Origin of the sequence: Streptomyces sp. NPDC059255, from assembly GCF_042752355.1 — a bacterium.
In the GTDB taxonomy this organism is placed as follows: domain Bacteria; phylum Actinomycetota; class Actinomycetes; order Streptomycetales; family Streptomycetaceae; genus Streptomyces.
This window is the reverse complement of sequence record NZ_JBHYZP010000003.1, coordinates 118,671-175,747: the sequence shown is the minus strand read 5'-3', so window position 1 is coordinate 175,747 and position 57,077 is coordinate 118,671. Positions and strand designations below refer to the sequence as shown.

Below are 57,077 nucleotides of genomic sequence, written 5' to 3'. Positions count from 1 at the left end.
TCGCACTGCGCGATCGACTGCACCCTCGACGCGGGGGAGCTGCCGCGCGCGCCCGCCGCGGTCGAGGCGGCCGCCTACTTCGTGGTGGCCGAGGCGCTCACCAACGCCGTCAAGCACAGCGGGGCGCGGCGGATCACCGTATCCCTGCGCGCCGAGGGCGACCTGCTCACCGTCGAGGTCGCGGACGACGGCCGGGGCGGCGCCGACGAGGCGCTCGGCACCGGGCTCGTCGGGATCGAGCGCCGGGTGGCCGCGTTCGACGGGACGACCCGGCTCACCAGTCCGAGCGGCGGCCCCACCGTGCTGCGCGCCACCATCCCCCTAGGAGTGTGACCCCGTGCGGATCGTGATCGCGGAGGACGACGCCCTGCTGCGGGCGGGCCTCACCCATCTGCTGCGCGCCGAGGGCATCGAGGTCAGCTCCGCCGTCGACAACGGCACCGACCTGCTGGCCGCCGTCGCCGCCGACCGTCCCGACCTCGCGCTCGTGGACGTACGGATGCCGCCGACCTACCGCGACGAGGGGCTGCGCGCCGCCGTGGAGGCGCGGCGCCGGCAGCCGGGGCTCGCGGTGCTGGTCCTGTCGGCGCACGTGGAGGACAGTTACGCCACCGAGCTGCTGGCCGACGGCAGCGGCGGGGTGGGCTATCTGCTCAAGGAGCGGGTGGGGAAGGTCGGCGACTTCCTGGCGGCGCTGGAGCGGGTGGCCGCCGGCGGCACGGCGATGGACCCGGAGGTCGTCGCCCAGCTGCTGGTACGGCGCCGGGCCGACGACCCGCTGCACAGCCTGACCCCGCGCGAGCGCGAGGTGCTGGGGCTGATGGCGGAGGGCCACTCGAACGCGACGATCGCCGGGCTGCTGACCGTCTCCGCGGGCGCGGTGCACAAGCACATCGGCAATATCTTCAACAAGCTGGGGCTGCCCACGACGGACGCCGGCCACCGGCGCGTGCTGGCCGTGCTCGCCTATCTGAAGGCATAGCCGCTCTCCTGCGGCGGCGTCTACCTGGGTCACGGCGGGGACATCCCGGGGGTACGAGACCCGCGGCGGCGTCACGGAGAAGGGCACGGAGCGAGCGGCGGCAGGGGGAGCGGCCTCGGGGGGATGAGCCGCTCCCCCCGGGGAACCGGCCCCTTGGGTCCGCGCCGCGTCAGGGGGGAGTGCGCGGCCCGGACCCCGCAGAGGGGGGCCGGTTCGTCGCCCGCGGACTCTTGCCGGATCCGCAGGGCTCCTCTCCATCGTGCGGCCCGCTCCGACCCGCGCCACCCGGCAAAGGGCCCGGACTTCCGGGTCCTTGGTCCATAAAGGCGGCGTCAAGGGAAAACCGGCCTCAGGGCATCGGCGTTCATACGGTTAGACTCTCGCGACCGCACGTGAGGAGACCGGGGAGGAAGCGGCCGATGGGGCAAGCTAAGAAGATCGTGCTGTACGGGCTCGCCGTCTTCGTCCTGTACACGATCATCACCTCCCCCGACCGGGCCGCGGACCTCGTCCAGGTAGGGTTCGAAGGCATTTCGAGCGCCGCGCAGGGCGTCGGTGACTTCATGTCGGCGCTGGTCAACTGAGACGCGCCGACCGACCGGGCCGGACTCCGGTCCGGACACCGGCCCGGCCCGGCCATACGACAGGAGTGCCTCTTGATCCGCCACCTGGTTCTCTTCAAGCTCGACGAGGGCGTCTCGCGGGACGAGCCGCGGGTGGCCGCCGGTGCCGCGGCCTTCATGAAGCTGGGCGGACAGGTCCCGGAGGTGGAGTTCTGGGAGTGCGCCTGGAACATCACCGACCGCCCGATCGCCTACGACTTCGCGATCAACTCGGCGGTCCCGGACCGTGATGCGCTCCAGCGCTACCTCGACCACCCGGATCACCAGGCCGCCGTCGCACAGTGGCGTGAATTCGCCACCTGGGTGATCGCCGACTACGAGTTCTGAGCCGTTCGCTCCCCACGCCCCACACCTTCCCGGTGTGGGGCATTTGGGTTTATTGCCCCACTTCGCCGTCAACACGGATTTTTCGGGTACTTGCACACAGTGGACATGTCTTGTGATGCTATGACCGCTTTTGACGGATGAGTTGACGTAGTCGACCGCGAAGGGGTGGCGCAATCGTGCCGGCCAGTACTACGCCCCAAGTGCCACCCCAGACCGAAACCGAACGCCGGACCGAGCCCGCCGCCCCGCGAACCGAACCCGAACAGCAGCCCGCCCCACAGAGCCGGGGCGCGGACACCCGGGCCCTCACCCAGGTCCTCTTCGGCGAGCTGAAGGGGCTGGAGCCGGGCACCCGCGAGCACACCCGCGTGCGCGCGGCCCTCATCGAGGCGAACCTGCCGCTCGTGCGCTACGCCGCCGCCCGCTTCCGCAGCCGTAACGAGCCGATGGAGGACGTCGTCCAGGTCGGCACGATCGGGCTGATCAACGCCATCGACCGGTTCGACCCGGAACGCGGCGTCCAGTTCCCCACCTTCGCGATGCCGACCGTCGTCGGCGAGATCAAACGCTACTTTCGGGACAATGTCCGGACGGTGCACGTGCCGCGCCGGCTGCACGAGCTGTGGGTCCAGGTCACCGGCGCCACCGAGGACCTGACGACGGCTCACGGCCGCTCCCCCACCACCGCCGAGATCGCCGAGCGGCTGAAGATCTCCGAGGAGGAGGTCCTCGCCTGCATCGAAGCCGGACGCTCGTACCACGCGACCTCCCTGGAGGCCGCCCAGGAGGGCGACGGGCTCCCCGGGCTGCTCGACCGGCTCGGCTACGAGGACCCCGCACTGGCCGGGGTGGAGCACCGCGACCTGGTCCGGCATCTGCTGGTGCAACTGCCGGAACGGGAGCAGCGGATCCTGATGCTCCGGTACTACAACAACCTGACACAGTCACAGATCAGCCAGGAGCTGGGCGTCTCCCAGATGCATGTGTCAAGACTGCTCGCGCGCAGCTTCGCCCGCTTGCGATCCGCAAATCGGATCGAGGCTTAACCCCCAGGGGTAGAACCCCGCACCTTCCTGCCCCCGGTCGAAACACCACATATCACACCCTTGTTGCACATACCCCACAGCGAGATGTCGACATGTCACTACAGCGTGTTGCCGACATGTGACATTCTGCTGGAACCGCGTTTGCCGCGGCCTCGGCACCGGTATTCAGGTGGAGGCTGCGTTCCTCCGACGGGAGCGGCCGACGCGACCGTCCGCGACCTCAAGGGGGTGGCATGTCCGTAGAACAGGGCAGCTCGAAGGTGCTCACGCTCACGAAGAGCGCTCCCGTGCCCGATGCTCTCGACCACGTGGACCAGGACCAGGCGGTCCAGCCACGGGCGTCCCAGCCGGAAGCCATCGACACCCGTACTCTGTCCCGCTCCCTGTTCCTGCGGCTCGCCGTGCTCGACCAGGAGAGCCCGGAGCGTGCCTACGTACGCGACACCCTCATCGAGCTGAACCTGCCGCTGGTGCGGTACGCGGCGGCCCGGTTCCGCAGCCGCAACGAGCCGATGGAGGACATCGTCCAGGTCGGCACGATCGGGCTGATCAAGGCGATCGACCGGTTCGACTGCGAACGGGGCGTGGAGTTCCCGACGTTCGCGATGCCGACCGTCGTCGGTGAGATCAAACGCTTCTTCCGGGACACGTCCTGGTCGGTACGGGTGCCGCGCCGGCTCCAGGAGCTGCGGCTCGCGCTGACCAAGGCCAGCGACGAGCTGGCGCAGAAGCTGGACCGCTCGCCGACGGTACCCGAACTCGCCGCCGTACTGGGCGTGTCCGAGGAGGACGTGGTCGACGGCCTCGCGGTCGGCAACGCGTACACGGCGTCCTCGCTGGACTCGCCCTCGCCGGAGGACGACGGCGGGGAGGGCTCGCTCGCGGACCGGCTCGGTTACGAGGACATGGCGCTGGAGGGCGTCGAGTACCGCGAGTCGCTCAAGCCGCTGCTCGCCAAACTCCCGCCCCGCGAGCGGCAGATCATCATGCTGCGGTTCTTCGCGAACATGACCCAGTCGCAGATCGGCGAGGAGGTCGGCATCTCCCAGATGCACGTCTCGCGGCTGCTGACCCGCACGCTCGCGCAGCTGCGGGAAGGCCTGATCTCGGACTGAGGCACGCGGACCCCGCCCACCGCCCGGCCGGCCCTCGGAGAATCGAAGATTTCCGGGGATGCCGACGGACGACGACGCGGGCGGGGTACCTGTTCGACGAGCCCACCGGATCAACGAGCCCACCGGATCCGCCGCATTCGCCGGCCCCCGGCGCCACGGCCCCCGGCGCCACGGCCCCCGGCGCCACGGCCCCCGGCGCCACGAGCCCACCGGCCCGCCCTGCGGGGCCACCGGCCTCCGAGGCCGACGACCGGCGGCCACCGGGCCGGTGTCAGGCGAAGGCCAGCCAGGCCACGACGGCCAGGACCGCGACGGCCGCGATCACGCCGATGACCACTCCGGCCTTCGGCCCGCTCTGCTGCGGAGGCGCCTGCCGGCGCTGCGGTTCTCCGTCGTCGACGAACGCGCGGAACATCTGGGTGCTGCCCGCCGGGTCAGGAGTACCCTCGGGTCCCTGCGGGGCTTGGGAGTTGTGTGCCATACGGCAGGACCCTAGCGAACACCGGGACCTCACCCAACCCCGGGCCCACGGCCGATGGCCGGTCGGGACCGCTCCGTACCCCGTGATCTTCCCGGCACATCTCTTGAGCCTCCGCGCGGCCTCCCCACAGCCCTCCCCCATGACCTTCCGCGTGCGAAGTCTTTTGGGTTCCTTTACTGCGATGAGCCCGATTTAGTTTGCCTTCAGCAACCAACCGATCCTATGGTCTTATGGTTGCCCTAAGCAACAAGATGTCGGGAGGGGCCATGGCGGCCGCACGGAGTCAGTACGCGGAACTTTCCCGGCAGCTCAGCGCTGTCGGGGCCGTCAAACGCAGCCTCGCGCGGATCCTGCCCGCCGACTGCCCGGGCGGCTCCGCGGCCGTACTGACCCTGCTGGAACGGCACGGCGAGATGCGCATGAGCAGGCTCGCCGAGCTGCTCGCCGTCGACATGTCGGTGACCAGCAGACATGTCGCGCACGCCGCGGAACGTGGCTGGATCGAGCGGTTGCCCGATCCGGCCGACAAGCGCTCGCGCATCCTGCGGCTCACACCCGCGGGGCGGGAGGTGCTGGGCGAGCTGGACCGGCGGGTGACCGAGATGTTCGCCAGGACGCTCGACGACTGGACCGACGACGAGGTCGGACAGCTCAACGCGCTGCTCGCACGGCTGCGCAGCAGCTTCGGCGACTGCCGCGACCGGCACGAAAGCCGGTACGAAGGCCGGCCCGAGAACCGGTCCGAGAACCGGTCCGAGAACCGGCCCGAGAACCGGCCCGAGAACCGGCCCGAAAGCCGGTCCGAGAACGGCCGGCCGTACGACACAGAAGATCCATACGCCCGTACACCCACGCGGCAAGAGACGTAAGACAAGGAAGCACATGGCTACGACCACACCAACGGGTGTGCGGGGCGGCCACGCCAAGCGCGGCGGCGACCCCGCCGCCGCGAACGGCGCGCCGATGACCCACCGCCAGATCATGGAGGCGCTCTCCGGGCTGCTGCTGGGGATGTTCGTCGCGATCCTCTCCTCGACGATCGTCTCCAACGCCCTCCCGGAGATCATCTCCGACCTCGGGGGCGGCCAGAGCGCCTACACCTGGGTGGTGACCGCGGCGCTGCTGTCGATGACCGCGTCCACCCCCATCTGGGGCAAGCTCGCCGACATCTTCAGCAAGAAGCTGCTGGTCCAGATAGCCCTGGTCATCTTCGTCCTGGGCTCGGCCGTGGCGGGCCTCTCGCAGAACGCCGGAATGCTGATCGCCTGCCGGGTGGTCCAGGGCATCGGCGTCGGCGGGCTCTCCGCGCTCGCCCAGATCGTCATGGCCGCCATGATCGCCCCGCGCGAGCGCGGCCGGTACAGCGGCTACCTCGGCGCGACCTTCGCCGTCGCGACCGTCGGCGGCCCGCTCCTCGGCGGTGTCATCACCGACACCTCGTGGCTGGGCTGGCGCTGGTGCTTCTACGTCGGCGTCCCGTTCGCGGTCCTCGCGCTGATCGTCCTCCAGAAGACCCTGAAGCTCCCCGTCGTCAAGCGTGAGGTCAAGGTCGACTGGGGCGGCGCCTTCTTCATCAGCGCGGCCGTCTCGCTGCTGCTCCTCTGGGTGACCTTCGCGGGCGACAAGTACGACTGGGTCTCGTGGCAGACGTACGCCATGGTCGGCGGCTCGGTCCTGCTCGGCGCGATCTTCATCCTCATCGAGACCAAGGCCACGGAACCGATCATCCCGCTGCGGCTGTTCCGTAACCGCACCATCACCCTCGCCTCGCTGGCCTCGCTCTTCGTCGGGGTCGCGATGTTCGCGGGCACCATCTTCTTCAGCCAGTACTTCCAGCTCGCCCGGGGCAAGTCGCCGACGATGTCCGGCGTCATGACCATCCCGATGATCGGCGGGCTGTTCCTCTCCTCCACCATCTCGGGCCAGGTCATCACCAAGACGGGCCGCTGGAAGATCTGGCTGGTCAGCGGTGGCGCCCTCACCACGGCGGGGCTGGCGCTGCTCGGCACCATCCGGTACGACACCCCGTACTGGCACGTGGCCGTGTACATGGCGGTCATGGGGCTCGGCGTCGGCATGATGATGCAGAACCTGGTCCTCGCCACGCAGAACCAGGTCGCCCCGCGGGACCTCGGCTCCGCCAGCTCCGCCGTCACCTTCTTCCGCTCGCTGGGCGGCGCGGTCGGCGTCTCGGCGCTGGGCGCGGTGCTCGGCAACCGGATCACGCACTACGTGAAGGAGGGCCTGGCCGACCTCGGCCCGCAGGGCGCGTCGCTGGGCCACGCCGGTACGGGCGGCGGCTCCATCCCGGACATCGCCGCGCTGCCCGCGCCGCTGCGGCCGGTCATCGAGGCGGCGTACGGCCACGGCGTCGCGAACGTCTTCCTGTACGCGGCTCCCGCGGCGCTGGTCGCGTTCATCCTGACGCTGTTCATCAAGGAGGTCGCCCTGAAGTCCCGGACCACGGCCGACGGCGACGACAACCCGTCAACCGGCGCGAGCACCACGAGCACCGCGAGCACCGCGGTGGCGGCGGAGACAGCTCCCCTGGCCGCGGCGGCGCCCGCCGCCGCCCTGGCCTCCGTGGCCCCGGCGGCCTCCCTGGGCACCACCCCCGTGGCGGCCCCGGCGGCGGCCACGACGGCGCTGGTCACGGCCTCCGCCGGAGGCCCCGGCGGAGCCGACAACGCCGTGCGGGGTCTGGTGCTCGGCTCCGAGGGCGCCCCGGTGCCTCGGGCCGCCGTCACCCTGATCTCCCTGGCCGGGCGCCAGTTGGCCCGCTCCGTCGCTCAGGCCGACGGCGGCTACTCCCTGGACGCCCCGGGTCCCGGCTCGTACGTCCTGATCGCCTCCGCCGACGGCTTCCAGCCGCAGGCGTCCACGGTGGTCGTCGGGGACGAGCCGCTCGCGTACGACATCCTCCTGTCCGGTACGAGCGGCCTCACCGGGGCCGTGCGCGCGGCGGACGGCGGCGCGGCCGTCGAGGGCGCGATGGTCATCGTCACCGATGTGCGCGGCGACGTACTGGCGACGGGGAGGTCCACCGAGCACGGCGAGTTCGCGTTCGGCGAGCTGATCCCCGGCGCGGTGACGGTCGCGGTGAACGCGGCGGGCTTCCGTCCGCAGGCGCTGCCGGTGGAGATCGGCGGCCAGGGCGTCACCCGCGTCGAGGTCGCGCTCCGGGCCGGCGCCCTGCTCCAGGGCACGATCCGGGCGGGCGCCGACCGCCGCCCCGCGCAGGACGCGCGGGTGACGCTGGTCGACGCGGCCGGGAACGTGGTCGCCACGGCGACGACCGGGGACGACGGGGCGTACGCCTTCGCCGACCTGGACTCGGGCGAGTACACGGTGATCGCGACCGGATACCCGCCGGTGGCCGGCGCGCTGACGGTCACGGGACGCGGCATCGACGGCCACGACATCGAACTCGCCCACCCCGGCGCGTAGTTGCTCCTCCCGCATGGGGGACCTCGGGGGGTGTGGGGCCGTACTCTGCCCCACACCCCCCGCATCGGGGCCCTGTCGGCGGGCGGCATCGGGATCGGCACGGGATCCCGTACGGGATCGGCATGATCGAGGAGAGAACAGGGATGGGACTTCGCGGACAGGTACGGACGCGCGACGGCTGGGCGGTCCAGCACGCGATCGTGACCATGACCGACATGACCGGCACGCAGGTGCTGCGCACCGGGGCGGACGAGGAGGGGACCGTACAGGACAGCACACCGCTCACGCCGGGCCCGTACACCGTGGTCGTCACGGCCGTCGGCTACGCGCCGGTCGCCTCGACCGCGCTGGTCACCAGGACCGGCCGGGCCGACCTCGGCACGGTGACGCTGGTCAGGCAGGGCGGCGTGGAGCTGCCGCCGCCGGGGGTGTGGAGCATCGACCCGTCGCACTCGTCGGTGGGCGCGGTGGCGCAGCACCTCGGGATCTCCAGCGTGCGCGGGCGGTTCACCGAGTTCGGCGGCCGGATCGAGATCCTCGACACCGGCGGCGGGCCCGAGGAGGCGCGCGTCGAGGCGGTCATCAGCGCGGCCACGATCGACACGGGCAACGGGCTGCGCGACAAGCACCTCAGGTCGCCGGACTTCCTGGACGTGGCGCGCTTCCCGGAGATCACGTACAGCAGTACGGGGCTGTCCCCCGCGGGCCCCGACCGCTGGAAGGTGCACGGCCGGCTGTCGCTGCACGGCGTCGTACGCGACCTGGACCTGGACCTGAGCTACCTGGGCACGGGCCCGGACCCGTGGGGCGGCGTACGGGCCGCGTTCCACGCGACGACGGAGCTGCGGCGCTCGGACTTCGCCATGAACTACAACCAGGTGGTGCAGGCGGGGATCGCGGCGATCGGGACCACGCTCCGGGTGGAGCTGGAGATCCAGGCGGTGCAGGGGGAGAACCTGCCGGAGGCGTAGCGGCGTACCGGCGCGGGGCGTACTCGTGCAGGGGCGTACCGGCGCGGGGGCACAGGACGTCATAGGCTGCGGGCCATGGCACCGAACATCGCAACGAACACGACCGTGGATCTCGCCGGACTGCTGGAGTTCGTACGGCCCCGGCACCGCGCGATCCTGCTGACCACCCGCGCCGACGGCCGCCCCCAGGGCTCCCCGCTCTCCTGCGGGGTGGACGACTCGGGCCGGATCGTGGTCTCCACGTACCCCGAGCGCGCGAAGACCCGCAACGCCAAGCGTGACGAGCGGGTGAGCGTGATCGTGCTGTCGGACGACTGGAACGGCCCGTGGGTGCAGGTCGACGGGACGGCCGAGGTCATCGACTCCCCCGAGTCGGTCGAGCCGCTGGTGGAGTACTACCGGAACATCGCGGGCGAGCACCCGGACTGGGACGAGTACCGGGCGGCGATGGTGAAGCAGGGCAAGTCGATCATCCGCGTCACGCCGGAGCGCTGGGGCCCGCTCGCGACGGGCGGCTTCCCGGCGCACCTGGCGCCGTAGGCGGGTGCCAGAGGCAGGGCCGTCGGGCCCGAAGGGCGGGGCCAGGGCGTCCCGCGGCTCCGCCCGGAACACCGGGAGGGTTCGTCAGCGTGTGAACGGCACTACCAGCAGCCATCCGGCCACCACGTAGGCGGCAAGCGTGGCGACGACGACGAGCGCGGTCCGTACCGCGCGCATGGCCCGTGCGGCATCAGCGGGGCGCATGTCGTCGCCGGAACGGGAACAGGCTCGTGAGCCGGAGCCGACCGTACCAGCGGGGCTTGCGGTGTCTCCGGTGGCCGGGGCGCTGCGCGTGGCGCGGTAGTACGTACGCGGGTACGGGCGCGGGCAGTGCCCTGAGGGTGTACCGGCCGCTGAAGTCGTCGGCGTCGAGAGCGAACTCCGTTCCCGCGAGAAGCCGTTCCTGTGCCGCTTTCTGTGCCCGGGGGTCGTGGTACCAGGACCGGAGTGCGGCGGGTACGTCCGGAACAAGGGCCTGTACGGGGACGAGTGTGCCCGGCGGAGCCCACCTGGAGCGCGGGCCGGGGTCGAGGCCGTCGGCGATGCGCCGGGCCTGGTGGCGGAGGAAGGAGAGGGCGAACTCGGGCGATGCCGCCTGCCGGGCGGCGAGGACGACCCGTACCCACGTGCCGTTGACGGGCCCCTCGCAGACCACGGTCACGTGGTAGAGCCGTGCCGCGCTCATGCTCGCCGCCCGGCCGGGGGCCGCTGCTGACGGTGGAGTTTCGCAAGGGCGGCGAGCTGGGCCCGTTCCCGCTCGGTCGCCGGGCGGAGCGCGATCAGCGCGGCCTGCCAGGTGTGCCCCGAGGGGCGGACGAGACAGACCACCGGCCCGGCGAAGGACCGGATGACACCCGGCATGTCCGCCCGCCGGTCGAACACCGCCATGCCGACCCGCAGATCGGGACCGGGCGTCATCCGGCATCACCGGCCCGGCGGTGCGGGTGCGCCGCGATCTGGCGCGCACAGTGGGCCACGCTGACCTCCCCGATCCCGCGACGGGCGTTCTCCCGACGCCTGTCCCACCAGTCGCACAGATCGCAACCAGGCACCGGGGCCGGGTCAATCGGGGGGTGGATCAAGGCCGGCGGAATTCCGGAAGTGCGTCGCTCACGCATCACGGACCGCTCCTCTCTGTAGCGATTTCACTACCGGGAGTGCCCAGGGTGATCTATCCTCGAAGAGCCTTCAACCTCCGCCCAGTTGATTGAAAGTTGGTTCAATAGTGGCTAACCGTAAGGAGCTTGATCCCCAGTCGGGGCCCCTCGCGGCCTTCGGGGAGCGTCTGCGCAGGCTGCGAGAGGAACGCGGATGGACTCAGGATGAGTTGGCGGATCGTACCGAATATTCCGCCTCGCATATTTCGGGGGTCGAAACTGGGTCCCGAAACCCAACCGTCAAATTCGCCGCAAGCGCGGACAGGGCGTTCGGCACCGGGGAAGCACTGACACGGCAAGGGGCTGCGGCGCGGAACTCGGCGATACTCGACGGCTTTCCCGATTTTGTCGAGCACGAGGGCAGGGCTTCGGAGATCCGCCTGTTCGAGCTGGGGATCGTTCCGGGGCTGTTCCAGACGCGGGAGTACGCCGAAGCCATCACCGCGGGTGCCGTGCGGCGCGGCGCGATCACGGAACAGCAGGCGGAGGAACGCCTGACGCTCCTGTCCCGACGCCAGGCGCTGATCGCACGGACACCACCCCCGCAGTTGTACGTCCTGCTCGACGAGAGCTGTATCAGGCAACGTGTGGGCGGGCCCCGAGTCCTGGCGGAGCAACTGGGGCATCTCCTGGAAGTCGCGGACATGCCCAACACTGTTGTGCAGGTGGCTCCGTTCGAACTGGGCGAACGCCGCTCCTTTGACTCGCCCGTCACGCTGGCCACCCTGCCCGACGGGTCGTGCATGGCCTATGCGGAGTCTGTGCACTCCGGCCGTCTGGAGCGCGATACACGGTTGGTCCGGCCTATTTTCACGGCCTACCATCAGCTACAGGCTGAAGCACTCTCGCAGCGAGAGTCCGTAGCCATGGTCAGTCAGGTGAGAAAGGGCTTCCTGTGACAACCGATTCGCTCCACTGGTTCAAGTCCTCCTACAGCTCCAACGGCGGCCAGTGTCTTGAGGCCGCCGCCGATCTGATCGCCTCGCACGGCACCGTCCCCGTCCGGGACTCCAAAGACCCGAGCGGCCCCGTCCTGGGCTTCCCCGTCCACTCGTTCGCCTCCTTCGTGGCGGGCGTCAAGTCCGGAGAGTTCGGCACCGTCTGACCCTGCGGTACAGCGCCTACTGGTTCACCGGGCCCCCATCACCCTCCCCCGGAGTGATGGGGGCCGGCCCGTCTTCGGCCAGTGTGCCGGAGATGAGGAGGATGGTGAAAGAGGCTTCCGCCTGTCTCCGGGGAAACGAGCCAGCAGGGGAGCGGCCGAGAGTCAGCGCCGCTCGGGTCCGGACGCTTGAGGCTTCCGGTGCCGGCCGGTGCCCGGGCCGAGAGGCTTGGGGGCCGGGCCCGGCCCCTGCGCCGGAGTCTCGATCTTCGAGTCCGGGTACTGGATGCGCTTCGCCTCCGCGAGGTTGGCCGCGAAGCCGTACGCCTCCCACGCGTGCCCGTTCCACCGCTGGATCAGGCGAGGCGCCTCGGGGTTGACGTGCCCGGCCTGCGGGCCTTCGCCGGGGACCAGCGGGACGGCGCGGAGATGTCCGATCTTGGCGTCACGGCGGTCCGCCCACTCGGACAGCGGTTCGTCATCCATTCCGCTTCCCTATGACTCGACGGCTGCTCGTCCGCGAGGATAGCGCCTCGACGAAGGCCCCCTCGGCTCTACAGTGGGCCGGCGAAAGCCCGATGCCGCTTCCCGCGAACTCACTGCCGTCCTCACACGGCGGGCCCGAGAGCGGTTGCTCGGCCGCCTGAGGATCGTCGAACGGGACCGGGGAGCCCGCTGACGGTCCCGTGAGGGTTCGTGGGTCCTCTTCGCGGTACCCGTGGACAGCGATACAGACGCTGGCCCTGCCTCCGGAGTCAGCCAGGAATGAGGATCGCGTCCAGATGCTCCTGCACTGGTTCGAACAGTCCGTACGGCACGTACTCCGGGATCTCTCCATGGGCGACCCAGGCCAGTTCGGCCAGTTCCTCGGTGTCCGCGACATAGGCCGTGCCATCCAGTACCTGGCAAGCGGTGTACGACATCAGCCGGCCCGTCTTCGGGTGGACGCGTTCGCCGAGCAGCTTCACGGCCGCCACAGTGAGCCCGGTCTCCTCCTGGGTCTCCCGCACAGCGGCGTTCTCTCGAGTCTCGCCGGGCTCGACCTCCCCGGCCGGGAACTGCCAGGAGAGCTGTCCTTCGCTCACGCGGCGGCGGACCATGAGCACACGGCCTTCGTGAACGACGATGGCGGCGGCGATACCCGGCCGCTCATCCGTGTTCTGCTGCGTCACGTCTGCTCCTCCAGGACTGCCAGGATGGGTGGGAAGAACGCCGGTCGCGGGGTGCAGGCGGTTCCCGAGGTGCTTCCGTGCCGCGCAGTGGTCGTAGCCGGTTGCGAATCGCACCTGCGACAAACCTGGGCGCTTGAGCTTCGGGCTTCGGGCGAGGGCTCCTGGGGGGCTGAGCTGGGGGATCGAGGGTGGCGGGTGGCCCGGGGCTTGAGCTTCGGGGGTCGAGCCCTGCTTGTGAGGAGTGGTTGGTTCTTGTTTCCCACCCACCCTCCCCACCTCGGAGGTTGACGTTTTGTGATCGGGTTGCCACGCAGGGTGAGTAGCGTCTAGCGTGCCCCTGAACGCAAAAACGGCCTCCGCCGGGTGTTGACGCACCTGACGGAGACCTCACCAACTAGATCAAGGCGTTGATCTTTATGGCTGCTTCGCAGTTTAGTGTTGCGCCGCCGCGCGTGCACGCTCCTTCGTATTCGATGGCCAGTGCCGGGTACGGCAAGCGTTCGGTTGCCGGTCAACCGGGCCGTTCCGCCGATGATTTCGCGCTGCTGCCGGGGCGTGAGGCGGCCATTGCCGGGTTCATCGACCGGCTGCCCGACGGGGCCGATATCTCGGTGAAAGCGCTGGCCAAGGTGATGGAGTACGGGCAGTGCGCCTTACGGACCGCCCTGAACTTCCTTGAGGGGGCCGGGCATCTGCTGCGGCGACGGGAGAGGGTGGTCGGGCCCGGCGGTGGACGGTGGGTCACCCGTACGTGGTTCTCCCGCACCGCCCGCGATGATGACGCCTGGGGTGCACCCGTCGATGCGGGCGAGCCGACCACGGGGACGGCGACCGTCGCGGCCCAGACCCCGGCCCCGGCCCAGGCACCGGCTCCGGCTGCGGCTCCGGTCGCGGCACCCGGCACACGGGCGGGGCGGTCGCGAGGCTATCTCGTGCTCGCCTCGGTCGGGCGGCGGTGTTCCGCGCTGTCGTTGTCCGCCGCCGACTGTGAGGCTCTGGAGGCGCTGGTCGCCGAGTGGTTCGTACGCGGGGCCGGTGAGGAGGATGTGCTGCGGGCCCTCACCGACGGGCTGCCGTTACCGGTCCATTACCCGGCCGGGTTCGTACAGTCCCGGCTCATCGCCAAGCTGCCGCCCGAACCGGTGGATGTGCCGGTGGTGTCGCATCGGGCCGCCCCGGGCCGGGTGGAGTGCGGCACCTGCCGGGCGCCGGGGCAGCCGGAGGCGTTTGTCGACGGGGAGTGCGGCACCTGCCGGGGCGCGCCCGCCCCCGTACGCCACCCCGCCGTACTGCCACCGGACCGGGTCCGGGCCCGCGCCGCCGAGGCACGGAGCGCCGCCACCCGCGCGTAGGGGCTGCGCCGGGCGAGAGCCCCGCACGGCGGTGGCAATGGCGGCGCGCCAACTGATGGACGGACTTATGGGCCGGGAGTCATTCCCCGTCCTCGGCCGGGTTCCGGTCCCGCATCGCCTCGATGCCCGCGATGAGGAGTTCCAGCGCGAAGACGAAGTCGCGCTCGCGCATCTCCTCGACCGTGTCGCCGCCGCGCGCCGCCATCATCTCGCCCGCGTTGGCGAACGTCCCCTCGTACCCGGGCTGCCTCTCGACGGCTCCCATCGCCTGCCGGAAGTACGCGTCCTGGGTCAGCCCGGCGTCCGCGCAGCGCTGTACGAAGTGGCCCTCGATCGTGCCGAATCCGTACACGAACTGGAAGACCGCCGCCAGCCCGCCCATCTGGTCCTGGCGCGCCAGTCCCGTACGGCCCAGGACCGCCTGGACGGCCGCGGAGAACTCCATCGAACGCGGGCCGATGTTCAGGAACCTGCCGACGAGCGGCGAGACCCAGTGGTGCCCGACCAGCACCGACCGGTAGCTGGCGGCGAGTTCGCGGAGCTGGTCGCGCCAGTCGGCGTCCTCGTCGGCCAGGTCGGGGACGCGGACCTCGCCGAAGACCGCGTCGAGGGCGAGTTCGAGGAGGTCGTCCTTGGTGTCCACGTACCAGTAGAGGGACATCGCGGTCACCCCCAGCTCGGCGGCGAGCCGGCGCATGGAGAACTTCGCCGGGCCCTCCGCGTCGAGCAGCGCCACGCTGACGGCGGTGATGCGGTCGCGGTCGAGCCCGCCCGGATGGTCGGTGCCGGTTCCGGTGCCGGTGTCCGCGCGGTCGTTCCTGCGGCCGCGGCCCGCCGGTTTCCCTTCGAGCCATACGCTGGTACGGACGGGGCGCTGGGCGCTGCCGGCTTCGGACACCATGGGAAACCTCCTGGACATCTCATGCTATGCCGCACCCGCACCGGCGTCTGACGGCGCGTCCGCCCTCCCGCCCGCACGCCCCGTACGCTCCGCCCTGCGCAGCAGCAGCGCCGCCAGCACCCCGCCCGCGAGCACGGCCACGGCGCCGACGAGCTGGCTCGTCTCCAGCCCCGCGGCGAACGCCTCCGAGATCCGCAGCCGCTCCGCAGCCCCGTCCGCCGCCGCGAGCGCCGCGGGCAGCGAGGCGGCGCCCACGGCCGCCGGAACGAGGGCGGCGAAGCGGGCGTTGAGGACCGCGCCCAGGACCGCGACGCCGAGGCCGTTGCCGAACTCGGCCAGCGTGCCGTTGATCCCCGCGCCGACCCCGGCCTTCTCGGGCGGGATCGCGCTCATGATGGCGTTGGCCATGGCCGGCATGGAGAGCGCCACGCCCGCGCCCATCACGACCAGGCCGAGCAGCATCCCGCCGTAGCCGTGGGCGCCGAGCAGCGCGATCGAGGCAAGTCCGGCGGCCACCAGGGACATGCCGATGGCGATGAGCCCCGGGGTGCCGATCCTCGGCAGCAGCCGGGCCGCGACGCCGAGCAGGTTGAGGACGATGACGGTGAGCGCGAGCGGTGCCGTGCGCAGCCCGGCGTCGAGCGGCCCGTACCCCAGGACGAACTGGAGGTGCTGGGTCAGCAGGAAGAGCGAGCCGGTCATCCCGAAGGCGACCAGGACGGCGCCGCCGACCGCCCCGGTGAAGCGCTGGTCACGGAAGAAGCGCATGTCCAGCATCGGGTACGGGATCCGCAGCTCCCACCGGACGAAGCCGCCGAGGACGACGACCCCGACGGCTGCGGCGAGCAGCACCCGGCCCGACGTCCAGCCGTGGTCGGGGCCCGAGATGATCGCGTACACGACGGCGGTCATCCCGACGGTGGAGAGCAGCGCGCCGAGCAGGTCGGGACGGTCGCCCTCCTTGGTCCTCGACTCGGGTACGAGGGCGGCGACGGCGATCAGTGCGAGCACCGCGACGGGGATGTTGATCAGGAAGATCGCGCCCCACCAGAAGTGTTCGAGCATGACCCCGCCGAGCAGCGGACCGGCCGCGAAACCGAGGGAGCTGACGGTCGACCAGAGGGCGATCGCCTTGACGCGCTCGGTGTCGTCGAAGATCTGGACGACGACGGCGAGCGTGGTGGTGATCAGCAGTGCGCCGCCGACGCCCATGCCGGCGCGGGCGGCGATCAACTGCGCGCTGGTTCCCGAGAGTCCGGCCGCCAGGGAGCCGATCCCGAACAGCGCGAGCCCGGTGATCAGGAGCTTCTTGCGGCCGTAGCGGTCGGCGGCGTTGCCGGCGGTGAGCAGCAGCCCCGACTGGACGAGGGAGTAGGCGTTGACCATCCACTGGATGTCGGCGGTGGAGGCGCCCAGCTCGCGGGTGAGGGAGGGGATCGCGACGCTGAGGATGGTGTTGTCCAGCAGCACGGTGATCTGGGCGAGACAGATGACACCGAGGATGAGCCAGCGCTGGGGGTGGGGGGCGGGGGTGACCGGGTTCTGGGCGGGCGCTGTCGGCATGGGGGACTCCTTGAACGCCTTGTACGGTGTATGGGACTCACGTCGCCATACACCGTACAAGGTTTTTCCCTTACGCCGTATAGGCAATTTGGGTGAACATGGTCAGGAGGCCTTCCGCGTCAGGTCGTAGAGCGTCGTGCCGTCCACGGTGACCTTCTTGAAGGTGGCCTCCACCCAGGTGGTGATGGACGAGCTGCCGTTGCCGCCGGGGCCGCCGCCGCTGCCCGAGAGGAAGTAGTGGATCTTCCCGTCGGCCACGTACTTCTTGAACTGGGCGAGGGTCGGGGACGGGTCGCTGCCGTTGAAGCCGCCGATGGCCATGACGGGCTTCTCGGTGGCGAGCTGGTAGCTGGCGGCGTTCTGGGAGCCGATGGCCGCGGCGACCCAGGTGTAGTCCGAGGCGTTCTTTTTGAGGGCCGCCTCGACTTCGGTGCTGACGTTCTGGCCGTTGAGAAGGCCGCCCATGCCGCCGCCTCCCATGCCGCCGCGCTCGCCCATGGCGCCGCCGCCGGGCAGGCCGCCGGGCATCCCGCCGGCCTGCTGCTGACCGTTCTGGCCGTTCGCGCCTGTCTGGCCTGTCTGGCCGTTCTGCGTGGGCGGCTGCCCCATACCCTGGCCGCCGCCACCGGTCGGGGGCTGCCCCATGCCCTGGCCCTGAGCCTGGCCCTGAGCCTGTCCTTGGCCCTGAGCCTGGCCCTGCTGGCCGGGCATCCCCATTCCGCCGCCATCGCCCCCGCCGGGGAAGCCGCGCCGGCCTCCCCCGCCGAAGCCGCCCATCGAGGCCGGGCCCGCCGTGACGATCGAGCCGGTGTGCGCGCTGTTGACCGTGGTCAGGGTGTACGCGAACGGACCCGCCAGCGCGGCCACCGCGGCGAGACCCGCCGCGCCGAGCGCAAGCCGCCGCCCCAGCCGTCCCACGCACAGCAGTCCGGCCGCGGCCACCAGACCGCCGATCAGCACCGCCCAGCGCAGCCACGGCAGGTAGTCCGTGGTCCGGCCGAGCAGGACGAACGCCCAGACCGCGGTCGCCGCGGCCGTCACCGCGAGCGTCGCCGACGCCAGGAGGTGCGCCCGCTCCTCCCACAGCACCGCGACGCCCATGCCGATGACGGCGGCGATGTACGGGGCCAGGGCGACCGTGTAGTACTGGTGGAAGATGCCGGCCATGAAGCTGAAGACGCCCATCGTCATCAGCAGCGCGCCACCCCACACGAGGAACGCCGAGCGCGCCGTGTCCGTACGCGGGCTCCTGCGGGTGATGACGAGTCCGGCGACGAGCAGGATCAGCGCGGCGGGCAGCAGCCAGGAGATCTGGCCGCCGACCTCGGAGTTGAACATCCGGCCGATGCCGGTCTCACCCCACATGCCACCGCCGCCACCGCCGCCAGGGCCACCGGCGCCTCCGCCGCCGCCCCCGACGCTGCCGGTCTCGTTGCCGTTGATGCGGCCGAGACCGTTGTAGCCGAAGGTCAGTTCAAGGAAGGAGTTGTTCTGCGAGCCGCCGATGTACGGGCGGGAGGACGCGGGCCACAGCTCCACGATCGCGACCCACCAGCCGCCCGCGGCCACCATCGCGCCCGCCGCCAGGGCGAGCTGACCGAACCTGCGCCGTACGGACGTGGGCGCGCAGACCGCGTACACCAGGGCCAGCGGCGGCAGGATCAGGAACGCCTGGAGCGTCTTCGTCAGGAAGGCGAGGCCGATCGCGACCCCCGCCCACACCAGCCACTTCGTCCGGCCCGCCTCCAGCGCGCGCAGCACGCAGTAGATGGTGACGGTCATCAGCAGCGCGAGCAGCGCGTCCGGGTTGTTGAAGCGGAACATCAGCGCGGCGACCGGCGTCAGCGCCAGGACGACGCCCGCGGTGAGCCCCGCGACCGGGCTGAAGCGGCGGCGTACGGCGGCGTACAGCACCGCGATCGTCCCGACGCCCATCAGCACCTCGGGCACCAGGATCTGCCACGAGCCGAGCCCGAAGAGCCGTACGGACAGGGCCATCGGCCAGAGCGCGGCCGGCGGCTTGTCGACAGTGATCGAGTTCGCGGCGTCGGAGGAGCCGAAGAAGAACGCCTTCCAGCTCTCGCTGCCCGCCTGGACCGCCGCGGAGTAGAAGGAGTTGGCGTACCCCGAGGCGCTCAGGTTCCAGAGCTGGAGGAGCGCGGTGGCCAGCAGGAGGGCGAGCAGGGCCGGGCGCACCCAGGCAGGGTCCTCCGGCCTGCCCCGCCGGAGGCGGGCGGCGCGTCCGGCGCCGGCGGCGCGGCGGGCGTGGCGGTCCGCCGCCAGGGCGGGCCCGTCGGGCTGAAGGGTCGTGGTCATCGGGCATTCCTTGAGGAGAGAGCGGCGGAGGAGCGAGCGGCGGAGCGAGCGTCCGTGGGGTCGTCGGTGCGCCGGTCCGGGAAGACCCAGGCGCGCAGGAGCAGGAAGCGCAGCACCGTCGCGGCGAGGTTGGCGGCGATCAGTACGGCCAGTTCTGTGGAGTGCGCGGGGTTGCCGGTGGCCGCGTCCAGGGCCGCGAGCGAACCGCTGGTCAGGGCGAGGCCGATCGCGAAGACAACCAGGCCCTGGGCCTGGTGGCGGACGGCGCCGTCCCGGCCGCGTACCCCGAAGGTGAGCCTCCGGTTGGCGGCGGTGTTGACGATCGCCGAAACCAAGAGGGCGGCGGCATTGGCGAGTTGTGGACTCGCTGTGGCGCGGAAGAGCGAGTACAGGAGAAGATAGAAGAGCGTGGACAGGGCGCCCACGACACAGAAGCCGACCAGTTGCCTGGCGAGACCGCCGGGAACCCCACTGATCCGGCGGTCCCTCGGATCGTCCCCGAAGGGCCTCGCCAGCCGGTCCAAAGGCAGCGCGCCCACCGCGAGCGCACGCCCCACGCGCCAGACGCCCTTCAGATCCTCGGTCGCGGTGCTGATGATGTTCACCGTGGATTCGGGGTCGTCGATCCAGTCGACCGGCACCTCATGGATCCGCAGTCCGGCGCGCTCGGCGAGCACCAGCATTTCCGTGTCGAAGAACCAGCCGGTGTCCTCGACCATCGGCAGCAGCCGCTGGGCGACATCACGCCGTATCGCCTTGAACCCGCACTGGGCGTCACTGAACCGAGCCGACAGGGAGGACTTGAGAATGAGGTTGTAGGCCCGCGAGATGAACTCGCGCTTCGGCCCCCGCACGACCCGCGACGACCGGGAGAGCCGGGAGCCGATCGCCAGATCGGAGTGCCCGGAGATCAGGGGGGCGACCAGCGGCAGCAGCGCGTTCAGATCGGTGGAGAGGTCCACGTCCATGTAGGCGAGGACGGGCGAGTCGGAGTGCGACCAGACGGTCCGGAGCGCCCTCCCACGCCCCTTCTCCTCCAGGCGGTACGCCCGTACCTCCGGCAGCTCCGCGTCCAGCCGGGCGGAGACCTCGGGGGTGCGGTCGGTGCTCGCGTTGTCCGCGATCGTGATCCGGAAGCTGTACGGGAAGGTACGGGCGAGATGGTCGTGCAGACGCCGCACACATGGTTCGAGGTCCTGCTCCTCGTTGTAGACGGGAACGGTCACGTCGAGTACGGGGGCCTCGGTCACCTCGACCGGGAGATGCTCCCGGGCCGGGAGGGTGCCCCATGAAGTGTCGGTTCGCATGGTCAGACACTCGCGGGGCGCGCTGTCACGGCCGTGTGGTGAGCCTGTGCCCTGTCTGTGAGTCGTACGGGACCGGCCCCCGCGGCGCCCCAGCGTCCCGTGGGGTTGCCGTCGCCGTACCCGTGGCCGTATCGGTGCCCAGCGGGGCCGGCGCGTACGGCAGCCGTACGGAGAAGACGGTCCGGCCCGGCACGCTCTCCACCACCACGGTCCCGCCGTGCGCGGTGACGACGGCCTGGACGATCGCCAGACCGAGCCCGGTGGACCCGGCCGCGCGGGAGCGCGAGGCGTCGCCGCGCGCGAAGCGTTCGAAGACATGGGGGAGCAGCCCGGGAGGGATACCCGGCCCGTCGTCCCGCACATCGAGCACGACCGAGGCACCGTCCCGGCGCACGCGGGCGACGACGGTGGTGCCGGGCGGCGTGTGCGTACGGGCGTTGGCGAGGAGGTTGACGAGGACCTGGTGGAGCCGGGAGGCGTCACCGTGCACGAGGGCGGGCGGCTCCTCCGGCCCCGGCAGCTCCAGCCGCCAGTGGTGGCCCTGCCCGGCGGCGTGCGCGTCACTGAGCGCGTCCACGACCAGCGGGGAGAGATCGGTGGCCTCGTACGAGAGCGGGCGTCCCGCGTCGAGCCGTGCCAGCAGCAGCAGATCCTCGACCAGCCCGGTCATCCGTTCCGCCTCTGCCTCGATCCGGCCGAGCGCGTACCGGGTGTCGGGGCCGGTCTCCTCCCGGCCGCGCCGGGTCAGTTCGGCGTACCCGCGGATGGAGGCCAGCGGTGTCCGCAGCTCATGGCCCGCGTCGGCGACGAACTGCCGGACGCGCGTCTCGCTCTCCTGCCGGGCGGCGAGCGCGGAGCCGACGTGCCCGAGCATCCGGTTGAGCGCGGCGCCGACCTGCCCGACCTCGGTACGGGGATCGGCCTCGGCGGCGGGCACCCGTACGAGCGGCGCCACCTCCCCGCTGTGCAGCGGCAGTTCGGAGACCTGGGTGGCGGTGGTCGCGACCCGCCGCAGCGGGCGCAGCGCCACCCCGACGAGGGCCCCGCCGGCGATCCCGGCCGCGACCAGACCGGCGAGCGTGACACAGACCTCCACGAGGACAAGGGTGTTGAGGTTGTCCTGGACGTCCTTGAGCGGGATGCCGACGAGGAAGTCGCCCTTGAAGCCCTCGATGTACGTGACCCGGTAGTCGCCGAGTCCCGGCAGCGTGACCGTGTGCGGGCCGCTGTCCCGCGCGACGGTGGCGAGGGCGGCGCTCTGTGCCGGGGTGAGGTCCTTGTTCGAGACCGGCGGCCAGGAGGAAGAGCTCTTCTGCTCGTCGCTGACGAGGCCGCGGCCGACCGTACCGTCGGCCGAGACCACCGCGCCGACCGTGCCGAGCGGCGCGCCACCGCCGGTGACCACCTCCAGCGGATCCTTGCTGCCGCCGGGGATCCCGCCGGGCGGCGGGGTGTCGGCGACGGCCCCGTCCCGGGGCCCCGCGGCGCGTTCCGCGACGGACCGCACCTGCTGGTCCAGCTGGCCGTACAGATAGGAGCGGAAGGCGATCGTGGTGACCGCCCCGATCACCGCGGCCACCACGGCGATCAGCGCGACCGCCGACACCACCAGCCGGGTCCGCAGCGACCAGCGCCGCCCCTTCACCCCTCTGGTGCCTTTCGGACGCGTCATCGCGGGGCGTCACCGGGCTCGCCGGGCTTGATCAGATAGCCGGCGCCGCGCCGGGTGTGGATCATCGGCGGGCGGCCTGCGTCGATCTTCCGGCGCAGGTAGGAGATGTACAGCTCGACGACGTTGGCCTGGCCGCCGAAGTCGTACGACCAGACCCGGTCCAGGATCTGGGCCTTGCTCAGCACCCGGCGCGGGTTGCGCATCAGATAGCGCAGCAGCTCGAACTCGGTCGCCGTCAGGTGGATGGAGTGCCCGTCGCGGGTGACGTCGTGGCTGTCCTCGTCGAGGGTCAGGTCCCCCACCACCAGCAGCGACTCGCTCCGTACGGCCGCCGCGCCGGAGCGCCGGATCAGCCCGCGCAGCCGGGCCACGACCTCCTCCAGGCTGAACGGCTTGGTGACGTAGTCGTCCCCGCCCGCCGTCAGCCCGGCGATCCGGTCCTCGACGGAGTCCTTCGCGGTGAGGAAGAGCACCGGCACCTGCGGCAGCTCGCGGCGCAGCCGACCGAGGACGGCGAGACCGTCCATGTCCGGCAGCATCACGTCCAGCACCACGGCGTCGGGCCGGAACTCCCGCGCGCCCCGCACGGCACCGGCGCCGTCCCCGGCGCTGCGCACCTCCCAGCCCTCGTACCGCAGGGCCATGGAGAGCAGCTCGGTGAGCGAGGTCTCGTCGTCGACGACGAGCACACGGACGGGGCTCCCGTCCGGCCTGAGCATTTCGGTACGCCCGCGGGGCGAGGTGAGGGTCATGGTGCCCACCTTGGGCAAGCGCTCTGAGAGAGACCTTGCCGCTTCCTGTGAATCCCCTGAGAATGCGTGGCCGCCGGGGCACGCGGCTCACGGGCCCCGGCGGACGGTCATCCGGGCGGCGGCGAACGCGTCATCCGAACCCGGCGTCCCTCACCTCATCCGGGGCCGAGCCCGAAGAGCCGGGCCCCGTTCCCGTGGCAGACCGCGCGCAGCCAGCCGTCGCCGAGCCCGAGCCGTTCCAGGGCTTCGAGCTGATGGACGTACGGATACGGCAGGTTCGGGAAGTCCGTGCCCAGCAGGATCCGGTCGCCGAGATCGGCGAGCCGCGCCCGCTCCGCTTCCGGGAAGGGCGCGAACCCCTCGCTGAAGTCCGTGAAGGCCATCGTGGTGTCGAGCCGTACCTCACCGTACCGCTCCGCGAGATCCAGGAAGTCGGTGTACTCCGGCATCCCGAGGTGCGCGACGACCAGCCGCAGCCGCGGATGCGCCGCGAGCAGCCGCCCCACCGGTCCCGGCCCGGTGTGCTTCCCGGGCACGGGCCCCGAACCGCAGTGCATCACCACCGGCACACCGGCCTCGGCGAGCAGCCCCCAGGCAGGGCCGAGCAGCGGGTCGTTCGGGTCGTACGCTCCCACCTGGACGTGCGCCTTGAAGATCCGCGCACCGCCCTCGACGGCTTCCCGCACATACCGCCCGACGTCCTCCTCGGGGAAGAGCGTGGCGGTCCGCAGACAGTCGGGCGTACGGTCGGCGAAGCCGGCGGCCCAGCCGTTCAGCCAGCGGGCCATGCCCGGCTTGTGCGGGTAGACCATCGACGTGAACGCGCGCACGCCGAACGCGCGGAGCAGGGCGAGGCGTTCGGCCTCGTCGTGGCGGTAGGTGATGGGCCACTCCCGGCCGGTGAGGGGCCCGGCGGAGTCGAAGTAGGCCCACACCTTCCGCAGGACGCGGTCGGGCATGAAGTGGGTGTGGACATCGACGAGCGCGGGCACCCCGATCCGCTCCCGGAACCGCCGTACGGCATCCACCTCGCCACCCACCTCGTCACCCACCTCGTCACCCACCTCGTCGCCCATGTCAGAACAGCCCGTCCTGCACATCGCCACCGGCGCCCCGTACCTCCGCGACGGGCACGGTGACCGCGTCCGCGCCACCGCCCTCGACCAGCTCCCAGCCGCTCATGAGCCGCGTGTCCAGCACGACCACCTCCCTCTCGTCACCGGCGGGGGCAAGATGCAGATCGGGCCCGGCGGCGGCGACCAGCCGCCCCGCGACGCTCCCCCCGTCGACCAGTTCGCCCACTACCCCGCTCACCGCCGCCGTATCCGTACGCTCCAGCCCGAACACCCCGGCGTGGTCAACGGCGCCGAAGGTCAGCCGCTCCAGCGACTGCGGCCACCCCTCCAGCGCCGCCGCCCGGGCGTGCAGCCGCTCCACCTGGCCCGCCCGCTCGACCGGCCCCGGCAGCGCGTACCGTACGGCCCGCTTCGCCGCGTACGGGATACGGTCCGGCACCCCGAGCCCCCTGCGCACCAGCTCCTCCGTCCGCCGCGCGGCCATCAGCGGCCCCCGCCCGAGCCAGGAGAACACCACCGCGCCCTGCTCCAGCAACCGCGCGGACCCGCGCTGCTCGGCGGTGATCCCGACCTTCACCATGCCGGGCCCGAACCACGCCAGGTAGACGCGGTAGGTGCGCGGATCGTCGGCGAGGGTGTCGGCGGCCACGGAGTGCGCCCGCTCCAGCCGCGCACACTCCCCGCACCGCCCGCCGGTACTCCGCCCGGGGATCACCGCCCCGAGGGGGCACACATTCCCCCGCGCCCCGACACACCCCCGCGCCCCGACGGCACGGAACCCCAGGTCACGCCCGTACACCAACACACTCTCCCGCCGCTCCCCACCTCTCTCCCCACCTCTCTCCCCACCCCGCTCCCCACTCCGCCGCCACCGCAGCACGGGCCCCCCGCCGTCCCACCGCAGCCCGTCGCACCACCACGCCATCCGCGTACCTCCTCCTGTGCCGTGATGCCAGAATGCCGTCTTCGACGGGCCGGAAGGACACCCCATGAACAAACCGACCGCGGCACACGAGGCGGACGCACCCGAGCACCCCCAGCCCCCGGCATTCACCCGCTACCAGAGCACGGTCCGGAGCCCCCGCGGCCACTACCCCGGCGTCTTCGCCCTGGCCAACGGCCTGGCGAGGAGCGGCGCCCTGACCGAGGAGCAGTGGCGCTTCTGGCGGGCCGGCAACGACTGGTACGACGCCAACTACCCCGACCCGTCCACCGTCGACCCCCTGGTCTACGACCCGGACCACAACCCGGGAGCGGTCGCCTGGTTCAAGTCCTCGCCCGAGGCGGAGCCACTGATCGCGCGCCTTGCCGGCTACCTGGAACTCCTCACGGCGCACGGCGTCGGCTGGCACGAACTGCGCTCGACTGACCCGGGCAGGGTGGTCTACGAGGACGCGTACCAGGTGGTCGTGGTCCCGTACGGCCCGGACCCCGCCCAGGAGGGGCGCTGACCGCCAGGACCGTACCGGCGGTGGACGACATGCCGCGCCACCACCTGAGCCGGTCCACCGCGGCCAGTGCCATGACGGCACGCTCGCCGGCCACGGAGCCCGCGCGAAAACCCGTTGGCGGACCACGGCGACCACTGCTACTTTCCCGGAGGCCGTGCGAGAGAACGAGGAGGTGGTACCCGTGAACGCAGTATCGACATGGGTGCTCCCCTCCGGGGTCACGGTCGGGCGATAGGTCGTCCGGGAGCGCCGTTCACGAGCACTCCCGAAAGGCACGACCATGCGATTCACTTCTGAACATCGCCTCGACGACGGCATCCTGGAACGCGAATTCACCCTCGGCGAGATCCCCGGCACCCTGTGGACGCCCGAATCCGCCGCACCCGTCCCGCTGATCCTGATGGCCCACAACAACGGCCTGCCCAAGGGGGAACCCCGGCTGGTGGCCCGGGCCCGGCACTCCGCGTCGTACGGCTACGCGGTGGCCTCCATCGACGCCCCCGGGTGCGGCGACCGGCCCCGTTCCGCCGCCGACGAGCAGGCCCGCGCCGACCTCCGCCGGGCGATGCGGGCCGGCGAGCCGGTCGACGAGATCTTCGAGTCCTTCATCGGCCCGCTGGTCGAAAAGACGGTCCCGGAATGGCGGACCACCCTGGATGCCCTCCTCGCGCTGCCCGAGATCGGCGGCCCGGTCGGGTACTCGGGGTGGACCGCCGTCGGCATCCGGCTGGCGGTGGCCGAACCGCGCATCGCGGCCGCCGGTTTCTTCGCCGGGGGGTACGTGCCCCACGCCCAGCGCGAGGAGGCCCGGCGGGTCACCGTTCCGCTGCTGCTCCTGCTGCAGTGGGACGACGAGGGGAACCCCCGGCAGCGGGCCCTGGACCTGTTCGACGCCTTCGGCACCAAGGAGAAGACGCTGCACGCCAATATGGGCGGGCACACCGGTACCCCGTGGTTCGAGGTGGACGACGGGAACCGGTTCTTCGGCCGGCACCTGAAGTGACGCCGGGCCGAAAGGCCGGCAGCGGACGGTAGGCGGTAGGCGATGTCCGCCGGATGCCGTTCATCGAGGACGGGTCCCGGCCCTCCTCGATGACGGCGCCCGGCACCGCTTCGGCTCAGGACGACGGGCTCTCGGGCACACCCTCGCGGCCGGTGCCTTCCGCCGATCAGGCCGAGGACAGCTGTTCCGCGATCTCCTTGACCCAGGCGGCGCTCTTCGCCGGGTCGTTGAGGGATTCCGCCCACTCGTCCGGAGACAGCCGCTGGTGGGCGGGGCCTGATTTGAGAGCGACGAGAAGGGCTCTGGCCGAGTTCCTCATTTCGGGCGATGTGTCGCCGCTGCCCTTGATGTCCGCGCCCGCGGCCAGTCCGTAGAGTTTACGAGCCATGGCCTGGCGTTCACCGTTCTCCACCTTCTTCCAGAACTTCAGGGCCTCCTTCAGCGCATCCTCCCGGGAAGCGGGCTCCGCCGACGTCTGCTCCTCCGCCCAGCGTTCGGGGTGGCGGGCACCGTCGTAGCGCTTCTTGCCCGCGCGGCCCGCGCGGTAGGCGGTGACCCCGAGGATGAGGCCGGCCGCGCCCGCGGCGAGGCCCCAGCCGACCGGGTTGCTCGCCAGTCCGGCACCTCCCGCCGTGGCGGCGACCGCCGTCACGATGCCGCCCGCGGCCTTGGTGGACTCGCCCACGGCGGTCAACGCCTGCTTGCCCATCTTGTTGCGCTGCTTGCCGAGCGCGTACGTGTGCACCGTGTCCATCGTGTTCACGTCCTCGGCCTGCCGGACGTCTCTCGCGGCGTCGCGGGCGTCACCCATCGCCGACCAGGCCGCGTCGATGGCGCCGGAAACGCGCTCCAGCCGGTCCTCACCCTCGTGACCCCAGTGGGCGTCCAGCGCGACATACGCCTCGGCCGCGGCCCATTCCGCTTCCTGCCGCGCCTGGTCCAGCCGGCCCAGTGCCTCGTCGTCGACCCGGTCGGACTTCCCGAGCCCTTTCAGGGCGCGGTATTTACGGGCCGTCAGCCCGACCCGGCCCGCCGCACGGACCCCCTTCACCGCGCCGACAACACCGGAGCCGATGCCGCTCGCCTCGGACGCCGTCGCGGCGCCCGCCGCCTTCTGGGCCTTGGTCAGCTCCTTGGCGATACCGAGGGCGTAGCTTCCGGAGCTGGCGGCGCCGATGACCGCGTCGGCCGATTTGGTGTTGGCCTTCTTGTCCGCTCCGTGGAAGGCGGCCCCGGCCTTGTGCTTCTTGGCGTCCTTCTTGGCCTTGGCCGCTTCCATGCCACTGAGCAGGGTGCCGGCGGTCTCCGTGACGAGGTTCCCCGACGCGGCGGCGGTCCCCGAGGAGCCGGCGGACTGCTTGAGGCCCTCGTTGGCGGTGGCGGAGGCCTGCTGGGAGAAGCCCGCGTTGGCGGGCACATGGACGCCCTTGACGAAGGTGTCGATGAGCTCGAAATTCTTCTTGAGCTTGTCGAGGATCTTGGCGATCCGGTCGCGAAAACTCTTCGACCCGGAGGACGCGTTGCCGTTCTCCGGCGCCTTCCCTTTCGCGGTACCCCTGGCCCGCTGCACCGCCGCGGTCGCGGCCCGGTTGCCGGCGCTGGACTGGATCTCAAGGAGGGCGCGCTCCGCCGAGTTCCCGGACGCACTCCCGTCCCGGCGCTGCCGGTTCGGCATCGGAGCAGCCACTAACTGCCGAGTTGAGGTGCGGTACACCGGGGCGTTCATGGACGTACCTCTCCTCTGCCGGACCAAGGCGACTGGAGAGTAGCCACGCGTGGCGAACGGAAGGGGTGCAGCGGGGAAACACTTCACAGATCGCACGGAACGCGTTGTGGTGGATGCGGGAGGAGGAAGCACGGCTCACGCTTCCCTCACCTCACCAAGTGCAGCCGGCGGCCACCTCTCCCGTTCTACGTGGCGAGGATCTCCCCGAACACACGTGGCACCCACTGATCGAGCCGGTTGCCGAACTCCGCCGCTGACTCGATGCCGAAGGCCGGCAGGGTTCCGGCGTCGTCGAGACCGGCGAGGAAGTCCACGTCGGCCCAGCCGCCGCGGAAGAGCACCACGGACAGTTCGGTGTGCGCCGGGCCGGTGATGAGCACGCCGACCGAGTCGGGGTCACGCACGATCGCCCGGTCGGTCTCGAATCGCTGGGGCCATGGCGCGGCTTCGTCCCGCCATGTCATCCGCCCGACCTCAAGGCCGGCCCTCAGCAGGCCGGCAGCCCGCTCGTCAATGACCGCGGCCGCCTGATCGAGATCAACGACTCGTTCCATGAACCGATCATGCTCCGCCCCGGTGCCGTATTCCACCGGCTCACGCTCCGGGAATCCGCCGGCCCCTCGCCTACGTGGCGTCCACCATCAGGGTGTAGTCCACACCGACCGTGAAATCGCCGGACCGGCCGCGGATCGTCAACGTGTGCTTTCCGGGCTCCAGCGGAGGCAGTTGGACCCAGAGTCCGCAGGCCGTCGTGGTGAAGCGTCCGCCCGTGCCCGTGACGGGGTTGCCGGCGACGCTTTCCACCTCGATCGGCTCGCCCCGCTGAGTGTCCGGGGCGACGTTCTTCCCGTCCAGAACGGCGGCCCCCTCGGCTGTCCTCATGAACCCCGCGCAGTCCGCCGGCTCACCGATCCGGTTCAGCAAGGGGAAGGCGATCGGCACTCCGGCGGGGACGCCGCACGTGCGCTCGGTGTGCGTGCCGAAGGTGCCGGCGAGGAACCACACGTCCGGCGGCTGGTTCCGCTCGCACGCGCTGCCGTTCTGATCGGCGACCGGGTTCGTCAGCTCGGGCTCCGTCGACGCCCACGTCCACCACCGGCTCTGCAGCGTCCCGGAAGAAAGGCGATCTTCTCCGTCCTCTCCAGCTTCCCCGGCCCTTGTCCCGCACCCCACGAGCGCGGCCAGCATCACAGCCGTGAGCCCCGCCCCGACCGTACGGATCTTCATGAGTGCCCCTCCACCCCCTCGCACGAATGCTTCGACTCCCCAGCCGTCATGCGATACAAGCGGTCACCCTAACCGGGAACCGGCACCGAACCCGCACCCTTCTGATCCGCCGCTACGGGGGCCGATTCCTCGCACGCCGTGGAAAAAAGTCGCGCGTCGCTGTCGATCCGGCCACCTCCCGTTCGACGTAATTGTGTGCGGCGCTCCGCCGCACGATGACGCGACAGGACCTGACGAGGACAGACATGGATCAACTACTGAGAGTGATGAACTTCAACGTCTCGAGTGACGGAATCGCAGCCGGGGAGGCCCAGAGTTTCGAGCGGCCGTTCGGCTTCGACCATCCCGAGAGGCTGTTCGCCTGGGCCGGAGCCACGGCGAGCTGGCCCATGCGCACGGATTCCGGCGGGAGCCGGGGCCTGGACGACTACTTCACGCGCGACTTCGCACGCAACATCGGCGCCGAGATCATGGGCCGCAACAAGTTCGGACCCCAGCGCGGGCCCTGGCAGAACCATGAATGGCGCGGCTGGTGGGGGGAGGAGCCCCCGTTCCGCACGCCGGTGTTCGTCATGACCCACCACGAGCGTCCGTCGTTCACGCTCTCCGACACCACGTTCCACTTCGTCGACGGCGATCCGGCCACGGTCCTCGAACGGGCGCGGGAAGCGGCGCAGGGCAAGGACGTCCGACTCGGCGGCGGGGTCACCACCATCCGGCAGTTCCTCGATGCCGGCCTCGTCGACACCCTGCATGTGGCGGTCTCACCGGTAAGGCTGGGGTCCGGACTGCGGCTCTGGGAGTCCCCCGACGAACTGCTCGACCGGTTCCACCTGGAGGTTGTGCCCAGCCCGAGCGGCGTGACGCACCACCTGTTCTGGCGAAGGTGAGGCGGGGCCCCAAGTTCGGGCTGCGACGGTGAGGGGGCATCCGCCCCAGCGGATGCCCTTCCACGCGAGAGGCCCCCGGATTTCTCCCGGCCCGCGCAACCTGCCCTGCACGACACGCCCCGGAGCCAGATCTGGCCGGAGATCATCCAGATCGCCCTCGACCGGCTCGAAGCTCTGCCCAACCCTGGCTGACCAGCAGCATCCCCTCCCTGCTACCAGCACCATCTCAACCGGAGCCGTGGAACCCGGTGCCCACCCGGCATGACAGCCGGAACATCAGCCCTGCCCGCAAGCAGAAATCTTCACTCCGAACGAGCAGAGGGATCGTCAGCAATCTGACGACCCCTCATGCAAGACCGAGGTTAACGACACCCCTTCGACTGCGTCGGGCCCTTCTGCGTGAAAGGCCGAGCCTGGCCGGGGCGGGGCCCCGACGGCGAACTGTCGATCAGCGTGTCGCGGGCGGGATGCTCTGCTCGTACTGGAAGACGTTGCAGGGGTCGTACTTCGCCTTGATCTCGCGCAGCCGCTCGAAGTGCTGTCTCCCCCAGTAGGCGGTCTCCCACTCCTGCATGCCGACGTTCGGCACGTTGACGTAGGCGCCGTCCACGAAGCGGCGCATCGCCTGGCTGAATTCGGCGGTCCAGGCCTGGCACTCCGAGGTGAGCGGGTCGCAGACGCCTGGTGTCGTCGAAGGAGTCCCCCAGGCTGCGCCGATCTCGCCGTAGAAGATCGCGTCGCGGTGCACGAACGCGGTGCCGCCGCGGGGCTCCTCCTTGATCGCCCCGCCGAAGGCATCGACGAAGTAGTTGCTCTCCTCCGTGGGAGCGTTTCGCATGAAGTGGCCGATGACGTCGATCGCCTTCTTCGGGAACAGCTTCTTGGCGAACTGCGAGAAGAACTTCACGTTGGCGGGCTCCTGCGAGCGCGGGACCTGGGCTCCGGCATAGATGGGGCCCCAGTTACCGACCTGCACCGTCACATCGGGCGTGCCGATCGACAGGATCGGAGCCAGCAACTTTCTGGCCTCTGCCTCCGTGCCCTCCGCGAGCCACCCGAACAGCAGGATCTGGGACTTGTGGATCTCGACTTCGGATCCGAGGCGGTTGTCGGCGAACGGTACCGTACGCTGCCACGCATCGAAGATCCCATGCAGGTCCGTAAGGCCGTCCCAGGTCGCCTGCACATAGGCGATGCGCTTGAGCGGGTGCACCTTGTAGGTGAGTTGCGTGACGATTCCGAAGTTGCCGTTTCCCGCCCCACGGAGCGCCCAGAGCAGGTCCGAGTGGTCATTCAGGTCGGCATGGATCACTTCGGCGCAGTCGCGACCCGACGGGACGACGACCTCGGTCCCGATCAGGCTGTCACAGGCCATGCCGAGGTAGCGGTTGAGGGGGCCGAGGCCGCCGCCGACCGTCGCACCGACCAGGCCCACGCTGCCCTCGCTTCCGGTCGTGACCGCGAGGTCCCGCTCGGCGAGCGCCGTCACCGCTTCCAACTGGGTCAGGCCGGCGCCGACCGTCGCGATACCAGCGTCGGTGTTGATGTGGACCGACTTGAGCTGGCTGACGTCGATCACGATGCCGTTGTCGATGTTCGACCAGCCCTCCAGGGCATGGCGGCCGCTGCGTACCCGCAGTGCGACGTTGTGCTGCCGCGCCCAGGTGAGGGCGTTCACCACGTCCTGGGTCTCCTGGGCGAAGACGATGACCAGCGGGTAGTGAGAGAACAGCTGGTCGTAGTCGATGCGGTCATCCGTGTACGAGTCGTCACCGGGGCGGACGACGCGACCGGTCAGCTTCGCCGGCGGACATCCCGTCGACCTTTTGGTCGGGTCGCTCGCGGCCAGAAGGCCCGAGGTGCTTGCGGCCGCAATGTCCGGCGCGCCTGCGGCCGTGAGGCCCGGGATGACGACCGCCCCGGCACCGGCGGCCGCTGACGCTCTGAGCAGGTAGCGGCGGGAAAAATCGCTCAAGGTCCAAATCCTCTCGATCGGGCTACACCGCTACGCTGAGGGAGCCCTTACCCGCCAGCCGCCGGGCAGTCCTTTGTGGTCGACGCCCGCACGGTAACGGGGCGGCCATGCGGTGTTTCCCGACACGCCAATTGAGTACGGTGACGACACCCTGAAGGAGCAACTCAGCGGGATCCCGTCATAGCCGGTTGGGGATGCACCGCGTCCTGCTCGAAGCTGTTCCTTGGTCGAAGCGGTCAAAATACGCGGGCGCTCTCAAGATGATGGGCCGCAAGGCGGGCCGGTAATGGGGCGATTCGTGCCTCCGCGCGAATCGCCCCAAGGCCACCGCGGGCAACCGTCAGGAGGATCGCTCCGAGGCGACAGCAGTCGGGCTGCTGTAGAGGAGCCCTGCTCGGGTTGAGGGAAGGACCGTTGGAGAGGTGAGCGAGAATCGCTCGCCCCTCACGCCTCAGCTCGGTGAGCGCTCGGACTCACCTGGTCCGACGTCGATCTCACGAACGGCCGGCTCCGGGTGCGACGGAACGTGCAGCGCATCCGGCGGGAACAGCAGGAGCGGCAACGCAAGGTCGCAGGGAAGAAGTGGCAGCCCGCGCCAGGCCGGCCGGACGGCCTGATCTTCGCCACGATCACGGGCCGCGTCACCGATCCTGCGGGTGGCCGCGGAGCGCATGGACGACGCGCTCAACCTCGACGACTCCGACGACGAGCCGGAAGCGGAGGGAGTGGACGACTGACGGCGGGTTTCCGGCCGCGTTGATGTCATCCGTTGATGTCAAAGGCCCCGCCGGACGAACCGGCGGGGCCTTTGACCTGTGTGCACTCGGCAGGATTCGAACCTGCAACCTTCTGATCCGTAGTCAGATGCTCTATCCGTTAAGCTACGAGTGCTTGGCGTTCCGGGCTTTTCTTCCCGGTCGGCGTTGCGGGAACAACATTACATGACCTGCGGCGTCAGGTGAAATCCATTGCCCGCACCCCCTCTGACCTGCAGAGATGTCGAAAACATCGGGAGAACGGCCGAAGCCCCGGCCGTGAGGCCGGGGCTTCGGTGATCGACGCTGCGGAGGCGGAGGGATTTGAACCCTCGATGGGCTTTAAGACCCAAACCGCATTAGCAGTGCGGCGCCATAGACCGGACTAGGCGACGCCTCCAGCTTCCGTGTCGCGCGGGCGCGAAACGGGTGCGTGCAGATGATGACACAGCCAGGTGGGGTGTCACCAATCGCTCCTCACGGTACTAGGCAGGTGGGCCGCAGGGCAAAGCACATACCCGCGCGCAACGCCGGGGACCGGCGCGCGTTAGGCAGGGGGCCGGGCGTGGGGCCCGGCGTATGCCGTTGTCCGTTGTCCGTCAGGTCCAGGTCACTGTCAGGAGCCCTCATGCTGCGTCTGCGTCTCCTCTTTCTCGGTGTCGCCGCGTCCGCCGCCCTCGTCGGTACGTCCGCCGCCGCCACCGGCGCCCCGCTCGCGCCCGTACCGCTGCCCCTCACCGAGGAGGCCTGGCCGCAGGAGGCGGCGGCCCCCGGGGATCAGCTCACGGTCAGCGTCGCCGGTTCCGGGGCCGCCGCGGCCGACGGTACGTACCGGCTGACCTGCCGGCCCGTCGGCGGGACGCATCAGCGGGCGCGGGCCGCCTGCGACCGGCTGGCGGAGCTCGCCCGGGAGAGCCGGGATCCCTTCGCGCCGGTCCGCCGGGACGCCGTGTGCACCATGCAGTACGGCGGTCCCGCCACCGCCCGCGTCACCGGGACCTGGCAGGGCCGCGCCGTCGACGCCGCCTTCGACAAGAAGAACGGCTGCGAGATCTCCCGCTGGCGGACGCTGGAGCCCGTTCTTCCCGGGGCCGGTGAGTAGGACCGGCGGGCCAGGGCCGGGGGTGCTGAAGGCCCCGGGCGTAGGTGATGTGACCATGGCACAGGCCACGCGCACCCGCCCCGGGCCGCGGCCCCGGCGAGAGGTACCCCTCATCGCCGCCGCTGCCCCCGTTCCAGCCCTTAGACTCCCATCAGTGACAGGCCGGGAGCCGAGAGGCAAGATGGGTGCGGCCGTCCGCAAGGTGCAGTGGTTCAGGGAGGAAGCGTCGTCGTGAGCAGCAGGCCATCCCGAGGCGCTGCTCGCCTCGCGGCGATACTCGACGCACTCCCCGACGGCCTGGTGCTCGTCAACGCCAACGGCACGGTCGTCAACGCCAACACCATCGCCCTGGAGATGTTCGAGGCCCCCGGCACGGCCCTGGTCGGCCGCGGGCTGCTCGATCTGCTGCCCGAGTTCGACTCGAAGCTGATCCCCGGCTCGATGCGGCGCCCCGCCTCCGCCGACGCCCGCGGCCGTACGAAGCCCACCCGCATGATGGCGCGGCGCACGGACGGCAGCGAGTTCCCGGCCGAGGTGACCAGCGCGAGCCTGGAGGACGGCCGGGACGCGTACAACGACTCGCACAGCTACACCGGCGACGAGCTGCTCATGCTCGTCGTACGGGACCTGTCGGGGACTATGGACACCGAGGCCGAGCTGGCCCGCTCGCAGCGCCAGACGGAGATGATCCTGCGGGCCGCGTCGGAGGGCGTCGTCGGTACGGACACCGACGGGCGGGTCGTGCTCGTCAACCCGGCCGCCGCGCAGATCCTCGGCCACCGCGCCAGCGACCTGGGCGGGCAGGAGCTGCATCCGCTGATCCTGCACTCGCGCGCGGACGGCGAGCCGTTCCCGTACGAGGAGTCCCCGCTCGCGGACACGCTCCGCTCCGGCCGCAAGCACCGGGTGCGCGGGCAGGTGCTGTGGGCGAAGGGCGGCAAGAAGGTGCCGGTCGATCTGACGACCGCGCCGGTGCGCGACGGCGACCAGCTCGTCGGCGCCGTGATGACCTTCACCGACCGGCGCCCGTACGACGAACTCATCGAGCAGCACGCCGCAGAGCTGACCGCCGCCGAGGAGCGGCGTACCGCGGAGGTGGCCGAGACCGACGAGCGGCTCACCGCGGAGCTGACGGAGACGACCGACCGGCTCACCGCCGAGCTGGCCGCCGCCGAGGAGCGGCACGCGGCGGAGCTGGCCGACCGCAGTGACCGGTACGCGGCCGAGATCGAGGGGCTGACGGAGCGGTACGGGGATGTCGCGGGCCGGCACACCCAGCTCACCGCCGTGCTCGGCGAGGCGCTGCGCGGGCCTCTGGACGAGCTGCGCGGCGAACTGACCACGCTCGCCGCCGACCCGGCGGGCCACCTCTGGCCCGAGGCCAACCAGATCCTGCACCATCTCGCCGCCGGGTACGCGCGGATGACGACGCTCGTCGACAACGTCCTCGGCTATCAGCGGCTCGACGCCGGTACGGAGACGCTCACCAAGGCGAAGACCCTGCTCGACGGGGTCGTGGCGGCCGGTGTCGAGGGCGCGGTGGAGCTGATCGGGCCCGGCCGGGCGCAGTTCGCGGTGCACGCCCCACCGATCGAGGCCGAGGTGGACGGCGTCCGGCTGGCGACGGCGCTCGCGCATCTCGTCGCCGATGTGGCCGGGGTCGACTCGACGGGCCGTACGAAGGCGCCGTCGGCGGCCGGCGGTTACGTCGACTCGACCATCGTGGTGGCCGCCGCGCAGCGCGGCGACGTCGTACGGATCGAGGTGCGCGGGCCGTTCGCCGGGGGCGACCCGGTGCACGAGCCGATCGTGCGCGGGATCGTACGGGCGCACGGCGGCGTGCTGCAGACGCACGAGGTGCCCGGGATGAACGGCAGCGCGTACGTCCTGGAGCTGCCGCTGGGCGAGGGCTCGGGGGCGGTTCCGCCGCCCTCCGCGATGCCCGGCGGAGAGGGTACGCAGGGAGCGCAGCATCAGGCGCCTTCGCCGCATCCGGGCCCCGGGCAGGGTCCCGGGACCTCGGGCGGCGGCAGGCGGCGCGCGCGGCGGGCGACCACGGACGCGTTCCTGGACTCCCCGGCGGAGGAGACGGGCGAGCGGGATCGGGAGCCCACGGGACGGCGCAGGGCCCGCGCGATCGAGTCCGGGGCCGGCAGCGCAAGTGGCGCGGGTGGCGCAGGTGGCTCCGGAGCCGAGGGTACGGGCGACGGTACGGCCGGTGCCGGTGTCACGGGCGCCGGCGCCGGGAGCGGTACGGGGCGGCGGCGCGGGCGGCCCAGCCCGGCCGAGGACGCGGCGCCGGGCGGCGCCGGGCCCGGGGCCGCCGTCGCGCTGCCGGGCGGCGTGCCCGCGCCGGTGCCCGCGCCGTCGGAGGGCGCGGTCGTGACCTCGTCCGAAGGGGCGCATCCGACCGGGCTCGCGGCGCTCGGCGCGGCCGTGCCGCCGCAGGGCGTACCGGTCGAGCCGGGCTCCGAACGCCGCGCGCGGCACGGCGGGCCCGGTCAGCGGGCCCTTCCCGCGCTGCCGTCCGGGCCGTCCGCTCCCCAGGGGGGCGCTCCGGTCGCGCACGCCACGCCCGCCGCTCCGGTCGCGCACGCCGCGGCCCCGGCGCCCGCCGCCGTGGGGCCCGCGCCCGTACCCGCTCAGATGCAGCCCCAGCAGCCTTCCCAGCAGCAGCCCGCCGGGCGCCGTGCGCGCCGGGCGCTCGCGCCCGCGCAGGACCGGCGCGTCCCGCCCCCGGCCCCGGCCGAGGCGGACACCGCTCGCAGCCCGTTCGCCCTGCCGCCCGCCGAAGCGGACCGCAGGGTTCCCGCGCCCGCCGCCCAGGACACCTCGCTGCCGGGCCGGCACGACGCCGTACGCACGGCTCCGGACGACGACCACACCCCGCCGCAGCCGCACCCCCTGCCCGCGGCGGGGCGCCGCGCCCAGCCCGGCCCCATTCCCGCCCCCGCCCCGGTGCCCGCCGCCGAGACGGCCGCGGCGCCGGACCCGAGCGGCTGGGGCAGCCCCGTACCGGCCGCCCCGGTCGGCGCCTTCCCCCGGCAGGGTGCGGGCCGGCCCGCGGGAACGGCGACCAACGGGCAGGGGATGCCGACCACTTCCGGCTTCGGGTTCATGGCGCCGCCGCCGGGCTGGCCCGAGGAGCCCCCGCCCGCCGACGCGCCCGCCGCCCCGGCCGTCCCGGCTCCGGCGCCTGCCACAGGGCCGGCGCAGGTCACAGGGCCGGCGGCGGTCCCGGCACCGGCGCAGGTCGCAAGGCCTGCCCCCGGTCCGGCTCCGGCCCCCGGTCCGGCGCACGCTCCGGAATCCGAGCCCGCGCCGACGGCCGCCGCCGCGTCGGTCGCCGCGTCGGAGCCGTCCACCGAGTCCTCCGTACCGCACCCCCGGCTCGGCGCGCACCAGCCGCTGCCGCCCGCGCAGCCCCTGCCGGAAGAGGCCCCCGTCCCGGTCCCGGTCCCGCCGGACTCCACCCAGAGCCGCGGCTTCAGCGTGCGCACGCTGGGCCAGGGCGTGCCCCTGGCCCAGCAGGGGCAGCAGATCCCGCAGCAGGGCCAGCCGCCGACCGCGTCCTCGGGCCCCTCCGGTCCCTCCGGCCGTCGGCGCAAGCTCGGCACCCCGCCCGCCGGCACCGAGCCGGCCGGGGCCGCCGCCTCCCCGCAAACGCAACCGCAGCCACAGCCGCCGGGCCAGGCCCAGGGTCAGCACCAGACCCTGGGGGGCCGCCTCCCCACCACCCAGATCCCCGGCGGCGCCACCCAGGGCGGCGGCCTGCGGCTGCCGACCGCGCAGGCCGCGGGCCGGTCGTACGCCATAGGGGCGCCCGACGAGGGTGCCGAAGGCCCCGAGCCGCTGGACGGCCCCGGTGGCGCGGTCGAGGTCGCCAACCGCCCCCAGCCGCAGCCCGTCGACGACGAACTCCCGCCCGAGCCGCTCGACAACCCGCGCCGCCTGCTGGTCTGGCCCGCGCCGGACGTCCTGACGCAGCAGGCGCTGAGCGACCGCGGCTACCGGCCCGTCGTCGTGCACTCCCGCGAGGAGGTCGCCGCGCAGATCGCCGCGTTCCCCGCCGCCCTGTTCGTCGACCCGCTGACCGGCCCCATCACCCGTACGGCGCTCCAGTCGCTGCGCCAGGCCGCGGTCGCCGCCGAGGTCCCCGTCCTGGTGACGGCGGGGCTGGGCCAGGCGACCAGGGAGGCGGCGTACGGGGCAGACCCGGCCGTGCTCCTCAAGGCCCTGGCGCCGCGCGACAGCGAGCAGCACCCCTCACGCGTGCTGGTGATCGAGGAGCACGAGGAGATCGCGCTCGCCCTCACAGAGACACTGGAACGGCGCGGCCTCCAGGTCGCGCGCGCCGCGAACGACAACGACGCCGTCCACCTCGCCGCCCAGATCCGGCCGAACCTGGTGGTCATGGACCTGATGCAGGTACGGCGCCGGCGCGCCGGGATCATCGACTGGCTGCGCGCGAACGGCCAGTTGAACCGGACCCCGCTGGTCATATACACCTCCGCCGGCATCAACGAGGCGGAGCTGCCGCTGCTCAGCTCCGGCGAGACCGTGCTGTTCCTCGCCGAACGCTCCACGAGCACCGAGGTGCAGGACCGGATCGTCGACCTCCTCGCCAAGATCGGTACCAACTGACCATCTGACCAGCTGACCAACTGACCTGCCGGTCGCAGCCGATCGACGCCGATCGGCTGCGTGGCGGCGCCGTACGGACAGCCACGCGGCCGTGCCGCCACGCCCCCGCGCCGCCGCGTCTACAGGCGCGTCACGTCGAGCTCGCCGTCCGCGTACTGCCTGCGGATCACCTTCTTGTCGAACTTCCCGACGCTCGTCTTCGGCACCGCGGCCACCACCGACCACCGCTCCGGCACCTGCCACTTCGCGATCTTCCCGGCGAGGAACTCCTTCAGCTCCGCGTATCCGGTGCTCGCGCCGTCCTTGAGGACGACCGTCGCGAGCGGCCGCTCGCCCCACTTGTCGTCCGGTACGGCGACCACCGCCGCCTCCGCCACGTCGGGGTGGGCCATCAGCGCGTTCTCCAGCTCGACGCTGGAGATCCACTCGCCGCCCGACTTGATGACGTCCTTCGCCCGGTCGGTGAGCGTGAGATAACCGTCCGGGCTGATGACGCCCACGTCGCCGGTCCGCAGCCAGCCGTCCTCGCTGAACTTGTCCGCCGGCCTGAAGGGTTCGGCGCCCGCGCCCCCGTAGTACGCCCCCGCGATCCACGGTCCGCGTACCTCCAGCTCACCGGCGGACTCACCGTCCCAGGGGAGCAGGTCGCCGCCGGGCCCGGCGAGCCGTGCCTCCACCCCGGCCGGGAAGCGGCCCTGCGTGAGGCGGTACGGCCACTCCTCCTCCGCGGTGAGTCCGGCGGGCGGGTTGGACGTCGTGCCGAGCGGCGAGGTCTCCGTCATGCCCCAGGCGTGGCAGAGCCGTACCCCGAGCTTGTCGTACGCCGCCATCAGGGACGGCGGACAGGCGGAACCGCCGATGGTGACGTGGGCCATGGACGTCAGATCCCGGGGGCGGGCGGTGACCTCGGCGAGCAGCCCCTGCCAGATGGTGGGAACGGCGGCGGCGTGGGTGGGCCGTTCGCGTTCGATCATGTCGGCGAGCGGGGCGGGCTGGAGGAAGCGGTCGGGCATCAGCATGCTGATGCCGGTCATGAACGCCGCGTGCGGCAGCCCCCAAGCCATTACATGAAATTGAGGGACTACTACCAGCGAGAGGTCCCGGTCCGTCAGCCCCATCGACTCGGCCATGTTGACCTGCATCGAGTGCAGGTAGATGGAGCGGTGGGAGAAGACGACGCCCTTGGGGTCGCCGGTGGTGCCGGAGGTGTAGCACATGGCCGCCCCGGACCGTTCGTCCAGCTCCGGCCAGTCGAAGGCGCCGAAGGCGGTGGGACGGCCGGCGATCAGTTCCTCGTACACGTGCACCCGTACGGGAGCCCCGGACGCCGTGCGCGCGGCGACGGCCTCGTCCAGCGCGGTGCGGTCGCCGGCTCCGGCGACGACGACGTGCTCGACGGTGGGCAGCTGCGGGAGGAGCGGGGCGAGCAGCGGCAGCAGCGAGCCGTTCACGATCACCACGCGGTCCGCCGCGTGGTTGACGATCCAGACGAGCTGTGCGGGCGGGAGGCGCAGGTTGAGCGTGTGGAGGACCGCGCCCATGGCGGGGACTGCCAGATACGCCTCAAGGTGTTCGGAGTTGTTCCACATGAGGCTCGCGACCGGCTCGTCGCCGGTGACACCGAGTTCGTCGCGCAGGGCGCGGGCGAGCTGGGTCGCGCGTCCGCCCACCTCGGCGAAGCTGCGGCGCTGCGGTTCACTCTCCCCGGTCCAGGTGATGACCTGTGACGCTCCGTGGATGGTCATCCCCTGGTGCAGGATGCGGGTCACAGTCAGCGGTACGTCCTGCATGGTGCTCAGCACGGCGTCCTCCCGGTGGGCGTTGGCGTCGCGTCGCGATTCGTTGCGGCGGTGTTTCGCTGCCGAGATTCTGCGCGCGTACCAGCCGGTATGTCACTACCCAGGAGTAGAAACCGCCGCGGGAAGTTCCCCGAATCCGTCGGGACCACCGGTGCGTCGGGACCATCCGTACGTCGGAGCCACCGGTGCGTCGGGGGATCGGGCCGTCAGCGTGCGGGGGAGAGTTCCGGGTCCTCGCGGAGCTTGCCCAGCGCGCGGGACACGGCGCTCTTGACCGTGCCGACCGAGACACCGAGCACCTCGGCGGTCTGGGCCTCGCTGAGGTCCTCGTAGTACCGCAGGACCACCATGGCCCGCTGGCGGTCGGGGAGTCTCATCACCGCGCGCCACATCGCGTCGTGCAGCACCTGCCGCTCGGCGGGGTCCGGCTCGGGCAGGCCCGCGGGCTCGGGCAGTTCCTCGCAGGCGAACTCGTCGACCTTGCGCTTGCGCCACTGCGAGGTGCGGGTGTTCAGCAGGGCCCGGCGGACATAGCCGTCCAGGGCCCGGTGGTCCTCGATCCGCTCCCAGGCGACGTACGTCTTGGTGAGCGCGGTCTGGAGCAGGTCCTCCGCGTCGGAGGGGTTGGCGGTGAGCGAACGGGCGGTACGCAGCAGCACGGGCCCCCGCGCCCGTACGTACGACGAGAACGACGTGTAGGGCGGATACGTCGCTTGCGCGGCGTACGGCACGTACTGCGCGGCCGGCGTTGCGGCCGACTTGGCGGCTGTGGAAGCGCTCGGGCAGACAGGCGTGGTCATGGCTCCACGCTAGGAGCGGCGCCCGGCCGGGGGATCGGCCCCAGGTCCCGAAGACGTGTCCGCCTCAGGGTGTAGGGGTGGGGGTGACTACACCTCCTGAAGGTGGAGGAAAGCGGACGCGCACTGTAGGGGCCGACCCTGGCACCGGCCCCGCCGCCGGGCGGACGCACCGCCCGCGCGCACGGCTGCGCGGCGGTGCTTCCGCACCGCCGCGCAGGTCGTCGTTCACCCCTCAGTCACGCCCCCCGTCGGGCCGCTTTCACCACCACAGATTGGTGAAGTTCACCGAAACGTTCTCGTTGGACTGGTCGATCGAGGTGAAGCCCGAGCCCACCACACTCGCGGTGTTGTTCTGGTTGGACGCCCCGGCACCCGTCGCCACCTGCTGCGTGGTCGTCGAGTTGCCGAAGTTGTGACCGCCCACCCCGCTGCCGCTGATCGACGCCGCGCTGGCGTTCGATCCGTCGTTGGCGAGGGCGCCGTTGTCGGCGCTGGCCACCCCGGTGAAGAGCGCGGCGGCCAGGGGCAGCGCGGCGACAGCGGCGAAGGCACGGGCGGTACGGAAGCTTGCCATGTCATTTCCTCCAGGAACCAGAAGTACGGCGGGAAGTGCAGTTCGATCCGGGGCGGTTGGCCGACCGCTCCGGTCTTCGTGGCGACGTCGCGAACTCAGAATTGCCCACCGAATCCGCCGGAACCACCCCGGAGGAGCTGATTCCCTCGCAAGCGTGAGGACAGGTCGATAAACCCCAATGCGTCCTCAAAGCCCCGCATCGCACCATGGCCGCAGAGACCGGACCCGGCGAGAACTTCCCGGAACCCGGACGCCGCAAGAGATGAAGCGTTTCAGTGCACTCCCGGCCCGCCGTCACCCCCGCGACGAAATCCATCCCGTAACACCTCCTCCCGTACCGCCTTTCAGCCCTCCCCCCTTCCTTTCTTCGAACACCTGTACGAACATGGAGCCATGGCCACCACCCTCCGGCAGACCGCCACCCTGGCCCTCGCGCACGCGCTGTCCGCTGCCGGGCGCGGGCTCCCCGTCTTCCCCCTGTCCCCCGCCAAGCTCCCCGCCCTGCGCTCACCGCACCGGGACGAACCCGGCGGCCCCTCCCTCTGCCGCGGCGAGTGCGGCCGTCCCGGCCACGGCGTGCACGACGCCACCACCGACCCGGCGGGGGTACGGGCGCTGTTCGCCGCCGCGCCCTGGGCCACGGGGTACGGGATCGCCTGCGGCCGGCCGCCGTACCAGCTCATCGGCATCGACCTCGACATCGGCCCGGCGGACGGGGCGGTCACCCCCGGCCCTTCGCGGGACCCCAGGGCCAACTCCCTGCGGGACCTGCGGGACCTGCGGGAGCCCGCGCCGGACTCCGTGGCCGCGCTCCAGCACCTCGCCTTCCAGCACCTCTTCACGCTGCCCGACACGGTGGTCGTGCTGACGCCCAGCGGCGGCCGGCACATCTGGCTCACCGGCCCGCCGGACGTCGTCGTGCCCAACTCCGCCGGCCGGCTCGCGCCCGGTATCGACGTACGGGGCTCGGGCGGCTATCTCGTGGGCCCCGGCTCCGTCACCGCCCGCGGCGCCTACCGGCTCGCCCCGGGGACGGCCGGACTCGCGCCCGCGCCCTGCCCGCGCGCCCTGCTGCACCTGCTGACGCCGCCGGCCCGGCCCCGGCACGCGCGGGACCGGCCCGCGCGCGGCCACGGCCTGGTGCAGTTCGTGCTCGCCGCACACGAGGGGCAGCGCAACACCCGGCTGTTCTGGGCCGCTTGCCGGGCGTACGAGCACGGCTTCGGCGACGCGCTCACCGAGGCGCTGGTCGACGCGGCCGTACGAACCGGTCTCGACGAGCGCGAGGCACGCGCCACGATCGCCTCGGCGGCCCGCCTCACCTCCGGCCCCTGAGGCGACACGCCGGCAACTCCAAACCCCCCGGGCCCCTGCGGATCAGTTTTTCCGGAATGATTACCTGGATCCGTACATCTCTGAGGCCCGTTCGCAGGTCTTCTGTCGGGACGCCTTTTCGGCCGACTCTCGCCAGGAGCCCCGAAACGGCCCTGATTCGTAGCATCCAGAGCGTTCAGCGCGCGTTAAGTGTTCAAAGCGTTCAGCGTGATCAGAGCTTTCAGACGATGTACCGACGACTTCACCCGCATTCGCTAACTCGGAGTGTTTCCTTGACATCCACTCACCCCGGCGTGCGCAGGTCCGCCGTGCTCGCCCTCGGCGCGGGCGCCCTGCTCTCCGTCACCGTCCTGGCCGCACCGGCGCAGGCGGCCGCCGCCCCGGCCGTCACCGCCAAGGGCGCGTTCCTGCTGAACAATTCGTCCAGTGCCACGGTCTACAGCAAGGCCGCCGACACCCGGCGCCAGATGGCCAGCACGACGAAGATCATGACGGCCGCGGTGGTGCTCAGCACCAAGGGCGTGGACCTCAACCGCAAAGTGACCGTCAAGCAGGCGTACCGCGACTACGTCACCAAGGAGGGCGCGAGCACCGCCGATCTGCGCACCGGCGACAAGCTCACCGTCCGCCAGCTGCTGTACGGGACGATGCTGCCCTCCGGCTGCGACGCCGCCTACGCCCTCGCCGACACGTACGGCACGGGATCCACCAACGCGGCGCGCACCAAGTCGTTCATCGCGAAGATGAACGCGAAGGCCAAGGAACTGAAGCTCACCAACACCAAGTTCGACTCCTTCGACGGCATATCGGGCGGCGGGAACAACTACACGACGCCGCGCGACCTGGCGAAGATCGCGCAGTACGCCATGAAGAACGCGGACTTCCGCGCGGTCGTCAAGGCCACGTCGTACAAGGCCACGGCCCCGGCCGCGAACGGCGGCAAGCGCACGTACACCTGGTACAACACCAACAAGCTGCTCGGCTCCTACAACGGCGCCATCGGCATCAAGACCGGCACGGGCACCGCCGCCGGGCCCTGCCTGGTGTTCGCCGCGACGCGCGGCGGCAAGACGCTCGTCGGCGTCGTCCTGAACGGTTCCGACCGCTACAAGGACGCGGCGAAGATGCTCGACCACGGCTTCGGCGCCTCGACCGCGAAGACGATGAAGCTCCGGACCCTCCCGGCGGACGCCCAGCGCGACTGAGCGGCCCTGACGGCGGGACTCCACGAGGAGTTCCGACCGACGGTGCGGAACGACAGTGGGGGACGGCCGGACCCGGCCGTCCCCCACCTCTGTCCGTCATACTCCGCCGATCACGCCCAGGTGATCAGGCCCAGGTGATCAGGCTCGCGTGATCACGCCCAGGTGATCAGGCGCTTCGGCTGTTCCAGGACCGCGCCCACATCGGCGAGGAACATCGAGCCGAGCGCCCCGTCGATCAGCCGGTGGTCGAAGGAGAGCGCCAGGGTCGTGACCTGGCGCGGCCTGACCTTCCCCTTGTGGACCCAGGGCTGGGGCTTGATCGAGCCGACCGCGAGGATCGCGGACTCACCCGGGTTCAGGATCGGCGTACCGGTGTCGACGCCGAAGACGCCGACATTGGTGATGGTCACCGTGCCGCCCTGCATCGCCGCCGGGGTCGTCCTGCCCTCGCGGGCGGTGGTGATCAGCTCCCCCAGCGCCTCGGCCAGTTGCGGCAGCGTCTTGTCCTGCGCGTCCTTGATGTTCGGAACGATCAGACCGCGCGGGGTCGCCGCCGCGATGCCCAGGTTGACGTAATGCTTGAGCACGATCTCCTGGTTGGCCTCGTCCCACGCCGCGTTGACGTCGGGGTGCCGCTTGAGGGCGACCAGGAGCGCCTTGGCGACGAGGAGCAGCGGGCTGATCCGTACACCCGCCATGTCCTTGTCGGACTTCAGCTCCTCCACCAGCTTCATCGTGCGGGTCACGTCGACGGTCAGGAACTCCGTGACATGCGGCGCGGTGAAGGCGCTGCCCACCATCGCGGCGGCCGTGGCCTTCCGTACGCCCTTGACGGGGATACGGGTCTCCCGGGCGGTTCCGGGGGCGTACGCGGGCACGGTGGCCCGGGCGGGGACAGGTTCCGGTGCCGGCGCCGCGGACGGTGCGGCGGCCGGGGACGGCGCCGGTGCCGGGGCCCGCTCCGGCAGCAGGGCCGTCGCCGCGTGGACGTCCTCGCGGGTGATGATCCCGTCCGGGCCCGACGGCGTCACCGTCGCCAGGTCCACGCCGAGGTCCCTGGCGAGCTTCCGTACGGGCGGCTTGGCCAGCGGGCGCGCGGGGGCGGCCGGCGCCATACCCGCGTGTCCGTTCACCTGGCCGGGCACCGGGGCGGCCGGAGCCGCGGCGGCCGGGACGGCCGGAGCGGCGCCCCGGCGCGGGCGGCGCTTCGTGGACGCCTCGGCCACCCCGTAGCCGACGAGTACCGGCGTACGGCCGCCACCCGCCGGCCCGGCCCCCGCTGTCGAGGCCGAAGCCGCGGCAGGAGCCCCGGCCTGCTCCGGAGCCGAGGCAGGAGCCGGAGCCGAAGCGGGAGCCGGGGCCGGAGCCTGCGCCCCGCCGCTCCCCGGGGCCACGTCCACCGTGATGATGGCCGCGCCCACGTCGACCGTGGTGCCCTCCCCGAAACGCAGCTCGTGCACCACCCCGTCGTACGGAATGGGCAGTTCGACGGCCGCCTTCGCCGTCTCCACCTCGCACACGACCTGGCCGTCCGTGACGGAGTCGCCCGGCTGTACGTACCACTTCAGGATCTCCGCCTCCGTGAGCCCCTCGCCCACGTCGGGCATCCTGAACTCCCGGTACCGGGCGGAGATGTCAGCAGTCATGGTCACGGCACTCCTCAGTACGCGAGCGAGCGGTCGACGGCGTCGAGCACCCGGTCCAGGCCCGGGAGGTACTCGTCCTCCAGCCGGGCCGGCGGATACGGCGCGTGGTAGCCGCCCACCCGCAGCACGGGCGCCTCCAGGTGGTAGAAGCAGCGCTCCGTGATGCGGGCGGCGATCTCCGCGCCCGAACCGAAGAAGACCGGCGCCTCGTGGACGACGACCAGCCGGCGCGTCCGCTCCACCGACGCCTGGAGCGTGTCGAAGTCGATCGGCGACATCGACCGGAGGTCGACGACCTCCAGCGACTTGCCCTCCTCGGCCGCGGCGTTCGCGGCCTCCAGACAGACCTTCACCATCGGGCCGTAGGCCGCCAGGGTGAGATCGGTGCCGTCCCGGACCACCCGCGCCCCGTGGAGCGGGTCCGGGATGGCCTCCGTGTTGACCTCGCCCTTGTCCCAGTAGCGGCGCTTCGGCTCGAAGAAGATCACTGGGTCGTCGCTCTGGATGGCCTGCTGCATCATCCAGTACGCGTCCGACGCCGTGGACGGCGAGACGATCTTCAACCCCGCCACATGCGCGAACAGCGCCTCCGGCGACTCGCTGTGGTGCTCGACCGCGCCGATGCCGCCGCCGTACGGGATACGGATCACGACCGGCAGCTTGATCTTGCCGAGGGCGCGGGCGTGCATCTTCGCGAGCTGCGTGACGATCTGGTCGTACGCCGGGAAGACGAAGCCGTCGAACTGGATCTCCACCACCGGGCGGTAGCCGCGCAGCGCCAGCCCGACGGCCGTGCCGACGATGCCCGACTCGGCGAGCGGGGTGTCGATGACCCGGTCCTCGCCGAAGTCCTTCTGGAGGCCGTCGGTGACGCGGAAGACGCCGCCGAGCTTGCCGACGTCCTCGCCCATGATCAGGACCTTGGGGTCGGTTTCGAGCGCCTTGCGGAGCGACTCGTTGATCGCCTTCGCGATCGGGAGCTTCTGTACGCCGCTCATGATCAGTTACCCCCCTCGGCGGAACCGGCGGATCCGGAATCCACGGGTCCGGAATCCACGAACGACGCCTGGTACGCCGCGAACTGGGCCCGCTCCTCGTCCACGAGCGCGTTCCCGTCGGCGTAGACATGGTCGAAGATCGCCATGGGGTCCGGCTGCGGCATCGCCCGTACCACGTCACGTACCCGCTTTCCGAGTGTTTCGCTCTCCTCGTCCAGCGCCGCGAAGAACGCCTCGTCGGCGTTGCCCTCGCGCTCCAGGTACCGGCGCAGCCGCAGGATCGGGTCCTTCGCCTGCCACGCCTCCGTCTCCTCGTCCGCGCGGTACTTCGTCGGGTCGTCGGAGGTGGTGTGCGCGCCCATCCGGTACGTGAACGCCTCCACCAGCATGGGGCCCTCGCCCCGGCGCGCCCGGTCCAGGGCGGCGCGGGTCACGGCCAGGCAGGCGAGGACGTCGTTGCCGTCGACCCGGACGCCGGGGAAGCCGTATCCCTGTGCGCGCTGGTAGAGCGGCACCCGGGTCTGGCGCTCGGTCGGCTCGGAGATCGCCCACTGGTTGTTCTGGCAGAAGAAGACGACCGGCGCGTTGTAGACGGCGGAGAAGGTGAACGACTCGGCCACGTCGCCCTGGCTGGAGGCGCCGTCCCCGAAGTACGCGATCACGGCCGAGTCCGCGCCGTCCTTGGCGACGCCCATGGCGTAGCCGGTGGCGTGCAGGGTCTGCGAGCCGATGACGATCGTGTAGAGGTGGAAGTTGTTCGAGTTGGGGTCCCAGCCGCCGTGGTTCACGCCGCGGAACATGCCCAGCAGATTGGTCGGGTCGACCCCGCGGCACCAGGCGACGCCGTGCTCGCGGTAGGTCGGGAAGACGTAGTCGTCGTCGCGCAGCGCGCGCCCGGAGCCGATCTGCGCGGCCTCCTGGCCGAGCAGTGAGGCCCACAGCCCCAGTTCGCCCTGGCGCTGGAGGGCGGTGGCCTCGGCGTCGAAGCGGCGGGTCAGGACCATGTCCCGGTACAGCCCGCGCAGGGATTCGGGGGTGATGTCGGCGATGAGGGCCGAGTATTCGGGGTGCTCCAGGCGCTCGCCCTCGGGGCTGAGCAGCTGGACGAGCTGCGGCTCGGAACCGGGCCCGGGGCCGGTCGCTTTCGCGCCCTTCGGGGTCGCCGTTTTCTTCTGGGCCGTTTTCTTCGCGCTCGCGCGCTTGGTACCGGTACCGCTGCTCCGTCGCGGTGTGCGAGCGGCAGTGCTTTCCACGGTCACGTGCGTGCTCCTCCGTCTGTCCGGCCCCCGGGATCCGCCGGGAACCAGTGCGGCTCGCCTGTACCGCCCGGCGCACAGGGTGGGTGCGACCAGATCGGGACAGACGTGACAGGTGCCCCGGCGAGCGCCCTGTCACAGGCACGTTACCCAGTGGGCACCATTACTGCGAAACCCCATCTGACCTGCAATTTTGATTGGATTTCCAAGTAAATCGGCAAAGTCGGGAACAACCACTGGTCACAGCCTCGCAGGCCGCCGGAACAACGGCACGTTATCCCGCTGCTCAGCGGCAGGGAAGGGCAGGGAAGGAGTGAGTGTGTGAGACTGAATTCTGTGCACGAAGAAGGAAAAATCACTGTATTCCTGCTTGATGATCACGAAGTCGTCCGCCGGGGCGTCTTCGAACTCCTGTCCGTCGAGGACGACATCGAGGTCGTCGGCGAGGCGGGCACGGCGGCCGACGCGATGGCCCGCATCCCGGCGACACGCCCGGACGTGGCGGTGCTGGACGTACGGCTCCCCGACGGCAGCGGCGTCGAGGTCTGCCGGGAGATCAGATCCCGGGACGAGTCCGTCAAGTGTCTGATGCTCACGTCGTTCGCGGACGACGAGGCGCTCTTCGACGCGATCATGGCCGGCGCCTCGGGTTACGTACTGAAGGCGATCCGGGGGAACGAACTGCTGACGGCCGTACGGGACGTGGCGGCGGGACGGTCGCTGCTCGACCCGGTGGCGACGGCGCGGGTGCTGGAGCGGCTGCGTACGGGGAACAGCGCCAAGCCGGACGACAAGATGGCCGGCCTCACCGACCAGGAGCGCAGGATCCTGGATCTGATCGGCGAGGGGATGACCAACCGGGCGATCGGCGAGCGGCTCCATCTCGCCGAGAAGACGATCAAGAACTATGTCTCCAGCCTGCTCTCCAAGCTGGGGATGGAACGGCGGTCGCAGGCGGCGGCGTACGTGGCCCGGCTCCAGGCCGAGAAACGCTGACCCTCCCGCAGGGCCCGGCGGGCGTCGTACGTACGCAGTGGCCACGGTCGGCGTCGTACGTACGCAGTGGCCACGGTCGGCGTCGTACCGCGGCGGACCTGGTCCTAATCGGGACCAACGTCCTGTTGTTCAAGGGCCGTCTCCCCTGTTGGGAGCGGCTTCCGTGACGGAGAGTGGACGACATGTCCACCGAGGAACTCCGCGCCATGGCCCTGCTCACCCGCGTACCGTACGGACGTGTGGCGACGAGCATGCGGGCCATGCCGTTCGTGGCGCCCGCCCGCCATGTGGTGACGGGCGGCTCGGTCCTGCTGCTGATGCACGCGGGCCACGGATACCACCAGGCGTGCGGCGGCGGTGTGGTGGCGTACGGGGCGGACAACTACGGCAGCGGCGCGGACAACCTCTGGTCGGTGCAGTTCACCGGGACGGCCGAGGTGATTGAGCCGACCACCTCGGAAATCGAAATGTTCGGCGCCAAACCTCACCATGTGGACGGCAAACCGTTCGATCCGGTCTACATGCGGCTTACGCCCCAGTTCATCACCGTACACACGCTCGACTACGCAGACGAGCGACGGAGTCAACACGCTGCGTGATCTAACATCTGACAAGTGCCGCGCTCATATGAACTCGCTGCGCCTGCCGCGACCGCCGTCATTCCCCGGCCCACCGCCGCTCGTGCCAGCCACACAGCTCCGCCTGTCACCGCCCTCCTCTCCACCCCCGCCTTACCCCTCCCCCTTGCCTCACCCCTTGCTTCACCCTTTGCCTCATCCCTTGTCCCGCCCCCTGTGTCACCGCTTGTCTCACCCCTCGTCCCATCCCTCGCCTCACCTGTCGCTCCCCGTACGGCCCCGCGCGCCCCGGCCCCGCCCGTACGGCTGCTGCTGCGCCGCTACCGGAACACCGGCGAGCCCCTGTCGTGCGAACCCGTCGCCCAAGGACTGCTCAACCACGGCTACCGGCTCCGCACCACGCGCGGCGCGTACTTCCTGAAGCACCACCTCGACAGCGACCGCGACACCATCCGCCGCCAGCACCGCGCCACCCAGCGGCTCCAGACGCTCGGCGTGCCCGTCGCGCCGCCGGTCGAGGGCGCCGACGGGGACACCGTCGCCGTCCTCGGCGGGCGCTGTTACGCGCTGCATCCCTGGATCGAGGGCAGCCACCGGGACGGCGCGCAGCTCACCGCCCGCGCGTCGCAGCGCCTGGGCGGGCTGCTCGGGCTCGTGCACACCTGCCTGGAGCGGGTGATGGAGCCGGGCCCGGCGGCGCTCGCGTACGTCAGCCCGGACCCCGCCGACACCTTCGCGCTCATCGACCAACTCCTCGTCCTGGCGCGGAGCCGGGCCCGCCGCGAGGTCTTCGACACGCTCGCCGAGCACCGGCTCGTGGAGCGCAGGGTGCTGCTGGAGCGCCACGCCCACCGCCGGCCGCCGCCCGGCGCGGAGCCCGCCACGGGGTGGGTGCACGGCGACTTCCACCCGCTGAACCTGCTCTACCGGGGCGCGGAGCCGGCCGCGATCATCGACTGGGACCGCCTCGGCGTCCAGCCGCGCGCCGAGGAGGCCGTCCGGGCCGCGGCGATCTTCTTCGTACGGCCGACGGGGGAGCTGGAGCTGGCGAAGGTACGGGCGTACGCGCGGGCCTACCGCAAGGCGGCCGGGGCGGGCGCCTCCGAGCTGGCCGCGGCGGTCCACCGGGTCTGGTGGGAGCGGCTCAACGACTTCTGGATACTGCGGTGGCGCTACATGCTGGACGACCGGAGGGCCGACCCGCTGTTCGCCGCGGTGTCGGCCCTCGCGGTCTGGTGGACGCGGGAGTACGAGGCTGTCTGCGAGGCCTTCGCGGGCTGACCCGCCGCCCCGGGTCAGCGGGTCGGCGGGTCAGCAGGCCAAGCGGGCCGGGGATCAGCGGGCCGGGGGATCAGCGGGGCCCATGGGCTCCTGGCCGCCGGCTCCTCAGCCCTGGGAGGTGCCCACGCCCTCGGTGGTGCCCTGGACCGCGCCGGCCGAGGTGTTGCCCGCCGAAGTGCCCGCGTCCGTGCCGGTTCCGCTGGACGTCTCGCCGCCGCCACCGCCGCCGCCACCGCCGCCGCTGTCGTCGGTCGGTGTGCTCGGCGTGTCGGCCGTCGGGTCGCTGCCGGTCCCGCCGTCGTCCGTGCCGCCGTCCGCCGTGCCCGGGTCGGCCGAGGACGGCGAGTCGGACGGCTCGTCCGGTGCCGTCGGCGAGTAGGACGGCCGGCTCGGCGGGTCGTAGCTCGGGTAGTCGTTGCCGCCCGTGGAGGTGTCCGTGTCGCTCTCCTGCGAGGACTCCGACTCGCTCGGGCTCGGGCTCTCGGACGTCGGGTCCTTGGGCGGGGACTGAGTGGTCGGGTTCTTGGTGTCGCCCCCGGGGTCCGTGGTCCCCATGCTGTTCACCGCGTACGCGACACCCGCGATGATCGCGATCAGCGCGAGCGCGACGAAGAGGAAGAGCTTGCCGCGACCTCCGCCGTTGCCGTTGTGGCCGCCGTCGTACCCGCCGTCGTTCGGGTTCATCGGCGGCAGGATCGGGCCCTGCGCGGTCTCCCCGTGCGGCGGGTGGCCCATCGCGGTCGTCTGGGCCATGCCCATCGCCGGGGTGTTGCCGCCCATCATGTGGGCGTCGACCGGGCCGGTGTTCCAGGTACCGGTGTGGCTGCCCTGCTGCTGGATCATCTGCAGGCCGTACTGGACGAGCCCGCGCATCTCCTCGGCGCTCTGGAACCGGTCGTCCGGCTCCTTCGCGAGCGAACGCATGACGAGCCCGTCCAGCTCCGGCGGCGCCACGTCCGAGACCTCGGAGGGCGGCACGGGGATGTCCTGGACGTGCTGGTAGACCACGGAGAGCGGGGTCTCGCCGGTGAACGGCGGCCGCAGGGCGAGCAGTTCGTACAGCAGACAGCCCGTGGCGTACAGGTCGCTGCGGTGGTCGACCGCCTTGCCGAGGGCCTGCTCGGGCGAGAGGTACTGCGGCGTGCCCATGACCATGCCGGTCTGGGTCATCGTCGACTGCGCGCCGTGCAGGGCGCGCGCGATGCCGAAGTCCATCACCTTGACCGCGCCCGCGTCCGTGATGATCACGTTCGCCGGCTTGATGTCACGGTGGACGATGCCGTGCTGGTGCGAGTAGGCGAGCGCCTCCAGCACGCCGGAGACGATGATCAGCGCCTGCTCGGGCGGCGGGGCCTCGGCGCTGACGAGCAGATCACGGATGGTCCGGCCCTCGACCAGCTCCATCACGATGTACGGCACGGTCTGCCCGTTGACCGTGTCCTCGCCGGAGTCGTACACCGCCACCACCGCGTGGTGGTTGAGGCCCGCGACCGACTGCGCCTCGCGCGTGAAGCGGGCCTTGGAGACCGGGTCCTCGGCGAGATCGCCGCGGAGCAGCTTCACGGCGACGATGCGCCCGAGCCGTACGTCCTCGGCCGCGAACACCTCGGCCATGCCGCCGCGCCCGAGGCGGTGGGTCATGCGGTAGCGGCCGTCGCCGACCATCCCGCCGACCAATCCGTTGTCGCCCCAGGAGTCCGCCGCATCCGGCACTCCGCCGCCTGCTCCGGGTTCGGGTGCCATCAGTCCTCGCCGTCGTGTCTGTCCACGGGTGCGCCGCACGCGCGGTCCGCGGGTGGTCTGTCTGTCTCAGGAGCTTTGTGAAGCTTGTGTGACTGCGTCTTTGGCGGAATCGGGATACTCGGTGCCACGGGGTGGAGTTGCTCAGGGTTGGCTGTGGGCCATCACGCTACAGGCTCCGTGTGACACGCCGGTCCAGGATGGACCGGCCATGAAACCCGCCGACTCGCTGCCCATGCAAATTCCGTGCGGTTCCTGTAACGCTTCCGAGACGCTTGCTGTGTCTACGGTCACGGATCGGGCACCCGGCTTGACGTGTCAGTGGCCTGCGGCAGACTTGGCCAGTAATAACGGGATCACGGCGCCAGTATCGCCGGTATCGACGCGAGACCGCCGCGCGAGGCACGACCGCGTACACGCGCGCCGAGGGGGAGCACAGTCATGAGCCACGACGGCGCACGGGGCCGCTATGCGGGCGGTTCGGTCGCGGGCGGCCGGTACCAGCTTCGCGATCTGCTCGGCGAAGGCGGCATGGCCTCCGTATACCTCGCGTACGACTCGGCGCTCGACCGGCAGGTCGCGATCAAGACACTCCACACGGAGCTGGGGCGCGAGCAGTCCTTCCGCGAGCGCTTCCGCCGCGAGGCGCAGGCTGTGGCGAAACTGTCGCACACCAACATCGTCTCCGTCTTCGACACCGGCGAGGACACCCTCGACGGTGCGGTGATGCCGTACATCGTCATGGAGTACGTCGAGGGCGAGCCGCTCGGCTCCGCGCTCCAGCAGGACATCAGGCAGTACGGCGCGATGCCGGCCGACAAGGCGCTCAAGGTGACGGCCGATGTGCTGGCCGCGCTGGAGACCAGCCATGAGATGGGCCTGGTCCACCGGGACATCAAGCCCGGCAATGTGATGATCACCAAGCGCGGCGTCGTAAAGGTGATGGACTTCGGCATCGCGCGCGCCATGCAGTCCGGTGTCACGTCGATGACGCAGACCGGCATGGTCGTCGGCACACCGCAGTACCTCTCGCCCGAGCAGGCGCTGGGACGCGGGGTCGACGCGCGCTCCGACCTGTACTCGGTCGGGATCATGCTCTTCCAGCTCCTGACGGGCCGGCTGCCGTTCGACGCGGACTCGCCGCTGGCGATCGCATACGCACACGTCCAGGAGGAGCCCGTCGCTCCGTCCACCGTCAACCGGTCGATCACACCGGCGATGGACGCACTGGTCGCGCGGGCGCTGAAGAAGAACCCCAACGAGCGCTTCCCGAGCGCGGACGCGATGCGCGACGAGTGCGCGCGCGTGCTGACCGCCGGGCAGCCGGGCGCCCCGGTGATCGTGCCGGGAGCCTCGGGGACCAGCAGCGGGGCGGGCGTGGGCGCGGCGGTCTTCCCGCCGGTGGACCAGTCGGCCCAGACCTCGGGGCCCTTCCAGAGCGCCCCGGGGGTACATACGCCGTACCAGCCCGGCCCTTACGGCCCCGCGACTCCTGCCCCGACGCCTGCCCCGGCGTCCGCGTACGGCCCGATGCAGACACCGCCGCCGGCCCACCCGCAGAGCGGCGCCTACGGCTATCCGCAGTCGTCCCCGGCGTACCACACCCCCGCGCCGACGTCGCCCCAGTCGTACGGCATCTCCCCGCAGGGCTCCCCGGGCTCCGGCGCGGGCGGTGGCGGCGGGGGCGGCCGGCGGAACACCCCGGTGATCGTGGGCTCGGTCGCGGTCGCGGTCCTGGCGGTGGGCGGCCTGATCGCGGCCCTCTCGATGAACGGCGGCCCGGACGACAACAAGACCGATCCCTCCGCGAACACCAGCGGCCCGGCGGTCTCGGCGGACCACCGGGACCCGGAGCGCAACCGGACGATCGACTCCGACAAGTGCACGGCCGCGTCCGAGGACAGCCTGGACCCGTCGAAGGTGCAGGCCCCCGACCTGCGGTACAAGGACATCATCTCGGTGAAGGACTGCCTGCGTAAGGCGGGCTGGACCTGGGCGGAGCCGAAGAAGAAGGACGACGGCGCACAGGCCGAGGACATCGTGATCACCCAGTACCCCGAGCCGGGCGCGGCCATCCGCCCCAAGGACCAGGAGTTCGAGCTGACGATCTCCACGGGGGACGCGGGCTGAGGCCTGTCGTCGGGATCACGCCGGGCTCGCGGCGGGCTCGCGACGGGCTCACCACGACGACCCGTAACGAAATGCCCGAGATGCCGGTTCTGGTGTCACATGTGACGCTGAATCGGTGAGTTCGAGTTCCGTTCGCCTCTCCGGCGCGACCGCGGTCGCCGTCGCGGCGCTGCTGCTGGCCGCGCCCGTCGCGTCCGGCGAGGAGGCCGGGGCGGCCGTGGCACCCGAGGCCTTCGTGGCGGCGCCGGAGCCCGCCGCTTCGGTGGCGCGGCCCGCGGGCGAGGGGCGACCCCGTCCGGGCCGACCGACGGGCGGGCAGGTCGTACGGCCCGAGGAGGCGGGGCCTGCCGTCGGCCCCGGGCGCGGCCGGGACACGGCCCCCGGGAGCGATCACGAGAACGACCCGGGCGGCGGGACGGGCAGCGACAGGGACAGCGGCGGGGACGGCGACACGGGTCGCGACCCGCAGACGGGCACGACGGATACGACCGACACCTCGGGCACGGCGGGCAAGCAGACCGGAAGCGGGACGGGCAAGGAGACCGGCACGGGCGCGGCGGCCGGCCGGCGCCCCGGCGGACCGTCGCCCGCCGCTTCCGCCGCTTCCGCCGCCTCCGTGGCCCCTTCCGGCGACGCCACGCACCCCGCCCGCTCGACACCCCCCTCGGCCACCCCCTCGGCCACCCCGGCGGCCCCCTCGCGCGCCCGGCCGGACCGGCACGGGAAGGACGCCGGGACCGACAGGAACGACGGGACCGACGAAACCGACGAGAACGGGACGGCGGGGGAGTACGAGGTGCTGCCCGAGGGGGTCGCGCCGATCCCGGAGGCGTCCTCGGCGGCCCACCCCCCGGACGCGGACGCGCCCCGCGAACGGGACTCCGCCTTTGTCACCAACGCGTCACGACGTCCCGTATCCGTACTGACCCTGGGCACCGGAATCACGCTGATCGGGCTCGGGCTCGGCTTCCTCGGAGTGCGGCTGAGGCAGCGCTGACCTGCGCTGTTGCCGTCCGCCTCCCTCTTCCCGCCCATCGCGGTAGTACTTACGGCGTACTTACTACGTCCACCTCAGGTCCCTTGCAGGCCACGACATACTCGGTATACATACTGAGTATGTCGATTCGCCACGGGCTTCTCGCCCTCCTGGAACGTGGCCCGCGCTACGGCTCTCAGCTCCGTACGGAGTTCGAGTCGCGCACGGGTTCCACCTGGCCGCTCAACGTGGGCCAGGTCTATACGACCCTCAGCCGGCTGGAGCGTGACGGCATGGTCGCCCAGGACGGCGAGGACGAGGCGGGACACGCGCTCTACGTGATCACTCCCGCCGGCCGTACGGAGCTGAAGTCCTGGTTCCGTACGCCCGTCGACCGGGCCAGCCCGCCCCGGGACGAGCTGGCGATCAAGCTGGCCATGGCGGTGGGCTCGCCGGGGGTCGACATCCGGGAGGTCATCCAGTCGCAGCGCCGCCACACGATCCAGGCGATGCAGGACTACACCCGGCTCAAGGCGCAGGCGTTGGAGTCCGTACCGAAGGACCGGGACGAGGTGGCCTGGCTGCTCGTCCTGGAGCAGCTCATCTTCCAGACGGAGGCCGAGGCCCGCTGGCTCGACCACTGCGAGGTCCGGCTGATCCGGCTCGCGGTGGTGCCGCTGCGCGAGGACCGGCCGGCGAAGGGCGCCGGGGAACTCGCGGACGACCCGCCGGACGGGGGGCCCGGGGAGGTCTCCGGCGGGGTGCCCGCGAAGCTGGCGCACCAGCCCGGCGGGGCGACGCCCGGCGGCTGAGAACCGACGGCCGAGCGCGGGCCGCCGAGCGCCGATCACGTCGAGCGCAGACCGCCCGAGCGCCGATCACGTCGAGCGCAGACCGCCGAGCACCGGCAGGTCGGCCATCGGTGATCGGCCACCGGCAGGTCGGCCACCAGTGGTGGGGGGGGGGGGGCGGGGGGCGCCCCCCCCCCCCCCCCCCCCCCCCCCGCCCCCCCCCCCCCCCCGCCCCCCCCCCCCCCCCCCCCCCCCCCCCCCCCCCCCCGCCCCCCCCCCCGAAAAGCCCCCCCCCCC

50 protein-coding genes and 2 tRNA genes (1 of these 52 only partly in view) are annotated in these 57,077 nt (G+C 71.5%); 26 read left to right on the top strand and 26 right to left on the bottom strand.

Annotated elements, in window-relative coordinates:
* The 6 genes from ACFXKG_RS06390 to ACFXKG_RS06365 form a co-directional block, all read left to right on the top strand.
* Window positions 1-333 carry the end of a sensor histidine kinase gene (locus tag ACFXKG_RS06390; RefSeq protein ID WP_384833250.1) on the top strand. 915 nt of this gene lie to the left of the window's left edge, so 333 of the gene's 1,248 nt are visible here — the last part of the coding sequence; its start codon lies beyond the left edge, outside the window; the stop codon is at window positions 331-333.
* Between the two features lie 4 nt (window positions 334-337).
* The gene (locus tag ACFXKG_RS06385; RefSeq protein WP_384833247.1) at window positions 338-982 is read left to right on the top strand and encodes a response regulator; all 645 of its coding nucleotides are present in this window, start codon (window positions 338-340) and stop codon (window positions 980-982) included.
* Between the two features lie 419 nt (window positions 983-1,401).
* Entirely contained in the window at window positions 1,402-1,566 is a 165-nt protein-coding gene (locus tag ACFXKG_RS06380) for a hypothetical protein (protein ID WP_365810710.1), read from the top strand.
* A gap of 72 nt (window positions 1,567-1,638) precedes the next feature.
* Window positions 1,639-1,932 (top strand): Dabb family protein, encoded by a 294-nt coding sequence (locus ACFXKG_RS06375; protein WP_384833243.1) that lies wholly within the window; start codon window positions 1,639-1,641, stop codon window positions 1,930-1,932.
* A gap of 176 nt (window positions 1,933-2,108) precedes the next feature.
* A complete protein-coding gene (locus ACFXKG_RS06370; RefSeq protein WP_384833240.1) occupies window positions 2,109-2,978 on the top strand; it encodes an RNA polymerase sigma factor SigF in 870 nt (289 codons plus the stop codon).
* A gap of 233 nt (window positions 2,979-3,211) precedes the next feature.
* Window positions 3,212-4,093 (top strand): RNA polymerase sigma factor SigF, encoded by an 882-nt coding sequence (locus tag ACFXKG_RS06365; protein ID WP_365810715.1) that lies wholly within the window; start codon window positions 3,212-3,214, stop codon window positions 4,091-4,093.
* A gap of 271 nt (window positions 4,094-4,364) precedes the next feature.
* Here ACFXKG_RS06365 and ACFXKG_RS06360 read toward each other — a convergent pair whose 3' ends face one another.
* A complete protein-coding gene (locus ACFXKG_RS06360; protein ID WP_384833237.1) occupies window positions 4,365-4,574 on the bottom strand; it encodes a hypothetical protein in 210 nt (69 codons plus the stop codon).
* A 266-nt stretch (window positions 4,575-4,840) separates the two neighbouring features.
* On the opposite strand from ACFXKG_RS06360, the gene ACFXKG_RS06355 reads away from it, so the two are divergent.
* The 4 genes from ACFXKG_RS06355 to ACFXKG_RS06340 all read left to right on the top strand — a co-directional run bounded on the left by ACFXKG_RS06355 (window position 4,841) and on the right by ACFXKG_RS06340 (window position 9,532).
* Entirely contained in the window at window positions 4,841-5,443 is a 603-nt protein-coding gene (locus tag ACFXKG_RS06355; RefSeq protein WP_384833233.1) for a MarR family winged helix-turn-helix transcriptional regulator, read from the top strand.
* Window positions 5,444-5,456: 13 nt separating this feature from the next.
* Complete coding sequence (locus ACFXKG_RS06350; RefSeq protein ID WP_384833230.1) at window positions 5,457-8,021, top strand: MFS transporter; 2,565 nt, start codon at window positions 5,457-5,459, stop codon at window positions 8,019-8,021.
* A 143-nt stretch (window positions 8,022-8,164) separates the two neighbouring features.
* A complete protein-coding gene (locus ACFXKG_RS06345; RefSeq protein ID WP_384833228.1) occupies window positions 8,165-8,992 on the top strand; it encodes a YceI family protein in 828 nt (275 codons plus the stop codon).
* Window positions 8,993-9,067: 75 nt separating this feature from the next.
* On the top strand, window positions 9,068-9,532 hold the full coding sequence (locus ACFXKG_RS06340) for a PPOX class F420-dependent oxidoreductase (RefSeq protein WP_365810725.1): 465 nt from the start codon (window positions 9,068-9,070) through the stop codon (window positions 9,530-9,532).
* 190 nt (window positions 9,533-9,722) lie between these two features.
* On the opposite strand, the gene ACFXKG_RS06335 is transcribed toward ACFXKG_RS06340, so the two are convergent.
* Window positions 9,723-10,217 carry a hypothetical protein gene (locus tag ACFXKG_RS06335; RefSeq protein WP_384833225.1) on the bottom strand — a complete coding sequence of 165 codons (495 nt, stop codon included), beginning with the start codon at window positions 10,215-10,217 and terminating at the stop codon, window positions 9,723-9,725.
* A complete protein-coding gene (locus tag ACFXKG_RS06330) occupies window positions 10,214-10,450 on the bottom strand; it encodes a hypothetical protein (RefSeq protein WP_384833222.1) in 237 nt (78 codons plus the stop codon). Before ACFXKG_RS06330 ends, ACFXKG_RS06335 begins: the two co-directional genes overlap by 4 nt.
* Before the next feature lie 307 nt (window positions 10,451-10,757).
* On the opposite strand from ACFXKG_RS06330, the gene ACFXKG_RS06325 reads away from it, so the two are divergent.
* Together ACFXKG_RS06325 and ACFXKG_RS06320 are read left to right on the top strand one after the other, a co-directional pair.
* Window positions 10,758-11,588 carry a helix-turn-helix transcriptional regulator gene (locus tag ACFXKG_RS06325; RefSeq protein ID WP_384833219.1) on the top strand — a complete coding sequence of 277 codons (831 nt, stop codon included), beginning with the start codon at window positions 10,758-10,760 and terminating at the stop codon, window positions 11,586-11,588.
* On the top strand, window positions 11,585-11,794 hold the full coding sequence (locus ACFXKG_RS06320; RefSeq protein WP_384833216.1) for a DUF397 domain-containing protein: 210 nt from the start codon (window positions 11,585-11,587) through the stop codon (window positions 11,792-11,794). Before ACFXKG_RS06325 ends, ACFXKG_RS06320 begins: the two co-directional genes overlap by 4 nt.
* A 162-nt stretch (window positions 11,795-11,956) precedes the next feature.
* Here ACFXKG_RS06320 and ACFXKG_RS06315 read toward each other — a convergent pair whose 3' ends face one another.
* Together ACFXKG_RS06315 and ACFXKG_RS06310 are read right to left on the bottom strand one after the other, a co-directional pair.
* Complete coding sequence (locus tag ACFXKG_RS06315) at window positions 11,957-12,277, bottom strand: DUF6087 family protein (RefSeq protein ID WP_384833213.1); 321 nt, start codon at window positions 12,275-12,277, stop codon at window positions 11,957-11,959.
* 269 nt (window positions 12,278-12,546) lie between these two features.
* Window positions 12,547-12,963 (bottom strand): NUDIX hydrolase, encoded by a 417-nt coding sequence (locus ACFXKG_RS06310; protein WP_384833210.1) that lies wholly within the window; start codon window positions 12,961-12,963, stop codon window positions 12,547-12,549.
* Window positions 12,964-13,415: 452 nt separating this feature from the next.
* Here ACFXKG_RS06310 and ACFXKG_RS06305 point away from each other — a divergent pair, with 452 nt between their 5' ends.
* Entirely contained in the window at window positions 13,416-14,315 is a 900-nt protein-coding gene (locus ACFXKG_RS06305) for a hypothetical protein (RefSeq protein ID WP_384833207.1), read from the top strand.
* Between the two features lie 79 nt (window positions 14,316-14,394).
* Here the strand turns inward: ACFXKG_RS06305 and ACFXKG_RS06300 are convergent, their stop codons facing one another.
* The 8 genes from ACFXKG_RS06300 to ACFXKG_RS06265 all read right to left on the bottom strand — a co-directional run bounded on the left by ACFXKG_RS06300 (window position 14,395) and on the right by ACFXKG_RS06265 (window position 24,827).
* Window positions 14,395-15,216: a TetR/AcrR family transcriptional regulator gene (locus tag ACFXKG_RS06300; RefSeq protein WP_384833203.1), complete on the bottom strand. Its 822-nt coding sequence runs from the start codon at window positions 15,214-15,216 to the stop codon at window positions 14,395-14,397.
* A gap of 24 nt (window positions 15,217-15,240) precedes the next feature.
* Complete coding sequence (locus ACFXKG_RS06295; protein WP_384833200.1) at window positions 15,241-16,779, bottom strand: MFS transporter; 1,539 nt, start codon at window positions 16,777-16,779, stop codon at window positions 15,241-15,243.
* 102 nt (window positions 16,780-16,881) lie between these two features.
* Complete coding sequence (locus ACFXKG_RS06290; protein WP_384833197.1) at window positions 16,882-19,095, bottom strand: glycosyltransferase family 39 protein; 2,214 nt, start codon at window positions 19,093-19,095, stop codon at window positions 16,882-16,884.
* Entirely contained in the window at window positions 19,092-20,402 is a 1,311-nt protein-coding gene (locus ACFXKG_RS06285) for a glycosyltransferase (protein WP_384833194.1), read from the bottom strand. Before ACFXKG_RS06285 ends, ACFXKG_RS06290 begins: the two co-directional genes overlap by 4 nt.
* 25 nt (window positions 20,403-20,427) lie before the next feature.
* A complete protein-coding gene (locus tag ACFXKG_RS06280; protein WP_384833192.1) occupies window positions 20,428-22,074 on the bottom strand; it encodes a sensor histidine kinase in 1,647 nt (548 codons plus the stop codon).
* The gene (locus tag ACFXKG_RS06275) at window positions 22,071-22,826 is read right to left on the bottom strand and encodes a response regulator transcription factor (RefSeq protein ID WP_382890128.1); all 756 of its coding nucleotides are present in this window, start codon (window positions 22,824-22,826) and stop codon (window positions 22,071-22,073) included. The genes ACFXKG_RS06280 and ACFXKG_RS06275 overlap by 4 nt, the downstream gene beginning before the upstream one ends.
* Window positions 22,827-22,981: 155 nt before the next feature.
* Window positions 22,982-23,902 (bottom strand): amidohydrolase family protein, encoded by a 921-nt coding sequence (locus ACFXKG_RS06270; RefSeq protein WP_384833188.1) that lies wholly within the window; start codon window positions 23,900-23,902, stop codon window positions 22,982-22,984.
* 1 nt (window position 23,903) lies between these two features.
* Complete coding sequence (locus ACFXKG_RS06265; protein WP_384833185.1) at window positions 23,904-24,827, bottom strand: DUF2797 domain-containing protein; 924 nt, start codon at window positions 24,825-24,827, stop codon at window positions 23,904-23,906.
* Between the two features lie 64 nt (window positions 24,828-24,891).
* Between ACFXKG_RS06265 and ACFXKG_RS06260 the strand changes: the two genes are divergently transcribed.
* The gene (locus tag ACFXKG_RS06260) at window positions 24,892-25,353 is read left to right on the top strand and encodes a hypothetical protein (RefSeq protein WP_384833182.1); all 462 of its coding nucleotides are present in this window, start codon (window positions 24,892-24,894) and stop codon (window positions 25,351-25,353) included.
* 280 nt (window positions 25,354-25,633) lie between these two features.
* Window positions 25,634-26,356: a dienelactone hydrolase family protein gene (locus ACFXKG_RS06255; protein WP_384833179.1), complete on the top strand. Its 723-nt coding sequence runs from the start codon at window positions 25,634-25,636 to the stop codon at window positions 26,354-26,356.
* Between the two features lie 166 nt (window positions 26,357-26,522).
* Here ACFXKG_RS06255 and ACFXKG_RS06250 read toward each other — a convergent pair whose 3' ends face one another.
* The 3 genes from ACFXKG_RS06250 to ACFXKG_RS06240 form a co-directional block, all read right to left on the bottom strand.
* Complete coding sequence (locus ACFXKG_RS06250) at window positions 26,523-28,031, bottom strand: hypothetical protein (RefSeq protein ID WP_384833176.1); 1,509 nt, start codon at window positions 28,029-28,031, stop codon at window positions 26,523-26,525.
* Window positions 28,032-28,267: 236 nt separating this feature from the next.
* Window positions 28,268-28,672, bottom strand: a complete 405-nt coding sequence (locus ACFXKG_RS06245) for a hypothetical protein (RefSeq protein ID WP_384833172.1) — start codon at window positions 28,670-28,672, stop codon at window positions 28,268-28,270.
* A 34-nt stretch (window positions 28,673-28,706) separates the two neighbouring features.
* Complete coding sequence (locus tag ACFXKG_RS06240; RefSeq protein WP_384833169.1) at window positions 28,707-29,309, bottom strand: signal protein; 603 nt, start codon at window positions 29,307-29,309, stop codon at window positions 28,707-28,709.
* Window positions 29,310-29,554: 245 nt separating this feature from the next.
* On the opposite strand from ACFXKG_RS06240, the gene ACFXKG_RS06235 reads away from it, so the two are divergent.
* Window positions 29,555-30,199, top strand: a complete 645-nt coding sequence (locus tag ACFXKG_RS06235) for a dihydrofolate reductase family protein (protein ID WP_384833167.1) — start codon at window positions 29,555-29,557, stop codon at window positions 30,197-30,199.
* 448 nt (window positions 30,200-30,647) lie between these two features.
* On the opposite strand, the gene ACFXKG_RS06230 is transcribed toward ACFXKG_RS06235, so the two are convergent.
* The 3 genes from ACFXKG_RS06230 to ACFXKG_RS06220 form a co-directional block, all read right to left on the bottom strand.
* The gene (locus ACFXKG_RS06230; RefSeq protein ID WP_384833164.1) at window positions 30,648-32,174 is read right to left on the bottom strand and encodes an FAD-binding oxidoreductase; all 1,527 of its coding nucleotides are present in this window, start codon (window positions 32,172-32,174) and stop codon (window positions 30,648-30,650) included.
* A gap of 818 nt (window positions 32,175-32,992) precedes the next feature.
* Window positions 32,993-33,065 (bottom strand) — tRNA-Arg (locus tag ACFXKG_RS06225).
* A gap of 173 nt (window positions 33,066-33,238) precedes the next feature.
* A tRNA-Ser gene (locus ACFXKG_RS06220) sits at window positions 33,239-33,329 on the bottom strand.
* Window positions 33,330-33,557: 228 nt separating this feature from the next.
* On the opposite strand from ACFXKG_RS06220, the gene ACFXKG_RS06215 reads away from it, so the two are divergent.
* Both ACFXKG_RS06215 and ACFXKG_RS06210 read left to right on the top strand, forming a co-directional pair.
* Window positions 33,558-34,031 carry an SSI family serine proteinase inhibitor gene (locus ACFXKG_RS06215; RefSeq protein ID WP_384833161.1) on the top strand — a complete coding sequence of 158 codons (474 nt, stop codon included), beginning with the start codon at window positions 33,558-33,560 and terminating at the stop codon, window positions 34,029-34,031.
* A 231-nt stretch (window positions 34,032-34,262) separates the two neighbouring features.
* On the top strand, window positions 34,263-38,675 hold the full coding sequence (locus ACFXKG_RS06210) for a PAS domain-containing protein (RefSeq protein WP_384833158.1): 4,413 nt from the start codon (window positions 34,263-34,265) through the stop codon (window positions 38,673-38,675).
* Between the two features lie 119 nt (window positions 38,676-38,794).
* On the opposite strand, the gene ACFXKG_RS06205 is transcribed toward ACFXKG_RS06210, so the two are convergent.
* The 3 genes from ACFXKG_RS06205 to ACFXKG_RS06195 form a co-directional block, all read right to left on the bottom strand.
* Window positions 38,795-40,477: a long-chain fatty acid--CoA ligase gene (locus tag ACFXKG_RS06205; protein ID WP_384833155.1), complete on the bottom strand. Its 1,683-nt coding sequence runs from the start codon at window positions 40,475-40,477 to the stop codon at window positions 38,795-38,797.
* Between the two features lie 203 nt (window positions 40,478-40,680).
* Window positions 40,681-41,274, bottom strand: coding sequence for a SigE family RNA polymerase sigma factor (locus tag ACFXKG_RS06200; RefSeq protein WP_384833152.1), 594 nt, complete (start codon window positions 41,272-41,274; stop codon window positions 40,681-40,683).
* A gap of 259 nt (window positions 41,275-41,533) precedes the next feature.
* Window positions 41,534-41,848, bottom strand: coding sequence for a hypothetical protein (locus tag ACFXKG_RS06195; RefSeq protein WP_384833149.1), 315 nt, complete (start codon window positions 41,846-41,848; stop codon window positions 41,534-41,536).
* Between the two features lie 393 nt (window positions 41,849-42,241).
* Here ACFXKG_RS06195 and ACFXKG_RS06190 point away from each other — a divergent pair, with 393 nt between their 5' ends.
* A complete protein-coding gene (locus ACFXKG_RS06190) occupies window positions 42,242-43,183 on the top strand; it encodes a bifunctional DNA primase/polymerase (RefSeq protein ID WP_384833146.1) in 942 nt (313 codons plus the stop codon).
* 272 nt (window positions 43,184-43,455) lie between these two features.
* Entirely contained in the window at window positions 43,456-44,388 is a 933-nt protein-coding gene (locus ACFXKG_RS06185; protein WP_384833143.1) for a D-alanyl-D-alanine carboxypeptidase family protein, read from the top strand.
* 152 nt (window positions 44,389-44,540) lie between these two features.
* On the opposite strand, the gene ACFXKG_RS06180 is transcribed toward ACFXKG_RS06185, so the two are convergent.
* Genes ACFXKG_RS06180 through pdhA form a run of 3 tightly spaced genes read right to left on the bottom strand, consistent with a single transcriptional unit; the run spans window position 44,541 to window position 48,291 of the window.
* Entirely contained in the window at window positions 44,541-46,040 is a 1,500-nt protein-coding gene (locus ACFXKG_RS06180; protein WP_384833140.1) for a dihydrolipoamide acetyltransferase family protein, read from the bottom strand.
* Between the two features lie 8 nt (window positions 46,041-46,048).
* A complete protein-coding gene (locus tag ACFXKG_RS06175) occupies window positions 46,049-47,032 on the bottom strand; it encodes an alpha-ketoacid dehydrogenase subunit beta (protein WP_384833136.1) in 984 nt (327 codons plus the stop codon).
* Window positions 47,033-47,034: 2 nt separating this feature from the next.
* Window positions 47,035-48,291, bottom strand: coding sequence for a pyruvate dehydrogenase (acetyl-transferring) E1 component subunit alpha (gene pdhA, locus ACFXKG_RS06170; protein WP_384833133.1), 1,257 nt, complete (start codon window positions 48,289-48,291; stop codon window positions 47,035-47,037).
* Between the two features lie 333 nt (window positions 48,292-48,624).
* Here pdhA and ACFXKG_RS06165 point away from each other — a divergent pair, with 333 nt between their 5' ends.
* From ACFXKG_RS06165 to ACFXKG_RS06155, 3 genes are all read left to right on the top strand, one after another.
* The gene (locus ACFXKG_RS06165) at window positions 48,625-49,284 is read left to right on the top strand and encodes a response regulator (protein WP_384833708.1); all 660 of its coding nucleotides are present in this window, start codon (window positions 48,625-48,627) and stop codon (window positions 49,282-49,284) included.
* A gap of 182 nt (window positions 49,285-49,466) precedes the next feature.
* On the top strand, window positions 49,467-49,883 hold the full coding sequence (locus ACFXKG_RS06160) for a pyridoxamine 5'-phosphate oxidase family protein (protein WP_384833130.1): 417 nt from the start codon (window positions 49,467-49,469) through the stop codon (window positions 49,881-49,883).
* 285 nt (window positions 49,884-50,168) lie between these two features.
* Window positions 50,169-51,143, top strand: a complete 975-nt coding sequence (locus ACFXKG_RS06155; RefSeq protein WP_384833705.1) for a phosphotransferase — start codon at window positions 50,169-50,171, stop codon at window positions 51,141-51,143.
* A 105-nt stretch (window positions 51,144-51,248) separates the two neighbouring features.
* Here ACFXKG_RS06155 and ACFXKG_RS06150 read toward each other — a convergent pair whose 3' ends face one another.
* Window positions 51,249-52,886: a protein kinase gene (locus tag ACFXKG_RS06150; RefSeq protein WP_384833127.1), complete on the bottom strand. Its 1,638-nt coding sequence runs from the start codon at window positions 52,884-52,886 to the stop codon at window positions 51,249-51,251.
* Window positions 52,887-53,324: 438 nt separating this feature from the next.
* On the opposite strand from ACFXKG_RS06150, the gene ACFXKG_RS06145 reads away from it, so the two are divergent.
* The 3 genes from ACFXKG_RS06145 (at window position 53,325) to ACFXKG_RS06135 (ending at window position 56,801) form a co-directional block, all read left to right on the top strand.
* On the top strand, window positions 53,325-55,013 hold the full coding sequence (locus tag ACFXKG_RS06145) for a protein kinase (protein WP_384833123.1): 1,689 nt from the start codon (window positions 53,325-53,327) through the stop codon (window positions 55,011-55,013).
* Window positions 55,014-55,128: 115 nt separating this feature from the next.
* Window positions 55,129-56,010 carry a hypothetical protein gene (locus ACFXKG_RS06140; protein ID WP_384833120.1) on the top strand — a complete coding sequence of 294 codons (882 nt, stop codon included), beginning with the start codon at window positions 55,129-55,131 and terminating at the stop codon, window positions 56,008-56,010.
* A gap of 119 nt (window positions 56,011-56,129) precedes the next feature.
* Window positions 56,130-56,801 (top strand): PadR family transcriptional regulator, encoded by a 672-nt coding sequence (locus ACFXKG_RS06135; RefSeq protein ID WP_384833117.1) that lies wholly within the window; start codon window positions 56,130-56,132, stop codon window positions 56,799-56,801.
* Window positions 56,802-57,077 lie beyond the last annotated feature (276 nt).

Bases quoted from the DNA above. Each gene is read 5' to 3' on its own strand.
- ACFXKG_RS06145 (WP_384833123.1), top strand. From the start codon at position 53,325: ATGAGCCACGACGGCGCACGGGGCCGCTATGCGGGCGGTTCGGTCGCG.
- ACFXKG_RS06160 (WP_384833130.1), top strand. From the start codon at position 49,467: ATGTCCACCGAGGAACTCCGCGCCATGGCCCTGCTCACCCGCGTACCG.
- ACFXKG_RS06360 (WP_384833237.1), bottom strand. From the start codon at position 4,574: ATGGCACACAACTCCCAAGCCCCGCAGGGACCCGAGGGTACTCCTGAC.
- ACFXKG_RS06200 (WP_384833152.1), bottom strand. From the start codon at position 41,274: ATGACCACGCCTGTCTGCCCGAGCGCTTCCACAGCCGCCAAGTCGGCC.
- ACFXKG_RS06295 (WP_384833200.1), bottom strand. From the start codon at position 16,779: ATGCCGACAGCGCCCGCCCAGAACCCGGTCACCCCCGCCCCCCACCCC.
- ACFXKG_RS06300 (WP_384833203.1), bottom strand. From the start codon at position 15,216: ATGGTGTCCGAAGCCGGCAGCGCCCAGCGCCCCGTCCGTACCAGCGTA.
- ACFXKG_RS06290 (WP_384833197.1), bottom strand. From the start codon at position 19,095: ATGACCACGACCCTTCAGCCCGACGGGCCCGCCCTGGCGGCGGACCGC.
- ACFXKG_RS06150 (WP_384833127.1), bottom strand. From the start codon at position 52,886: ATGGCACCCGAACCCGGAGCAGGCGGCGGAGTGCCGGATGCGGCGGAC.
- ACFXKG_RS06335 (WP_384833225.1), bottom strand. From the start codon at position 10,217: ATGAGCGCGGCACGGCTCTACCACGTGACCGTGGTCTGCGAGGGGCCC.
- ACFXKG_RS06215 (WP_384833161.1), top strand. From the start codon at position 33,558: ATGCTGCGTCTGCGTCTCCTCTTTCTCGGTGTCGCCGCGTCCGCCGCC.
- ACFXKG_RS06265 (WP_384833185.1), bottom strand. From the start codon at position 24,827: ATGGCGTGGTGGTGCGACGGGCTGCGGTGGGACGGCGGGGGGCCCGTG.
- ACFXKG_RS06235 (WP_384833167.1), top strand. From the start codon at position 29,555: ATGGATCAACTACTGAGAGTGATGAACTTCAACGTCTCGAGTGACGGA.
- ACFXKG_RS06340 (WP_365810725.1), top strand. From the start codon at position 9,068: ATGGCACCGAACATCGCAACGAACACGACCGTGGATCTCGCCGGACTG.
- ACFXKG_RS06195 (WP_384833149.1), bottom strand. From the start codon at position 41,848: ATGGCAAGCTTCCGTACCGCCCGTGCCTTCGCCGCTGTCGCCGCGCTG.
- ACFXKG_RS06355 (WP_384833233.1), top strand. From the start codon at position 4,841: ATGGCGGCCGCACGGAGTCAGTACGCGGAACTTTCCCGGCAGCTCAGC.
- ACFXKG_RS06275 (WP_382890128.1), bottom strand. From the start codon at position 22,826: ATGACCCTCACCTCGCCCCGCGGGCGTACCGAAATGCTCAGGCCGGAC.
- ACFXKG_RS06250 (WP_384833176.1), bottom strand. From the start codon at position 28,031: ATGCCGAACCGGCAGCGCCGGGACGGGAGTGCGTCCGGGAACTCGGCG.
- ACFXKG_RS06330 (WP_384833222.1), bottom strand. From the start codon at position 10,450: ATGACGCCCGGTCCCGATCTGCGGGTCGGCATGGCGGTGTTCGACCGG.
- ACFXKG_RS06345 (WP_384833228.1), top strand. From the start codon at position 8,165: ATGGGACTTCGCGGACAGGTACGGACGCGCGACGGCTGGGCGGTCCAG.
- ACFXKG_RS06255 (WP_384833179.1), top strand. From the start codon at position 25,634: ATGCGATTCACTTCTGAACATCGCCTCGACGACGGCATCCTGGAACGC.
- ACFXKG_RS06190 (WP_384833146.1), top strand. From the start codon at position 42,242: ATGGCCACCACCCTCCGGCAGACCGCCACCCTGGCCCTCGCGCACGCG.
- ACFXKG_RS06240 (WP_384833169.1), bottom strand. From the start codon at position 29,309: ATGAAGATCCGTACGGTCGGGGCGGGGCTCACGGCTGTGATGCTGGCC.
- ACFXKG_RS06380 (WP_365810710.1), top strand. From the start codon at position 1,402: ATGGGGCAAGCTAAGAAGATCGTGCTGTACGGGCTCGCCGTCTTCGTC.
- ACFXKG_RS06135 (WP_384833117.1), top strand. From the start codon at position 56,130: ATGTCGATTCGCCACGGGCTTCTCGCCCTCCTGGAACGTGGCCCGCGC.
- ACFXKG_RS06260 (WP_384833182.1), top strand. From the start codon at position 24,892: ATGAACAAACCGACCGCGGCACACGAGGCGGACGCACCCGAGCACCCC.
- ACFXKG_RS06365 (WP_365810715.1), top strand. From the start codon at position 3,212: ATGTCCGTAGAACAGGGCAGCTCGAAGGTGCTCACGCTCACGAAGAGC.
- ACFXKG_RS06280 (WP_384833192.1), bottom strand. From the start codon at position 22,074: ATGACGCGTCCGAAAGGCACCAGAGGGGTGAAGGGGCGGCGCTGGTCG.
- ACFXKG_RS06315 (WP_384833213.1), bottom strand. From the start codon at position 12,277: ATGGATGACGAACCGCTGTCCGAGTGGGCGGACCGCCGTGACGCCAAG.
- ACFXKG_RS06270 (WP_384833188.1), bottom strand. From the start codon at position 23,902: ATGGGCGACGAGGTGGGTGACGAGGTGGGTGACGAGGTGGGTGGCGAG.
- ACFXKG_RS06350 (WP_384833230.1), top strand. From the start codon at position 5,457: ATGGCTACGACCACACCAACGGGTGTGCGGGGCGGCCACGCCAAGCGC.
- ACFXKG_RS06285 (WP_384833194.1), bottom strand. From the start codon at position 20,402: ATGCGAACCGACACTTCATGGGGCACCCTCCCGGCCCGGGAGCATCTC.
- ACFXKG_RS06175 (WP_384833136.1), bottom strand. From the start codon at position 47,032: ATGAGCGGCGTACAGAAGCTCCCGATCGCGAAGGCGATCAACGAGTCG.